This window comes from Sphaerimonospora cavernae, from assembly GCF_042435035.1.
Taxonomy (GTDB): Bacteria; Actinomycetota; Actinomycetes; order Streptosporangiales; family Streptosporangiaceae; genus Sphaerimonospora; species Sphaerimonospora cavernae.
In genome coordinates this window covers 453783-508802 of sequence record NZ_JBHMQT010000003.1, presented here as the reverse complement: position 1 = coordinate 508802, position 55020 = coordinate 453783, and the positions used below count along the sequence as shown (strand labels likewise).

56 protein-coding genes and 2 tRNA genes (1 of these 58 cut by a window edge) are annotated in these 55020 nt (G+C 68.8%); 23 read left to right on the top strand and 35 right to left on the bottom strand.

What is annotated here, in order from left to right; all coding sequences use genetic code 11:
• Positions 1–498, bottom strand: partial view of an APC family permease gene (locus ACFHYQ_RS02870; protein WP_394299455.1) — the 5' end (the start) only. It extends 918 nt beyond the left edge of the window; the window shows 498 of its 1416 coding nt (coding positions 1–498); the start codon lies at positions 496–498; its stop codon lies beyond the left edge, outside the window.
• Between the two features lie 115 nt (positions 499–613).
• Positions 614–1708, bottom strand: coding sequence for a substrate-binding domain-containing protein (locus ACFHYQ_RS02865; protein WP_394299454.1), 1095 nt, complete (start codon positions 1706–1708; stop codon positions 614–616).
• Between the two features lie 47 nt (positions 1709–1755).
• Between ACFHYQ_RS02865 and ACFHYQ_RS02860 the strand changes: the two genes are divergently transcribed.
• Complete coding sequence (locus ACFHYQ_RS02860; RefSeq protein ID WP_394299453.1) at positions 1756–2256, top strand: MarR family winged helix-turn-helix transcriptional regulator; 501 nt, start codon at positions 1756–1758, stop codon at positions 2254–2256.
• An 81-nt stretch (positions 2257–2337) separates the two neighbouring features.
• On the opposite strand, the gene rocD is transcribed toward ACFHYQ_RS02860, so the two are convergent.
• From rocD to ACFHYQ_RS02795, 13 genes are all read right to left on the bottom strand, one after another.
• Positions 2338–3555, bottom strand: a complete 1218-nt coding sequence (gene rocD, locus ACFHYQ_RS02855; protein WP_394299452.1) for an ornithine--oxo-acid transaminase — start codon at positions 3553–3555, stop codon at positions 2338–2340.
• Positions 3552–4388, bottom strand: a complete 837-nt coding sequence (gene ddaH / locus ACFHYQ_RS02850) for a dimethylargininase (protein WP_394299451.1) — start codon at positions 4386–4388, stop codon at positions 3552–3554. Before ddaH ends, rocD begins: the two co-directional genes overlap by 4 nt.
• A gap of 428 nt (positions 4389–4816) precedes the next feature.
• Positions 4817–5257 (bottom strand): Lrp/AsnC family transcriptional regulator, encoded by a 441-nt coding sequence (locus ACFHYQ_RS02845; RefSeq protein ID WP_394299450.1) that lies wholly within the window; start codon positions 5255–5257, stop codon positions 4817–4819.
• 114 nt (positions 5258–5371) lie between these two features.
• Entirely contained in the window at positions 5372–6085 is a 714-nt protein-coding gene (locus ACFHYQ_RS02840; protein WP_394299449.1) for a DsbA family oxidoreductase, read from the bottom strand.
• Between the two features lies 1 nt (position 6086).
• Positions 6087–7538: a purine-cytosine permease family protein gene (locus ACFHYQ_RS02835; RefSeq protein WP_394299448.1), complete on the bottom strand. Its 1452-nt coding sequence runs from the start codon at positions 7536–7538 to the stop codon at positions 6087–6089.
• A complete protein-coding gene (locus tag ACFHYQ_RS02830; RefSeq protein ID WP_394299447.1) occupies positions 7535–7858 on the bottom strand; it encodes a Rieske (2Fe-2S) protein in 324 nt (107 codons plus the stop codon). The genes ACFHYQ_RS02835 and ACFHYQ_RS02830 overlap by 4 nt, the downstream gene beginning before the upstream one ends.
• The gene (locus tag ACFHYQ_RS02825) at positions 7855–8691 is read right to left on the bottom strand and encodes an iron-containing redox enzyme family protein (RefSeq protein ID WP_394299446.1); all 837 of its coding nucleotides are present in this window, start codon (positions 8689–8691) and stop codon (positions 7855–7857) included. Before ACFHYQ_RS02825 ends, ACFHYQ_RS02830 begins: the two co-directional genes overlap by 4 nt.
• Positions 8692–8695: 4 nt before the next feature.
• Positions 8696–9484 (bottom strand): dihydrodipicolinate synthase family protein, encoded by a 789-nt coding sequence (locus tag ACFHYQ_RS02820; RefSeq protein WP_394299445.1) that lies wholly within the window; start codon positions 9482–9484, stop codon positions 8696–8698.
• Positions 9485–9492: 8 nt separating this feature from the next.
• Positions 9493–9990 carry a DUF6190 family protein gene (locus ACFHYQ_RS02815; RefSeq protein ID WP_394299444.1) on the bottom strand — a complete coding sequence of 166 codons (498 nt, stop codon included), beginning with the start codon at positions 9988–9990 and terminating at the stop codon, positions 9493–9495.
• Positions 9980–11191, bottom strand: a complete 1212-nt coding sequence (locus ACFHYQ_RS02810; RefSeq protein WP_394299443.1) for a PLP-dependent aminotransferase family protein — start codon at positions 11189–11191, stop codon at positions 9980–9982. The genes ACFHYQ_RS02815 and ACFHYQ_RS02810 overlap by 11 nt, the downstream gene beginning before the upstream one ends.
• A 420-nt stretch (positions 11192–11611) precedes the next feature.
• Positions 11612–12316, bottom strand: a complete 705-nt coding sequence (locus tag ACFHYQ_RS02805) for a DsbA family oxidoreductase (RefSeq protein ID WP_394299650.1) — start codon at positions 12314–12316, stop codon at positions 11612–11614.
• 34 nt (positions 12317–12350) lie between these two features.
• On the bottom strand, positions 12351–13175 hold the full coding sequence (locus tag ACFHYQ_RS02800; RefSeq protein ID WP_394299442.1) for an oxygen-binding di-iron domain-containing protein: 825 nt from the start codon (positions 13173–13175) through the stop codon (positions 12351–12353).
• Positions 13176–13196: 21 nt separating this feature from the next.
• Positions 13197–14255, bottom strand: a complete 1059-nt coding sequence (locus ACFHYQ_RS02795) for a DMT family transporter (RefSeq protein WP_394299441.1) — start codon at positions 14253–14255, stop codon at positions 13197–13199.
• Positions 14256–14428: 173 nt separating this feature from the next.
• Between ACFHYQ_RS02795 and ACFHYQ_RS02790 the strand changes: the two genes are divergently transcribed.
• The 3 genes from ACFHYQ_RS02790 to ACFHYQ_RS02780 all read left to right on the top strand — a co-directional run bounded on the left by ACFHYQ_RS02790 (position 14429) and on the right by ACFHYQ_RS02780 (position 16732).
• Positions 14429–15052: a TetR/AcrR family transcriptional regulator gene (locus ACFHYQ_RS02790; RefSeq protein ID WP_394299440.1), complete on the top strand. Its 624-nt coding sequence runs from the start codon at positions 14429–14431 to the stop codon at positions 15050–15052.
• Between the two features lie 136 nt (positions 15053–15188).
• On the top strand, positions 15189–16103 hold the full coding sequence (locus ACFHYQ_RS02785) for a LysR substrate-binding domain-containing protein (protein WP_394299439.1): 915 nt from the start codon (positions 15189–15191) through the stop codon (positions 16101–16103).
• A gap of 104 nt (positions 16104–16207) precedes the next feature.
• On the top strand, positions 16208–16732 hold the full coding sequence (locus ACFHYQ_RS02780; protein ID WP_394299438.1) for an ATP-binding protein: 525 nt from the start codon (positions 16208–16210) through the stop codon (positions 16730–16732).
• Positions 16733–16801: 69 nt separating this feature from the next.
• Here ACFHYQ_RS02780 and ACFHYQ_RS02775 read toward each other — a convergent pair whose 3' ends face one another.
• Together ACFHYQ_RS02775 and ACFHYQ_RS02770 are read right to left on the bottom strand one after the other, a co-directional pair.
• Positions 16802–17509: a DUF5941 domain-containing protein gene (locus ACFHYQ_RS02775; RefSeq protein WP_394299437.1), complete on the bottom strand. Its 708-nt coding sequence runs from the start codon at positions 17507–17509 to the stop codon at positions 16802–16804.
• Complete coding sequence (locus ACFHYQ_RS02770) at positions 17506–19104, bottom strand: CDP-alcohol phosphatidyltransferase family protein (protein WP_394299436.1); 1599 nt, start codon at positions 19102–19104, stop codon at positions 17506–17508. The genes ACFHYQ_RS02775 and ACFHYQ_RS02770 overlap by 4 nt, the downstream gene beginning before the upstream one ends.
• A gap of 273 nt (positions 19105–19377) precedes the next feature.
• Between ACFHYQ_RS02770 and recO the strand changes: the two genes are divergently transcribed.
• The 3 genes from recO to ACFHYQ_RS02755 all read left to right on the top strand — a co-directional run bounded on the left by recO (position 19378) and on the right by ACFHYQ_RS02755 (position 21919).
• Positions 19378–20184: a DNA repair protein RecO gene (recO, locus tag ACFHYQ_RS02765; RefSeq protein WP_394299435.1), complete on the top strand. Its 807-nt coding sequence runs from the start codon at positions 19378–19380 to the stop codon at positions 20182–20184.
• 105 nt (positions 20185–20289) lie between these two features.
• Entirely contained in the window at positions 20290–21075 is a 786-nt protein-coding gene (locus tag ACFHYQ_RS02760; protein ID WP_394299434.1) for an isoprenyl transferase, read from the top strand.
• Between the two features lie 28 nt (positions 21076–21103).
• On the top strand, positions 21104–21919 hold the full coding sequence (locus ACFHYQ_RS02755) for an SDR family NAD(P)-dependent oxidoreductase (protein WP_394299433.1): 816 nt from the start codon (positions 21104–21106) through the stop codon (positions 21917–21919).
• Here ACFHYQ_RS02755 and ACFHYQ_RS02750 read toward each other — a convergent pair.
• From ACFHYQ_RS02750 to ACFHYQ_RS02740, 3 genes are all read right to left on the bottom strand, one after another.
• The gene (locus ACFHYQ_RS02750) at positions 21889–22467 is read right to left on the bottom strand and encodes a CGNR zinc finger domain-containing protein (RefSeq protein ID WP_394299432.1); all 579 of its coding nucleotides are present in this window, start codon (positions 22465–22467) and stop codon (positions 21889–21891) included. The two genes, ACFHYQ_RS02755 and ACFHYQ_RS02750, sit on opposite strands and share 31 nt — an antisense overlap.
• 107 nt (positions 22468–22574) lie before the next feature.
• Positions 22575–23012: a Fur family transcriptional regulator gene (locus tag ACFHYQ_RS02745; RefSeq protein WP_394299431.1), complete on the bottom strand. Its 438-nt coding sequence runs from the start codon at positions 23010–23012 to the stop codon at positions 22575–22577.
• Between the two features lie 99 nt (positions 23013–23111).
• Positions 23112–23552 (bottom strand): DUF6703 family protein, encoded by a 441-nt coding sequence (locus ACFHYQ_RS02740; RefSeq protein WP_394299430.1) that lies wholly within the window; start codon positions 23550–23552, stop codon positions 23112–23114.
• A 148-nt stretch (positions 23553–23700) separates the two neighbouring features.
• On the opposite strand from ACFHYQ_RS02740, the gene ACFHYQ_RS02735 reads away from it, so the two are divergent.
• A complete protein-coding gene (locus tag ACFHYQ_RS02735) occupies positions 23701–24003 on the top strand; it encodes an antibiotic biosynthesis monooxygenase family protein (protein WP_394299429.1) in 303 nt (100 codons plus the stop codon).
• A 161-nt stretch (positions 24004–24164) separates the two neighbouring features.
• Positions 24165–25550, top strand: coding sequence for a glycine--tRNA ligase (locus ACFHYQ_RS02730; RefSeq protein ID WP_394299428.1), 1386 nt, complete (start codon positions 24165–24167; stop codon positions 25548–25550).
• A 185-nt stretch (positions 25551–25735) separates the two neighbouring features.
• On the opposite strand, the gene ACFHYQ_RS02725 is transcribed toward ACFHYQ_RS02730, so the two are convergent.
• Positions 25736–27232, bottom strand: coding sequence for an alpha/beta hydrolase (locus ACFHYQ_RS02725; RefSeq protein ID WP_394299427.1), 1497 nt, complete (start codon positions 27230–27232; stop codon positions 25736–25738).
• Positions 27233–27610: 378 nt separating this feature from the next.
• Here ACFHYQ_RS02725 and ppdK point away from each other — a divergent pair, with 378 nt between their 5' ends.
• Positions 27611–30262 carry a pyruvate, phosphate dikinase gene (gene ppdK / locus ACFHYQ_RS02720; RefSeq protein WP_394299426.1) on the top strand — a complete coding sequence of 884 codons (2652 nt, stop codon included), beginning with the start codon at positions 27611–27613 and terminating at the stop codon, positions 30260–30262.
• A 137-nt stretch (positions 30263–30399) separates the two neighbouring features.
• Positions 30400–31692 (top strand): deoxyguanosinetriphosphate triphosphohydrolase, encoded by a 1293-nt coding sequence (locus ACFHYQ_RS02715; RefSeq protein ID WP_394299425.1) that lies wholly within the window; start codon positions 30400–30402, stop codon positions 31690–31692.
• Here ACFHYQ_RS02715 and ACFHYQ_RS02710 read toward each other — a convergent pair.
• Positions 31679–32512 carry a M23 family metallopeptidase gene (locus ACFHYQ_RS02710; protein WP_394299649.1) on the bottom strand — a complete coding sequence of 278 codons (834 nt, stop codon included), beginning with the start codon at positions 32510–32512 and terminating at the stop codon, positions 31679–31681. The two genes, ACFHYQ_RS02715 and ACFHYQ_RS02710, sit on opposite strands and share 14 nt — an antisense overlap.
• 168 nt (positions 32513–32680) lie before the next feature.
• On the opposite strand from ACFHYQ_RS02710, the gene dnaG reads away from it, so the two are divergent.
• From dnaG to ACFHYQ_RS02695, 3 genes are all read left to right on the top strand, one after another.
• Positions 32681–34657 carry a DNA primase gene (gene dnaG / locus ACFHYQ_RS02705; RefSeq protein ID WP_394299424.1) on the top strand — a complete coding sequence of 659 codons (1977 nt, stop codon included), beginning with the start codon at positions 32681–32683 and terminating at the stop codon, positions 34655–34657.
• A 159-nt stretch (positions 34658–34816) separates the two neighbouring features.
• Positions 34817–35956 (top strand): RNA polymerase sigma factor RpoD, encoded by a 1140-nt coding sequence (gene rpoD / locus ACFHYQ_RS02700; protein ID WP_446746289.1) that lies wholly within the window; start codon positions 34817–34819, stop codon positions 35954–35956.
• 92 nt (positions 35957–36048) lie between these two features.
• Positions 36049–36525, top strand: coding sequence for a hypothetical protein (locus ACFHYQ_RS02695; RefSeq protein ID WP_394299648.1), 477 nt, complete (start codon positions 36049–36051; stop codon positions 36523–36525).
• Positions 36526–36584: 59 nt separating this feature from the next.
• On the opposite strand, the gene ACFHYQ_RS02690 is transcribed toward ACFHYQ_RS02695, so the two are convergent.
• Complete coding sequence (locus ACFHYQ_RS02690; protein ID WP_394299422.1) at positions 36585–36872, bottom strand: YtxH domain-containing protein; 288 nt, start codon at positions 36870–36872, stop codon at positions 36585–36587.
• Between the two features lie 174 nt (positions 36873–37046).
• On the opposite strand from ACFHYQ_RS02690, the gene ACFHYQ_RS02685 reads away from it, so the two are divergent.
• Positions 37047–37119, top strand: a tRNA-Asn gene (locus tag ACFHYQ_RS02685).
• A 114-nt stretch (positions 37120–37233) separates the two neighbouring features.
• Here ACFHYQ_RS02685 and galK read toward each other — a convergent pair.
• The 4 genes from galK to ACFHYQ_RS02665 form a co-directional block, all read right to left on the bottom strand.
• The gene (gene galK / locus ACFHYQ_RS02680) at positions 37234–38382 is read right to left on the bottom strand and encodes a galactokinase (RefSeq protein WP_394299421.1); all 1149 of its coding nucleotides are present in this window, start codon (positions 38380–38382) and stop codon (positions 37234–37236) included.
• A 40-nt stretch (positions 38383–38422) separates the two neighbouring features.
• The gene (locus ACFHYQ_RS02675; protein WP_394299420.1) at positions 38423–40081 is read right to left on the bottom strand and encodes a catalase; all 1659 of its coding nucleotides are present in this window, start codon (positions 40079–40081) and stop codon (positions 38423–38425) included.
• Positions 40082–40206: 125 nt separating this feature from the next.
• Positions 40207–40647, bottom strand: coding sequence for a VOC family protein (locus tag ACFHYQ_RS02670; protein WP_394299419.1), 441 nt, complete (start codon positions 40645–40647; stop codon positions 40207–40209).
• Between the two features lie 83 nt (positions 40648–40730).
• Positions 40731–41618, bottom strand: a complete 888-nt coding sequence (locus ACFHYQ_RS02665; RefSeq protein WP_394299418.1) for a helix-turn-helix domain-containing protein — start codon at positions 41616–41618, stop codon at positions 40731–40733.
• Between the two features lie 158 nt (positions 41619–41776).
• Here ACFHYQ_RS02665 and ACFHYQ_RS02660 point away from each other — a divergent pair, with 158 nt between their 5' ends.
• Complete coding sequence (locus tag ACFHYQ_RS02660; RefSeq protein ID WP_394299417.1) at positions 41777–42439, top strand: peroxiredoxin; 663 nt, start codon at positions 41777–41779, stop codon at positions 42437–42439.
• A gap of 19 nt (positions 42440–42458) precedes the next feature.
• Here the strand turns inward: ACFHYQ_RS02660 and ACFHYQ_RS02655 are convergent, their stop codons facing one another.
• Complete coding sequence (locus tag ACFHYQ_RS02655) at positions 42459–43718, bottom strand: trans-sulfuration enzyme family protein (RefSeq protein ID WP_394299416.1); 1260 nt, start codon at positions 43716–43718, stop codon at positions 42459–42461.
• A gap of 98 nt (positions 43719–43816) precedes the next feature.
• Between ACFHYQ_RS02655 and ACFHYQ_RS02650 the strand changes: the two genes are divergently transcribed.
• Positions 43817–44311 carry an Lrp/AsnC family transcriptional regulator gene (locus ACFHYQ_RS02650; RefSeq protein ID WP_394299415.1) on the top strand — a complete coding sequence of 165 codons (495 nt, stop codon included), beginning with the start codon at positions 43817–43819 and terminating at the stop codon, positions 44309–44311.
• Positions 44312–44380: 69 nt separating this feature from the next.
• Positions 44381–46468, top strand: coding sequence for a SpoIIE family protein phosphatase (locus tag ACFHYQ_RS02645; RefSeq protein ID WP_394299414.1), 2088 nt, complete (start codon positions 44381–44383; stop codon positions 46466–46468).
• A 9-nt stretch (positions 46469–46477) separates the two neighbouring features.
• Here ACFHYQ_RS02645 and ACFHYQ_RS02640 read toward each other — a convergent pair whose 3' ends face one another.
• Positions 46478–47068, bottom strand: coding sequence for a TetR/AcrR family transcriptional regulator (locus ACFHYQ_RS02640; protein ID WP_394299413.1), 591 nt, complete (start codon positions 47066–47068; stop codon positions 46478–46480).
• Between ACFHYQ_RS02640 and ACFHYQ_RS02635 the strand changes: the two genes are divergently transcribed.
• Entirely contained in the window at positions 47067–47627 is a 561-nt protein-coding gene (locus ACFHYQ_RS02635) for an isochorismatase family protein (protein ID WP_394299412.1), read from the top strand. The genes ACFHYQ_RS02640 and ACFHYQ_RS02635 overlap by 2 nt on opposite strands.
• Before the next feature lie 88 nt (positions 47628–47715).
• Here ACFHYQ_RS02635 and rnhA read toward each other — a convergent pair whose 3' ends face one another.
• From rnhA to ACFHYQ_RS02620, 3 genes are all read right to left on the bottom strand, one after another.
• Positions 47716–48186, bottom strand: a complete 471-nt coding sequence (rnhA, locus tag ACFHYQ_RS02630) for a ribonuclease HI (protein WP_394299411.1) — start codon at positions 48184–48186, stop codon at positions 47716–47718.
• Positions 48187–48220: 34 nt separating this feature from the next.
• Positions 48221–48838 (bottom strand): mismatch-specific DNA-glycosylase, encoded by a 618-nt coding sequence (locus ACFHYQ_RS02625; RefSeq protein ID WP_394299410.1) that lies wholly within the window; start codon positions 48836–48838, stop codon positions 48221–48223.
• Between the two features lie 61 nt (positions 48839–48899).
• Positions 48900–49145, bottom strand: a complete 246-nt coding sequence (locus ACFHYQ_RS02620) for a hypothetical protein (protein ID WP_394299409.1) — start codon at positions 49143–49145, stop codon at positions 48900–48902.
• 128 nt (positions 49146–49273) lie between these two features.
• Here ACFHYQ_RS02620 and ACFHYQ_RS02615 point away from each other — a divergent pair, with 128 nt between their 5' ends.
• A complete protein-coding gene (locus ACFHYQ_RS02615; RefSeq protein WP_394299408.1) occupies positions 49274–50686 on the top strand; it encodes a WGR domain-containing protein in 1413 nt (470 codons plus the stop codon).
• Positions 50687–50825: 139 nt separating this feature from the next.
• On the opposite strand, the gene ACFHYQ_RS02610 is transcribed toward ACFHYQ_RS02615, so the two are convergent.
• Both ACFHYQ_RS02610 and ACFHYQ_RS02605 read right to left on the bottom strand, forming a co-directional pair.
• Entirely contained in the window at positions 50826–51344 is a 519-nt protein-coding gene (locus ACFHYQ_RS02610) for an NUDIX hydrolase (protein ID WP_394299407.1), read from the bottom strand.
• A 111-nt stretch (positions 51345–51455) separates the two neighbouring features.
• Complete coding sequence (locus ACFHYQ_RS02605) at positions 51456–52208, bottom strand: aminotransferase class IV (RefSeq protein WP_394299406.1); 753 nt, start codon at positions 52206–52208, stop codon at positions 51456–51458.
• A 617-nt stretch (positions 52209–52825) separates the two neighbouring features.
• Here ACFHYQ_RS02605 and ACFHYQ_RS02600 point away from each other — a divergent pair.
• A complete protein-coding gene (locus ACFHYQ_RS02600; RefSeq protein ID WP_394299647.1) occupies positions 52826–53260 on the top strand; it encodes a VOC family protein in 435 nt (144 codons plus the stop codon).
• Positions 53261–53569: 309 nt separating this feature from the next.
• Here ACFHYQ_RS02600 and ACFHYQ_RS02595 read toward each other — a convergent pair.
• A tRNA-Ile gene (locus tag ACFHYQ_RS02595) sits at positions 53570–53646 on the bottom strand.
• Between the two features lie 387 nt (positions 53647–54033).
• On the opposite strand from ACFHYQ_RS02595, the gene ACFHYQ_RS02590 reads away from it, so the two are divergent.
• Complete coding sequence (locus ACFHYQ_RS02590; protein ID WP_394299405.1) at positions 54034–54681, top strand: substrate-binding domain-containing protein; 648 nt, start codon at positions 54034–54036, stop codon at positions 54679–54681.
• A gap of 57 nt (positions 54682–54738) precedes the next feature.
• Complete coding sequence (locus tag ACFHYQ_RS02585) at positions 54739–54936, top strand: DUF2795 domain-containing protein (protein WP_394299404.1); 198 nt, start codon at positions 54739–54741, stop codon at positions 54934–54936.
• Positions 54937–55020 lie beyond the last annotated feature (84 nt).

Below are 55020 nucleotides of genomic sequence, written 5' to 3'. Positions count from 1 at the left end.
CCGGGCGGTCATCTTGATGCCGAAGGAGTTGACCACCGTGTTGAGCACGATGAACATGACGATCCAGGCCCAGACGGGCACGGCGGGCACGAACGACGCCATCGCCACGCCCGCCACCAGGTAGAGCAGGGCCGGCACGAGGATGTAGTCGGCCAGGATGACCCAGCCCGCGAGGAAGCCGACCGGGGCGCCGATCCCGCGTCCGGCATAGGTGTAGACCGATCCGGACATCGGGAACGCCTTGGACATCTGCGCGTACGACAGCGCGGTGAAGGCCATCGCGACCATGCCGATGGCGTAGACGAGCGCGACCATCCCGCCGGAGTCGTGGAAGACGCCGCCGAAGATGCCGAACGGAGCGATCGGCACCATGAAGATCAGGCCGTAGATCATCAGGTCGGTGAAGCTCAGCGACCTGTTGAGTTCCTGCTTGTATCCGAAGCGTTCCACTCCGGAGGGGGACGCCGCCGGGGCCGGCGTCTCGGAGACGGATGACATTCGTGCTCCTTCAAGTGTGGGGGGCAGAGCGTACGATAGGACCAATCCTTGAAATAGAAAAGTTTTCCCCGGAAACTTTTTTGCATAAACCATTACGTATCGGCAGACGAGCAGGTCAGCAGGAGGTCACGACATCGAAATCCAGACCATTGGCGCGTCCCACGTACACGCGCTGCCGTACGTGCCCTCCGGAAAGCGTGAGGTTCCCCCGGCCGCTGGTGATCGAGGTGCCGTCGGAGACGGCCTCGATGGCCGGTACGGCGAGGGCGCCGGCGCGCTCCGCGAGAGCCGCGAGCATGAGCACGCTTTCGTAGCAGCCATGTCCGTGACCGTTGAGCAGCGGCGCCTGCGGCCCGAAGCGCCGGACGTAGCGCTCGCGAAGATCGAGGTTCGCCTCCGTCCCGATGCTGCCGAAGTAGCCCATGGCGGCGTAGAGCTCCCCGCCGGTGTCGCCCCCGATCGCCAGCAGACCGTGCTCCTCCAGCGCTCCGCACAGTCGCGCGCAGCTGAGCCCACTGGCCGCGAACTCCCGATTGAACGCGACCAGGTCACTGCCGATGAGGTTGAGCAGCACCGCGTCGGGCCGTACCGCGGCCAGTTCGTCGATCAGCCGCGCCATGTCCCGCGTGCCGAACGGGACGAACCGTTCCCCGACCACGGTCGCCGACCGGGACAGCAGGTGGTCGCGCGCCGCCTCGTGGACCAGCCGCGGCCAGACGTAGTCGTTTCCCAGCAGGAACCAGCGCCTGGCCCGCCGGTGGTCGATGAGCCAGTCGAGTCCCGGTCCGACCTGCCGGGAGGCCGGCTCGCCGAGGAAGTAGACCCCGGGACGGCGGACGCCGCCTTCGTACGGCGGCGCGTACACGAACGGGATCCTGCCCTGCAGCGTGCTCTCGATCGCGACCCGCACGTCGCTGGCGTGGGTGCCGACGACCGCCTGTACGGCTCCGCCCCGCGCCAGGGCGGCGACCTCCTCGGCGACCAGCGCGGGCGGCCGGCCACCGTCGACCAGGACGAGCTCCACCGGCCTGCCGAGCAGCCCGCCCGCGTCGTTGACCTCGGCCGCCGCCAGCGTCGCGCAGTTGATCGCACAGGGGCCGACGAGGCCGAGAACGCCGGAGACCGGCACCACCAGGGCGACGCGCAGCGTGTCGGCCCTGAGCAGATGTGCCTCCAGGGGCTCGAGGAGCGCCGCGGCAAGATCGGCCACGGAGAAGAGTATGGTCCATCGGCACGGGCCAGCGAAAGGAACAATCGATGGTGACGGCCCGGATCGGCGGTGGCGGTGACGACGCCGTTGGGATTTCCCAGGCGGAGACCGCGGACCCCGGCTCGTCCGGGCTCGGCTCCTCGCTCGCCTATCTGCTGAGCCGCGCCGAGCGCAGCGTCAACCGGGGGCTGGCGGCCGCGCTCGCCGCCGAGGAGGTCAGCGTCGAGCAGTGGCGGATCCTCCAGGCGCTCGCCGACGGCCGCGGCCACTCCATGGGCGACCTCGCCGAGGCCGTGCTGATGCCGCACCCGACGCTCACCAAGGCCGTCGACCGGCTCGTCGATCACGCCCTCGTCTACCGCGGGCGCGATCCCGTGGACCGCCGCAAGGTGGTGGTCCTGCTCGCGGGCCGGGGCAGCGACCTGCTCGGCCGCCTGGAGGCGGGGATCGCCGAGCACCAGCGGGCCATCCTCGCGACGTACGGCACGGCCAGGACCGAGCGGCTCATGCGCGAGTTGGAAGATCTGGTGCGGTCTCTCGAAGCCTGACAGTGATGATGTGGATGAGCACCGGGGGCGACGCCGTCCGCTCGTCGGAGAGCGGACGGCGGCCGCGCCGTCAGCACTCCGTCAGCACTCCCTCAATGCCTCGGCCAGCCGGTCGACGGCCCAGGACAGGTCGTCGCGGGAGACGACGAGGGGCGGCGCGAGGCGGATCGTCGAGCCGTGGGTGTCCTTGACCAGCACGCCCCGGCGCATGAGCGCCTCGCTGATCTCCCGGCCGCTGCCGAGAGCCGGGTCGATGTCGATGCCCGCCCACAGACCACGGCCGCGCACCGCCACCACGCCGTGCCCGACCAGCTCGCCCAGCCGCTCGTGCATCAGGGCGCCCAGTTCGCGGGCGCGGGCCTGATACTCACCGGTCTTCAGCAGTTCGATGACCGCGATGCCGACCGCGCAGGCGAGCGGGTTGCCGCCGAACGTCGAGCCGTGCTGGCCGGGCCGGATGACGCCGAGCACGTCGGCGTCCGCGGCCACCGCCGAGACCGGCACCACCCCGCCGCCCAGAGCCTTGCCCAGGACATAGATGTCGGGCGTGACACCCTCGTGATCGCAGGCGAAGGTGTCACCGGTGCGGCCGAGCCCGGACTGGATCTCGTCGGCGATGAACAGGATCCCCTGCTCCGAGCAGAGCTCGCGGACCGAGGGGAGATAACCGTCCGGCGGCACCAGTACGCCGGCCTCGCCCTGGATGGGCTCCAGGAGCACGGCGACCGTGTTCTCGTCGATCGCCTCCCTGATCGCCTCGGCCGAGCCGTACTTCACGATCCGGAAGCCGGGGGTGAAGGGGCCGAAGCCGCCATGGGCGTCCGGGTCGGTGGAGAAGCCGACGATCGTCGTGGTGCGGCCGTGGAAGTTGTCCTCCATGACGATGATGTTCGCCCGGTCCGCGGCCACGCCCCTGACCTCGTAGCCCCATTTGCGCGCCACCTTGATGGCGGTCTCGACGGCCTCGGCGCCGGTGTTCATCGGCAGGATCATGTCCTTGCGGCACAGGTCGGCCAGACCCGTGGCGAACTCGGCGAACCGGTCGTGGAAGAACGCGCGGCTGGTCAGCGTCAACCGGTCGAGCTGCTCGCGTGCCGCGGCCAGGATGGCCGGGTTGCCGTGGCCGAAGTTCAGCGACGAATATCCGGCCAGGCAGTCGAGGAAACGCCGGCCCGCCACGTCGGTCACCCAGGCGCCCTCGGCGGAGCGGAGCACGACGGGCAGCGGATGGTAGTTGTGCGCGCCGCGGGTCTCGCTGATGCGGATGAAGTCTTCCGCGGTAGAAGGAGTGTTGTTCACCGGATCTCCAGAGTGCAGCACTTGGGCCCTCCGCCGGACTTGCGCAGCTCGCTCAGGTCCACGGGGACGACCTCGAAGCCCCGGCGCTTGAGCTCCAGGATGAGCCCGGTCGCCTCGGCGTTGACGACGACGTTCCCGCCGTCGCTGACCGCGTTGAGGCCGAGCACCTCCGCGTCGGAGGCCGAGGCGATGACGGCGTCCGGGAACAGCCGCTGCAGCACGCGCAGGCTGCCGGCCGAGAACGCTCCAGGGTAGTACGCCACGTTATGTCCGTCCAACGGGAACAGCGCGGTGTCGAGGTGGTAGAACCTCGGGTCCACCAGGCGCAGCGTGACGACCGGGCGGCCCAGGAACTCCTGGGCCTCCATGTGGGCGGCGACGTCCGTACGGAAGCCGGTGCCGGCCAGGATCACGTCGTCGAGCGTCAGATAGTCGCCCTCGCCTTCGTTGGTGAAGGACGCCGCCAGCGTCTCGTGGCCCCGCTGCCTGAACCAGTCGAGATAGGCCGGACCCTCGGCGGCCCGCTCCGCGTGGGCGAACTTCGCACCGTAGACCCTGCCCTCGACGACCAGCGCTCCGTTGGCGGCGAACACCATGTCCGGCAGGCCCTCGATCGGGTCGATCAGGCTCACCCGGTGGCCGAGGCTTTCGTACGCCCGCCGCAGGCTCTCCCACTGCCGTACGGCCTCGGCCGTGTCGGTGCCCTTCGCCGGGTCCATCCAGGGATTGATGGAGTAAGAGACCGTGAAGAACTCCGGCCGGCACATCAGGTAATGCCGTACCGTGCTCGTGCGGTCACGTCTCGTTGTTTCAGCCAATGGCGCGAGTGACATCCATACTCCATCCGGAAACGCCGTTGTTAACGGATCTTCAGGGTAGGAACCCGGGGCCGCGCAACCAATGCGTGCTCGTTGCGCCTTCAGGTGGATCGGTTGCGTCTTCAGCCCGCTCGCGGCGATCCGTTAACCCCCCTGGCCGTGATCTTGCGAATACTCGCACGTCGGTGCTCTGAACAGCCACTTTTCATTCGTGATCTTGCAGTTTCTCGCAGGCCTGTCCGATGATCAGCGAAGACGGTGTTCGTGATCTTGCACTCGGGGCCAACTGCAAGATCACGAAACGGATAAATGCAGTTCAGGCGGCCTGACTGCAAGTATCTACAAGATCGCGACATGGGTTTGCCCAGATCGCAGCGGTGGCTTGCGAGTATTCGCAAGATCACGGGGGAGGGGGGAGGGCTGGTGAGGCAGTGGGCCTGGGCCTAGTGTGATCCGCTGATCAGGCGGGACAGGACGATAGAGCTCTTGGTCCGCACCACGAACGGCTCGGCCGCGATGCGCTCGATGACGCGCTCCACGTGCCGTACGTCTGTCGCGCGGATGTGCAGCAGCGCGTCGGCCTCTCCGGTGACCGTGCAGGCCGAGACGACCTCCGGATGCCTGGCGGCCGCCGCTCCGATCTCCGCGGGCGAGGTCTTGCCGCGGCAGTAGAGCTCGACGTACGCCTCAGTCGTCCACCCGAGGGCAGACGGCTCGACCCGGGCGCTGAACCCGGTTATCGCGCCGGTCGCGACCAGTCGGTCGACCCGGCGTTTGACCGCCGGAGCGGACAGCCCGATTTGATTGCCTATTTCGGCATATGTTGCGCGCGCGTCTTCTACAAGAGCCCTGATGATGGCGCGGTCCAGCTCGTCCACCTTCACGTCGACCTGTATACCGGTGACGAGGCCGCGATGTCGCAGACGCGGCCGTGCGGCCGACCACGCTGTCGGCCGCACCAGGTCGTGTCCGCGGGCTGCTGTGGCGGCGCCGCCGGGTCAGGCCGCCATGGCGGCGAGGTCGGCGGCCCTGGCCAGGATGTCCGTGTAGATCGTCGGATCGTCGGCGTCGATGACGGGGAAGCCCACCCCGAAGTCGCCGTTGACCCATCGCGCTCGTACGCCCGGATTGGCGAAATCGGTCCCGTCATACAGGAAAACGTGCGGGCTGCACGTGACTCGTCCATGTCTGGCCGCGGTGAACTGGTCCATCACCGCCGACCGCGCGCGGCCGTCATCCAGCGCCTGCGCGAGCGCGTCGACGTCGACGCAACCGCTTCCGGCCGCGATGTCCAGGATCTCGTGCCGCAGCGAGATGCATCGCCCCTCGGCCCAGAATGCCCTGCGCAGCGCGAGATCCAGTTGTTCGGAGGCCCCCAGGCCCTGGGCCTTCGCCGCCTGTACCGCCTCAAGGGGCGGCAACATGGTGACCGGATAGGACCAGTCCGGCCCCTGCCGTAGCCGCCATCCGGCGCCGGGATCGAGCGCGCCGACGACGGATACCTCCGAGTCCACTCCGGGGCGCTCGTTCACCGTGCGGTTGAACAACTCCAGAGGGAAGCACCGGTGGTCGAACCTGAGAAGACCCTCCAGACCGAGTCGGCGCCGCGCCTGGTGCAACCGGTGGACGGCGAGGTGGGCGAAGGAACAGTTGAGGTCGGAGAAGACGACGATCGTGTCCGGCGTCGCGGGCAGCCGTGGATCTCGTCTCATGTCAATCACCTCCGATCGGGGCGGCCGGCTGCTCGGGAAACAGCCGGCACAGCACGAAGTAGAGAAGGGCTGCCGTGCAGAACGGCACCAGGCAACTGAGATCGACGCCGCCCGCCAGACCGGCGAGCGGGCCGGTGTAGAGCGTGTTGCTCACGAACAGCAGACCGAGGAGCACCGCGGGGACGAATGCCCCCAGCGCGCGGGGGTTGATCCCGGCCAGGTACCAGTACCGTCCACGCCGGTCGGGGTGGGCGAAGCCGTACAGTTCGTCCGGCTCGTACCGTCCGCGGCGGGCCGCGAATCCGACCAGCATGACCGCCGTCCACGGCGAGACGAGGACGAGCAGGATCAGAACGAACGCTGAGATCGACTCGACCGCGTCGAAGACGATCGCCCCGAGGTACAGGACGGCGACACCGAGCAGGGACATCAGCCAGGTGCCGGCGGCCCGGGGGAGACGCCACAGGATCGAGTTGGCCGACAGCCCCGCCGCGTAGAGGCAGAGCGCCGCCTGGGGCAGTGTGCCGGCGAACCCGAATACGATCACCACGGCGGCGAACCAGTGCGGCACCGCGTCCGCCACCCCCATGTTCCACGGTACCGTCTCGTCTTTCAGTATCGTCGTGACGTACGCGCCCGTGATGAGCGCGAGCGCGTTGCTCAGGTACATCGCGACGGCGTTGTACGCCACCGCGGTCCGGTCTCGAACGCCCGGAGCGAGGTAGCGGCTGTAGTCGCCTTGGAAGGTGGAGTACGAGATCGGCAGGGTCGCGCTGAAAGACACCGCGAGCAGCCATGTCCTCCAGAAATCGCCGAGCGCGTACTCCCCTCCTCCGCCGGACGGGGCGAAATCCGGCAGCAGCACCATGACCAGCGCCAGCAGCACCAGCCCGCCGAGCACGGTCATGGCCTTGTACGTGGCGAGGAGCGCGCCGTAGCCGTACACCGCCACCACCACGACCGCCAGTGCCACCAACGGCATGGCGACCGCGAGCGCTCCGGGGCCCGTGGGGGTGCCGAGGATCCGCTGCCCGGCCGCCAGGACGGCGGTGGCACCGGTCCACACCGCGATCGAGAAGAAGCCGATCGCCACCACGATGGTGATCACGTTGGCGACGATCCGTCCCCGCACACCGAAGTGCGCGCCGCTGGAGACCGGATCGTTGGCGCCGGTGCGTTTGCCGAACAGGACCAGCGGTGCGAACACCGCGGTCCCGATCAGCAGCCCGACTAGGATCGCGCCGGCGGAGGCGGCCCAGCTCAGCCCGAATGTGATCGGCACCGAGCCGAGCACGACGGTGCCGAGGGAGAACTGGGCCGAGTGCCAGATCCAGAGGAACTCGCGTGCGGACGCCGTGCGTTCGGCTTCCGGAATCCGGCCGACGCCGTGCGCCTCCACCCGACTGCCTGTGGCGACGGAGCGGACCTGGGGGGGAAGTTCGCGCGTGGTCACGGCGCGTCCCTTTCCGCGCCGTCTTCCGCTTCGTCGGCTGGCGCCGCCCGGGGAGGCGCGGCGTCCCCGGGCAGCAGTTCGACGCGCAGCGATCCGCACTCCGGGCCGGCCACCTGCCGTCCAGTGAGCAGGTCGAATGCCGAGTGGTGCAGCGGGCAGGTGATTCGCAGCGTACGGCTGTTGAGGTAGCCGAACCGCAGCAGTCCTCTGCGGTGCGGACACTCCGCCTGGGTGACGATCCGCTTGCCCGCCACCTCGATGAGCAGCAGGTCGGGCGAGATCTGGCGCAGCGAGGCGTCGGCTTGCGGGCGGCCGCTCATGCCGCCGCCACTCTCGCCCTGGTGATCGCTGCCGCCGTGGCCTCCCCGATGATCTCGCTGGTGAGCGTGATGCCGGCCCACACCTTCGCCAGATCGACCTCGCGGTGCTCGCCCAGCCCCCGGATCGCGGTCTGCATCTGCTTCGAGTGGAAACTGTCGATGTAGAGGTGCTCGGTGTAATATCTGTCGCTCGCGATGCCGAGCCGTTTCGTCGCCGCCGCGAAGGGCTTGAAGGCGTAGAGCACGCTGGCCTCGAAGTAGGCGTACGCGCCGAGGAAGTACTCGGGCTCCGGTGCGCGATCGGCCAGCCAGTGGAACAGGTTGACGTAGGCGAAGCTGGCGTCCCCGGCCCGCTCCACGTAGTGCTCCAGATCAGTGGGCATGCCCAACTCGGTGAGCAGGTCCCGGTAGAGGTGTGAATGCTCCATGTCGTCGTTGCCGCAGCCGAACTCGTCGATGAGCACGCGCAGGACGGCCATGCGCGACCGGGAGGGCAGCCGCTGGAGGATGCCGAGGTGGGACTGCGACTCCACCAGGCCGTCCACCGCGAACTCCGCCGCTACCACCCCGAACTGGTCGAGGGTGGCTTCCTCCGCGAGGAAGTACTCGCCGTCGGAGGGCTCGGCCTGCTCTTTGGCCAGTAGATCGTGCAGTGCGTCGATCAGCTCGATGCGGAAGCCGAACCTCGGGGCACGCTCCTCGTGCTCGGCGGCGCGGCGCACCACCCAGTCCCGTTCGATGGCCCACAGCTCGGTGTACTGCTGGGGGGTGAGGACAGAGCGGTTGTAGACGTAGAGCCGTTTCTGGTCGGAGTCGCCAGGTCGCAGCCGCATGCCGTCACCTCGCATCTTCGACTGTCGCGTCGGTGTCGATGACCCTTCGTCGACACAGCTCCTTCTTGACGCTCCGGTACCAGTCGTCGCGGAACAGGCCGTATCGTTCGCAGGCGGCGTCGATCGCCTTCTGCCGTTCCATGGAGGGGGCGGCCAGCATGTCGTTGCACAGCCCTGGTTCGAGATTGGCCAGGGGGCCGACGAAACCGGCGACACCGGGCACCTCGTGCAGCAGGTTCTCCCAGCCCTCGAACACCGGGATCCCGAGGTCTGCCGCGACCAGTTTCCTGGTGAACTCGGCCGACCCGCTGGATTCCTTGATCCCGACCACGCCGGGAAGGCGGCAGATCCGCAGCAACGTGTCCAGCGCGATCTGGTTGCCCGACAGCGCCTCCTCGTTGTAGATGAACAGCGGAATCGGCACGGCCGCGCGCAGCGCCCGGTAGTGGCTGTAGATCTCCTCCTGCGCGAGTCCGGGCGCGAACGGGGTGGTCACCGCGATGGCGGCCACGCCGAGTGAGACGGCCGTCTCGGCTCTGGCGATGACCTGTTCGGTCGTCGGTAACTGGATGCCGGCCAGCACCGGCAGCCCCGCTGAGTGACGTACCGTGTACGAGACCATGTCGTGCCACTGCTGTTCCGACAGTTTCCACCCCTCTCCGCTGGAAAGGGTGGGCATCAGCCCGGTGACCTGATGGCGGATCGAATCGATCAGGCGTTGTACGGATTGCTCGGACACCGCGCCCGTCTCGGCCAGCGGCGTGATCAGGGGAACGATGGTTCCTGAATACATGAGCCACCTCAGAGGTTGTCGATGTCGATTCGCAAGGCCAGGGACCGCTCGTAGAGCTGTTCCAGGCCGGCCGGGAAGACGGGCTCCCGCTCGGCCGACTCGATCGGGTGAACCGGGAGGTCGCGTCGACCGAGCAGCCGGGGGCTGGCCGTCACCACGACCGTGTCGCGGCGTATCGCCATCGCCACGAGCAGCCGCTCGTGCGGCGGCAGCCCGGACAGCGATCCCATCTCCAGGGCGAGACGCAGGTCGTCTTCGTCGTAGGCGATGCGGTCGATCGCCATGTCGGTGTGGAGATTGTCCATGAACGGGTAGTAGTCGTCCTGGGTCTGGCGGGGGTACCGCCAGACCAGGTCGTCACAGCGCCCGACGTGCTCCAGGCTCATCAGGACCCGGCCGCCGGGCAGGCGCTCGGTGAAGAAGCGCTTGCAGCCCCGGCGGACCTCGTCGTCGCTGCTGTGCATGCCCATGAACAGGGCGGCGTCCAGGAACGGTTCACTGCTCATGGCGCAGCAGCACCTCTCGCATCCGGTTCATAGCGCAGGCGAACGTTCCGGGTCGGCGGGCGAGCGCGAGGCGGACATAGCGCTCCCCTCTTGCCGGGTCGTTCCAGTAGAAGTACGTGCCGGGCAACACATAGACCTCGCTCTCCAGCAGTTTTTCCTGGAGGGCGGTCGCGGTCAGATCGGCCGGCTTGACCCGGAACCAGGCGACGCTCGTGTTCACCACGGGTTCGACGTACTCGAGGATCGTGCCCTGCATGGCCTTGACGGCCATCGCCCGGTTCTCGGTGATCACGTCGCGTACCGAGGCGAAGTTGTCCTCGATCGAGTCCTCGACGTACTGGGTGAGGAAGTGGAGGACGAACGGCGACACGTTCAGCAGCACGGCCGTCTGAATGTTGTAGACGTCATCCTTGATGTCGTCGCTCACGGTCAACATCGCGCACTTCGCGTCCTGTACCGGCCAGGTCTTGCCGGTGTCCTCCAGCGCCATGTAGGAGACGCCGGATTCCTCGAGAAGCTCGTAGATGTCGAAGCGGCCGATGTTTTCGTCACACAGGGCGAACGACGCGAAGCACAGGTCGAGCATCAGTAGCTTCCCGTGGTCCTTGCAGTAGCGCACCACCTCCCGGAATCCCTCCATCCCGTACTGCAGGAGGCTGAATCCGGTCGGGTTGTTCGGGTCGACGAGGTAGAGGGCGTCCGATTTCAGAGCCTTGAGGTTCGAATAGATGTGAGCCGGGTCGGCCAATGACTCCTCGGGTAGCGGCGAGAGCTCGATCTGCATGTGCTTGAGCAGGTCTACGAGGTTGTCGAAGCACGGCTCGATAAGGCCGACCGACATCTTCCGCTGCATCAGGTACATGGCCGCGACCATTGTCGAGACGCTTGCGGAATACGACAGCCAGGTTTTGCCGGCGGCTGCGGCCGTGGGCTGCTTGTGCAGTCGGAAGAAGGCGTCGATGAAACGCTGCTCGAAATAGGCCTGCTGGTTTTCCTCGGCCTCGTACCAGAAGTCGGGCAGGCGCGAGACTATCTTGTCCTGGCTGGGGGACTGGCGCTGGTGGGTGTGGGCGTCGGCCAGGTTGTACCTGGTCTTCAGGGCCTGGATCTCGTGCTGCGTGAGGTCGACGAGCGCCGAGATATCCGGGGCCTGGGACTGGTCGAGCAGCGTGTCGGTGATTTCGGTGCGGGCGCGGTTCATGGTGGATCCCTTCACTGGTGCGGACCTTTGGGTGGCGCAAGAGCTGGAGGAATCGTGCGTTTGGAGAGACTGACAGGTCTTCTCCTGCGTCCGGAAACCTTGGAGAGTTCGAAAGCCGCTTTATGTGGATTCGGTACGGTTCCGGGTGCCAGAAATGAAATTACTTCGCACGTGCGGAGAAGTCAAGGGTGTGATTGAGATTCGTTCCACGTGGAATGGAATGGGAAAGATGGGTGAGGGGTGACCGTCGGCGGTCGGGGTATGGTCGGAAGTGTAAACGGCGTTCGGGGTGTCCAAAAAGAATCGGCGCGCGTCCTTATTCTTACGCACGCCGATTGAGAGTCGACCGATTATTTTGCTCGAAACTCCCGGTGGGAGCTCTCGAGTATTTACGACGTCAGGGAGGGGGCGAGGGAGCGGTCAGGCGGCTGCGCGCTTGAGGAGGTCCTCGAACACCGTCGGGTCGTCGGAGGCGACGACGGGCCAGCCTATGCCGTAGCCGCCGGCCCAGCTGACCTCGATCCCCGGGTTGGGATGATCAGTGCCATCCGGAAGGAACAGATGCGGACTGCAGTTCACCTGGTCCGTCGCCGCGATCGCGGCCTGTTCCGACAGGGCGCGGCGCGCTCGGCCGTCATCCAGCGCGGCGGCCAGGGCGGAGACGTCCACCACGCCGGTGGACGCCGCGGCGTCCAGGATGACCTTGCGATTGCTGATGCACCTGGACTCGGCCCAGAATGCGCGCCGCAGCGCCAGGTCGAGTTGCTCGGAGGCGGTGAATCCCTGCTCCTTGGCCGCCTGGATCGCCTCCAGCGCGGGGAGCGTCGTGGACGGGTAGAGCCAGTCCTTGGCCTGCCAGAGCTGCCATCCCGCGGCGGGTTCCTGGGCGGCCATCCGTCCTACCTCGCTGTCGGTTCCCGGTCTGGGGCTCGGCGCGTCGTTGAGGAGTTCCAGGGGAAAGGCCCGGTGATCGAACTGAACGCGCCCGGTGAGGCCCAGGCGCTCCCGCGTCTGGTGAAGCCGATGGATGGCGATATGGGCGAAAGAGCACCAAATATCAGAAAAGATGGTGATGGTGCCGGGCTCCGGGGTCAGGTCGACCCGGGAGGAACTCTGCGGTGTCACGGACAAGATGTTCTCCTTGTGCGGCGGATGTCGGTCAGGCGGCGTCGACGCCGAGTGCCGTGCCCTCGTGTTCGGCGAGCAGAGCCTCCACGAGGACGTCCTCGTCCGGCAACCACGGGGTCATGGTGGGGACCGAGCGCATCGTCGCGGCGAGGGTCTCGGTGCGGTCCAGGACGGTGGCGCCGTGTGAGCTCAGGATCCGCCTGGGCCCGAGCCGGACCAGGTTGTCCAGCACGGCGTCGAACTTGGCCGGGTCGGCGAGTGCGGTCCATGGTGCGTTGGCCCTGGTGAACAGGGCCATGCCGGCTAAGTAGACGGCCTCGGGGATGTCTTGTGCGTTCTCGGCCGGCCCTGGAAGGACCGCGCCGAAGCTGTCTGAGCTGAACAGCGACTGCGTTGTGAGGTCGTACAGAGCCAGCGTCGAGGGGGAGTCGTAGGCAGGGGGGCGGAGCAGGGAGACGCTCCTGCCCCCGAGGTCGAGTGTGCGCCCGGGGTTGACCTGGATCACCCGGTTCGCCGGAACGTCCCATTCCTCTCCGAGACGCGCGATGGCCAGGCCGTTGGTGATCAGTTTGGCCCGTGGCGCCGCCATCAGGATCTCTTTGAGGTTTCCGGCATGGTCCCGGTCGTCATGGGTGAGCAAGATCCAGCGCAGTTCCGTCGGATCGACCAGGGACCACAGGGCCTGCTCGAAGTACCCGCGGTCGATCGCCATTCCAGTGTCGACCAGGATCGGCTCCGGGCCGCGGATCAGGTACGCGTTGACAGGCAGCAGACCCGCGCCGGCGATGGGCAGCGACGACGGCAGTGCGAAGACATCGGGTGCGGCCTGGTATGGCGTGCGAAGGTTGGAGGGCATGGAGGGGGTCCTTTCGGTGGTTCAGGTGAGCTGGACGAGCACCGAGCCGACGATGAGCAGCGTGAGACCGGTCAGACGGGGAGTCGTGAGCGGCCGCCGGGGCAGTCGGAAGAGGCCGTAATTGTCGATTACCGCCGAGGCGACCTGCTGCCCGGTCACGGTGAGCGCGACCGTGGTGGCGGCGCCGATCGTCGGGATGAGCGTGAAGGTGGCGGTGACGTAGGCCGCCGCGCAGGCGCCACCGAGCCATCCCCACCACGGCATCGTGCTGAGCGGCGCGAACCGCGGCCGGGGAGTCCGGCGGAGTGCGAGCAGGACGAGCAGCACCACGGCGATGGTGATCGTCGCGACGATGAAGCTGATCAGCGCGGTGGTCAGCGGTTGGTGGACGTCGTCGCGCAGCAAGGCGTTCACCGCGCCCTGGACGGGTAGCACGCCGCCCGCGACGATGCCGAGCACGATCCAGCCGATCTGGCCGAGGCCCCCGGGCTTGACGGACGGAGAGGGCGTGGTGGCCGCCCGGGCCGGTGCGGTGACGGTGGCGGCGGCGGCGCGGACGGAGCCGCCGCCGGAGTTCGACGCCGGTCCCGGCACCGGTCCCGACGCCGGTCCCGGCTGCGCGGAAGTCTTCCCGGGGCGCTGGCCGCGGATGATGACCGTGATGCCGACGAGAACGGCGAGCGCGCCGAGCGCGATCCCCGCGCTGAGCGGCTTGCGTGTTATGCCGAGCAGACCGAACAGGTCCAGCCCCAGGGAGGCGAACATCTGGCCGGTCACGAACAGCCCCGCGGCGGCCAGGGCGCCCAGCCGGGGAAACAGCAGGATGCCGCTGGTGATGTAGAGCGGGCTCGCGAGGCCGCCGAGCAGATGCCAGAACGGGGCGTCGGGCACCAGGCGGATCGCGCCGATCGCGCCCACGGCGATCGCGAGGAGCGCCAGCAGGGCGGTCGCCACACCCAGTTGCAGTGTGGAGGCACCGTACGGAGTGCCGACGGCCTTGTTGAGCTGGAGGTTCACTGAGGCTTGCACTGCCAGTAAGCAGCCGACCAGCAGTGCCGCGGCGAGGAACAGGGCATGCATGGGAATCCTCTTCGACAGAAGTGGACATGGTGTCCGGATGACACTATTCGATAAGTGGACACTCTGTCCATATAGTTCCGTCGAGGGCCTACCATGGGCTTATGAACAACGGGTTGGCGAACCCCGGCGGGAGCCGGCGCAACGGCCACGTTCCAGCGGGGAAGGCACCTCCGATGGGTCCAGAACACCGCGAACTCCCGATGCTCCATCCGGAAGCGGGGCCGGGTGTGCGACGGCCGGCACGCGAGCGAGCGGACGCCGCACGCAATCGCATGCGCGTACTGAAGGCCGCCGAACGGCTGTTCACGACGAAAGACGCGCGGCACGTCACGATGGATGAGATCGCCAAGGAGGCCGGGGTAGGGCGGGCCACTCTCTACCGCCGATATCCGGACCCCGCCTCCATCGCGATCGCGCTGCTCGATGAGCACGAGCGGCAGCTTCAGGGGCATATCCTGACCGGTCCGCCGCCCCTCGGTCCCGGCACCGCACCGGCCGGGCGGCTCGCCGCCTTCTACGTCGCCATGATCGACCTGCTGGAGCGCCACCTGCATCTCGTCCTCGGTGCGGAGACCGGAGGCGCACGTCTCCGTACCGGCGCCTACGGCTTCTGGCGCACCCATGTCCGGATGCTGCTCGCCGAGGCCGGCGTGCCAGAACCCGAGAGCGTGGTGGACGCTCTCCTGGCCCCGCTCGCGCCCGAGGTCTACCAGTTCCAGCGGCGCACGCTCGGTCTGTCCCAGCAGCAGATCACCGAGTCGCTCGTGTGGCTCGCCCACCGAACGGCCTCCGGCTGATCACCGCCGTCGGCGTCGCGCCCGGCACCCGGATTTCGCAGCGGGAAAACTCCTGATCATCCGCGCGGAAAGTCAGCGGAAAAGCAGCCGAAGTTCCTCCCAGTTGCGGCAGCCGTACGCGACTGAGACGGTCACAATGGGTTGCGTGGCGGACGTCAACTTCACACTCGTCCAGCTGCGTTACTTCGTGACCGCGGCCGAGCTCGGCAGCATGACCGCGGCCAGCAGAGAGCTGATGGTGGCGCAGTCGGCGATTTCGGCCGCCATCGCCCAGGTAGAGCGGGAGCTCGGCGTCCAGCTGCTGATCCGCCATCATGCCAGGGGGCTGTCGCTCACCCGGTCGGGGGAGCGGTTCCTCGTGGAGGCACGGGAGTTCCTGTCCCACGCCGCCGCGCTCGCCCAGTCGGCCCGCGGACTCGCCGGCTCGCTGACCGGCGAGCTCGCCGTCGGCTGCCTGACCGCGCTCGCGCCGTTCTACCTGTCCCGGCTGCTGCGCGAGTTCGCGGGCCGGTTCCCCGGGGTCCGCGTCACGGTCACGGAGGGGGAGATCTCCGCCATGGAGGCCGCCCTGCTCGACGGCCGGTGCGAGGCCGCCCTGGTCTACGCGACCGATCTCGCCCTCGATCTCGACCTCCGGCTGCTCACCCAGGCTCGGCCGCACGCGTTGCTGCCGCCCGGGCATCGGCTCGCCCAGGCAGAGGCCATCTCGCTGGCCGACCTGGCGGGGGAGCCCATGATCCTGCTGGACCTGCCGCGCAGCCGCGACTACTTCCGCACGATCTACGCCAGCGAGCCCCGGGTGCGGTTCCGTACGTCCAGCTATGAGACGGCCCGGTCGCTGGTGGCGGGCGGGCACGGCTACTCGATACTCACGCAGCGGGCGGCGACCGACCAGACATACGACGGAGGCCGGGTGGTCAGCGTGCCGATCAGCGACGAGGTGCCGCCGCTCGACGTCGTGCTGGCCTCGGTGCGCGGCGTACGGCCCACGGCCCGCGCGACGGCGTTCGCCGAGACGTGCGCGGCGTTCTTCGCCGCGATGCCCGAGTGACGACAATTGCACGTGCAAGCGCGCTTGCACCGGCAAGGCGCAGGGCAAGATACCCGACGACAGGGAAACTCACATGTGACGGGTGACGACCTGAGGGAACGGCGATGACCGCAGATCTGGCAGGGCCGGGAGCCGCGACAGCGCCTTCGTGGCTGGCCGCGATGTTCGAGCAGGACGACGTCGCAGGCCCGCAGGTCCCGCCGTCGGTCGTGTGCGTCCTCCAGGGTGGCAGTGTTTCTCCCGCCCTCGCCCGGGAATTCACCGCCAGGACGTTGCGCGGGTGGGGCGTCCCGCGGCTCGTCCCCGACGCCCAGGTCGTCGTGTCCGAGTTGGTGACCAACGCGCTCCGGCACGCTCCCCACTGTCAAGATCCGCAGTGTCACGATCTCGGCGGCCCGCCCATCCTGCTGAGGTTGGTGAACCACGTCGATTCGACCGGCCGCTTTCATACCGGCTGTGGCGTCAGCGACGCCAGCGAACGAGTCCCGGCGTTGACGAGGGAGCCCGACCTGTCCGCGGAGACGGGCCGGGGCCTTCACCTCGTCGACGCGTTGAGCATCGCGTGGGGGTGGATCCTCACCGGCAGCGGCAAGATCGTGTGGGCCCTGTTCGACGACCGAGCCCATTGAGAGTCCACTGAAGACCCACTGAGGCCGGTACGGCCCAGCCCTACTGGGCCCGGCCGTACCGGAGGGGCATTATGCCTGGTCGGCGTCGCCGGTGACCTGCTCGGCCGCCTCCTCGGGCGACTGCTCGAGGTCCTGGTCGGCGTGGGCCTGGGCGGACGCCTTGTCCAGCCGCACCCAGCTCACCACGCTCTCCACCGAGAACAGGACGAGCAGGTATGCCGTGAGGACGGCGGCGACGGCGGTCAGCCATCCGGCCGCCGCTCCCACACCCAGGATCAGCAGCCGGCCCTCCCAGCCGAGCCCGGCCCGGAAGAGCCATGCCGGCGGCCAGATGCCCTGTCTGGTCCGGTAGACCGTGTCGTACGTGTGGTAGCCGATCGCATAGAGCAGGACGAACAGCAGCCACTTGGGGGTGCCCTCGGCCAGTCCGAGCAGGATGATCGTGAGGAACTCGGCGGCCCGCAGCAGCGGCGGGGTGAGCCAGTCCAGCCGGCCGAGATGGTCGCTCGGCCCGCTCGGCACGACCAGGACGACGAGGATCAGCACGGGCGCCAGCAGGCTCACTCCCGAGCTGAGGACATCGCCGACGGCCAGGGCCACGATGGCGAGCACCGCTACGAGCGTCGCGGGCACGGGCGGCAGACCACGGCCCAGCACTCTCTTCAGGGCGGTGACGATGGGGCCGTCGTCCCGGTAGGCCAGCAGTCGCTCGGTCTGGATGCGGCGGCGCTCCTCGTCCGGGTCGGGGATCGTGGTGGCCTGCGGCTGGGTGATCATGCGAGAGACCTCAGGATGCGTCCGGTGAGGGTGTAGATGGTCGCGACGCCGCCCCAGATCACGAGCGTGAGGAAGGTGACGCGGGGGTCGAAGAAGGCCGCGGTGATCGCGATGGCGGCGAAACGCTCCCCGATGGGGAACACGATCATCTTGCGCGCCCAGTGCACGGGACGGAACTTCCCGGCCTTGGTCCAGAGCTTGAGCAGGTTGCGGATGCCGGAGTCGCGGCCGGCCTTGCGCTCCTCCAGTGCCTCGCGCAGCGGGCGGTCGTCGGCGACCGTCAACTCAAGCGTGGGCAGCGGCACGGGCGGCCTGCGCCGGTTGGCCGCACCGAACGAGAAGTCGAGCAGGTGCTTGACCGACTGAAGCCCCAGCGCCACCAGGGCGAGGGTCCAGATCCCTTCTCCGTCCCCGAACTGCCCGGACACGGTCGCTCCGACGGCGAGGCCGACGAAGACGGCGTATTCCTTGAACCGGTCGAACGTGGCGTCCAACCAGGCCCCCAACACGCCGAACTTCCTGGCATATCGGGCGACCTGTCCGTCGACGCAGTCGAAGACGAAGGCGAAGTAGATGAGCACGGCACCGGCGATCGCACCCCACCGGGTGCCGGTCGCGAACGCGCCGGCCGACAGCAGGCCGAGGAAGATCGAGATGAGGGTGACCTGGTTGGGGGTCAGGCCACGGCGGGCCGCCCAGCGCGCGATGAACCTCGAATAGGTGCTGACGAAGAACGTGGTGAAGAAGCCGTCGGCGCCCTTGACGGCGTTGTCCAGCCGGGCCCGGTCCTCGTTGAACCCGGCCATCTCCCCCAGGGCCTCCTCCGCCCCCCGCTGGGTGTGGATCCGGCGGTAGAACAGGTCCCGGCGGCCCCGTACGCTGACCCGCACGCCGCGCCGTACGAGGCCCAGCACGAGCAACTCGACGACGTCGTCCTCGGGACCGAACAGGTGGGCCATGTCCGCGAGCTCGCGGGCGGCCTCGGCGAGGACGGCGGCGTGCCGCTGGTGGAGGTGGAGCGGTCCCAGCAGCGCGGCGTTGGGCCGGGTGACGGCGTGGTACGCGGTGCCGACCGAGATCACCCGCCCGCGGCCGGCCCGGGTGCGCTGGGGGAGACCCTCCAACGTCTTCCGGCCGATCTCGGGCTCCGCCTCCTCGATGGGGGGCTCCTCCGGCGCGTCCTCGGGCCGCTCCTCGCGGAGGATCAGCGCGAGGGCGTGCCGCTTGGCCTTGTCGATCTGGTAGATCAGCTCGTCGTGTACCAGCGACTGCGCGGGCAGGATCAGCAGGTTGTCGGTCGAGTCTTCGACCGCGTCGGCGAGCGCCCGGAGGTCCCCGGCCACGTCGCGGCTCTCCACGACACTCCCCCGGCCCGCAGCGGATACGCACTGCCTGAAGGCAGGGGCGTCGGCGGGCCGGGCGATGGTGGTCGGCTCGGGATCGAGTGAGGCGAGCTGCCCGAGCAGCCTGCCATACACCGAAGGAGCTCCGGGAAGCGACGCCAACGTGATGTCCGCCGGCGACACGGGCTGGCCGCCTGGCGGTGGAGAACCGATCGGGCCGGGCGGCGTGCCCAGCAGGACCACGCGGGTCATGGCAACCTTTCAAGCGACAGGGGGATCAGGCTCTAGGACGTGCCCCCGGATCGTCGCCCTGGCGAGACCCACAGGACACTCCCTGGCTTGACCGGCGCGGGAAAAATCCGCCGGAGGCCAAAGCTTAGTGACCTTTCGGCTGAACCGGTGCACTCCGGGCACACCGTACGACTAAGGCGTCCGTCACCAGCCCATCATTACCGAATATTCACCTTATCGAGCTCAGCCGTCATCACCCGCGGCCGCCTACGACGACACCCATAGGATGGGCGTGTGAGTCTCTACCGGGACGAGGGCGTCGTGCTGCGCACGCAGAAGCTGGGCGAGGCCGACCGCATCATCACGATCCTCACCAGGCGCACCGGCAAGGTCAGGGGCGTGGCCAAGGGCGTACGCAAGACGATGTCGCGCTTCGGTGCGCGCCTGGAGCCGTTCTCCCACGTCGACCTGCAACTGCACGCCGGCCGGTCACTCGACGTGATCACCCAGGTCGAGACCCTGCGTCCGTACGGCGAGGCGCTCGTGACCGACTATCCCCGCTACACCGCCGGCACGGCCATGCTGGAGACGGCCGACCGGCTGATCATGGGGGAGAAGGAGCCGGCCCTGCGCCAGTTCCTGCTGATGCTGGGCGGCCTGCGCACGCTCGCCGAGGGCACGCACGAGCCCCGGCTGGTGCTGGACGCGTTCTTCCTGCGCTCGCTGGCCGTGGCGGGGTACGCCCCCGCGCTGTCGGGGTGCGCCAGATGCGGGGCGGAGGCCGTACGAGCCTTCGCGATCGCGTCGGGTGGCGTGGTCTGCGGCGCGTGCCGCCCGGCCGGGGCGGCGGTCCCCGCGGCCGAGACGATCGCGTTGATGATCGCCTTGCTGCGCGGCGACTGGGCGGCGGCCGACGCCTCGGAGTCCCGGCACAGGACCGAGTGCAGCGGTCTCGTCGCGGCCTACCTGCAATGGCATCTGGAGCAGGGCATCCGGTCCCTGCGCCATGTCGAAAGAGAATGGGCCGGCAGGGATCCGGTCGACAGGGAGTGGCCGGAAGGCCGGGCGTCCCACCCCGGAGAGGCCGCCCGGACGCGGTAGGAGTGCCCGATGCCTCAACCAGCCCCTTCAACCCCGCGGAGGCGTGCACAGGATTCGCACGTTTTCTCCGCCTGAGGACCCTCGCGGACGCAATACGCTCGAAGCATGGTCCGTCCTCCGACTCCGCATCCCTCCGGGGCGATCCCGCCCCCCATCCCGCGCGACCTCGTCCCGCGGCACGTCGCGATCGTCATGGACGGCAACGGCCGCTGGGCGAAGGCGCGCGGGCTGCCGAGGACCGAGGGCCACAAGATGGGCGAGGCGTCGCTGTTCGACGTCATCGAGGGTGCGATAGAGCTCGGCGTCCCTTACCTGTCGGCGTACGCGTTCTCGACCGAGAACTGGAGACGCTCGCCTGATGAGGTCCGGTTCCTGATGGGCTTCAACCGGGACGTGATCCGCCGCCGCCGCGACCAGCTCAACGAGATGGGGGTCCGGGTCCGCTGGGCCGGCCGTCCCGGGCGGCTCTGGAGGAGCGTCATCAAAGAGCTCGAGGACGCCGAGCGGATGTCCGCGCACAACACGACGATGACCCTGCAGTTCTGCGTCAACTACGGGGGCCGCGCTGAGATCGTCGATGCCGCCGTCGAACTCGCCCGGGACGTCGCCGCCGGCCGCGTCAAGCCCGACAAGGTGTCGGAGAAGGTGTTCGCCCGCTACCTCGACGAGCCCGACATCCCCGACGTCGATCTGTTCATCCGGTCGTCCGGCGAGCAGCGCACGTCGAACTTCCTGCTCTGGCAGTCCGCCTACGCCGAGATGGTCTTCCTCAACCGGCTGTGGCCGGATTTCGACCGCCGTGACCTGTGGCAGGCGTGCGAGGTCTACGCCAAGCGCGACAGGCGGTACGGCGGGGCCGTACCGAACGAGGTGCGGCCGAGTAACGCCTGACCACCTCGGCGGATAAGATCCCCTTTCCATGGACCTCGCGCTCGACGGGAAGACCGCGTTCGTCACCGGTGGCACGCACGGGATCGGGCTGGCCATCGCCCAGGCCCTGGCAGCCGAAGGGGTCGGCGTCGCGGTCTGCGGCCGCGACGCCGCACGGCTGGAGGAGGCCGTGTCACAGCTGGCCGGGCCGGGCGCCCGACACGAGGGCGTTCAGCACGAGGGCGTTCCGGTTCACGGCGTCCAGGCCGATGTCACCGACCCGGTACGGCTCGGCGAGGCGGTCCGGGAGGCGGCCGAGCGGCTCGGCGGGCTCGATCTGCTGGTGGCCAACGCGGGCGGCGCGTCAGGTGGCGGGCTGCTCGACTCGACCCCCGATGACTGGGCGTACACCTATGGGGTCAACGTGCTGCACGCCGCCAACGCCATCCGCGCCGCGGTGCCGTACTTCGAACGGCGCGGCGGGGGAAGCGCGTTGATCATCGCGTCGATCACCGGCTGGAAGCCGGGCCCCAGGTCGTCCTACGCCTCGGCGAAGGCCGCCGAGATCCATCTGGCCGCCGCTCTGGGACAGGAACTCGGCCCGCGGCGCATCCGCGTCAACGCGCTGAGTCCGGGCTCCGTCCTGTTCGAGGGCGGCGGCTGGGACGAGTTCCGCCGGGCGCGGCCGGAGCGGTTCGCGGCGTTCGCCCGGGAGGACTTCCCCATGGGCCGCCTGGTCGAACTCCGCGAGGTGACCGACGTCGCATGCTTCCTGCTGTCGGACCGGGCGAGCGGGGTGAACGGGGCGAACGTCTGCGTGGACGGCGGCCAGGATCACCCCACCGCCGGACGTTTCTTCCCCTGATCGCGCTCCGGACGCCGACGGGCGCGGTAGGCGGCGACGTGCATGCGGTTTCCGCAGGTACGGCTGTCGCAGTAGACCCGGGAGCGGTTCCTGGACTCGTCCACGAAGACGTGCTCGCAGTCCGGCGCGCGGCACCTGCGCAGCCGTTCCCACTCGTTCTCGACCAGCACGTGCGCGAGGGCGACCCCGCAGTCGGCGGCGAGATGCTCGGCGAGCGACGCGCCGGGGGCGAAGTAGTGGATGTGCAGCGCGAAACCGTCGTGCTCGGCGAGTCTCGGCGTGATGCTCGTTCGGCCCAGCAGCTTGTTGAGCCGGGTGACGGCCGCGATCTGGTCGGGGGCGGTGAACACGTCGTGGAAGTCGGTGCGAAGCGTGCGGACCTCGGCCAGATCCCGGACGGTCACGGCGTCGACCCCGCTGACCCGGCGCTTGCGTACGAACGCTCGGAGGTCATCGATGTCGACCAACGCGTCGTGGTCGCCGGCGGCGGTGTTGATCAATTCCACCACGGTGGCCAGCGAGTACACCATGTCATGGCCGAATGGCATGGCAGGCACTCCTCTGTAGCGGCGCTGGCAGCGTATCTCGCGGGTGGCTCTGGCGCGGCGACATCAAGAACATCGGTGGCCAGAACATTCGCCTGGTCACGGGCGGATCACTCGGATGCGATCCCCTTCGTGGTCCCCTTGGCGGTCCCGGTGAGGGCTGTGGTCCCGGTGCAGGAGGAGCAGGTGCCGAAGACCTCAACGGTATGGGTGATCTCACTGAAGCCGTGCTCGACGCCGATGGCGTCGGCCCAGTGCTCGACGTCGGGGTTGGCGACCTCGATGGTGAGCCCGCAGCGTCGGCAGACGAGATGGTGGTGATGGGCGGCGCTCTCGCAGGCCCGGTAGACGGACTCGCCGTCGGCCGTGAGCAGCACATCGACGCGGCCGTCGTCCTGCAGTGCCTGCAGCGCCCGGTACACGGTGGTCAGGCCGATCTTCGCGCCGTCCGCACGCATCTCGGCGAACACGTCCTGGGCACTGCGGAAGCCCGGGCTCTGACGCAGGATCTCGTGTACGGCCTCGCGGCTCTTGGGACTCCTGGTCATGATGTCTCCTGTGTACGGCTTCGCCCTAGAATCTACCGAAGGCAGGTCAGGAGCCGGACCAGGCTATCGGGAGGGGTCGAAATCGGCCGATCGGGTCGATCAGATCAGGCCGAAGCGGGTGGCGGTGAGCAGGATGAGGAAGGTGCTGAGCGCCACTCGCAGCAGGCGCCCGCCGACGCGCAGCGACGGCCACGACAGGTACGCCAGCCAGACGACGAACGCGAGCACGGGAAGCACGGCCACGGCCCCCCGCCAGTCCGGCACGACGAGGCCGACGAGCAGCAGCACGATCATGACGACCGGAAGCAGCCAGCGTGGCAGTCGGAACAGGAACACCAGCGGCGCGGCGCTCTTCAGTTCGACCGCCCGCCTGACGCCGGTCGCCCCGGGAGTGAAGAATGATTCGCCCGCGGGCAGCGGACGCCGTGCCGGCCGTGAGGCCGCCGCCGGGCGCGCCTGCTCGCGGGCCAGCGGGTGAGCCGGGAGCGAGCGGGCCGCCCTGGTCGGGCGCCGCCGTTTCGGATCGGTTTCGCTTCCCACAAGCCGAGCTTAGGCCATGTCGGGCTTCCTCCGTTTCTCACAGGGAGGCGGCCTTCTCACACGGGGACGGCCTTCTCGCAGGGAGGCGGCGGAAGGCGGACGCGGGTGGCGGCTGGAGCCGTACGGCGCGCATGGCATGCTTGGACCCGTGATCGCGCTGATCCGCTACTCGGTTCCCGGCTCCCGAACAGAGGAGTTCGCCTCGGGCGCGCGCGCCATCCTCGAGGTGCTGGCCGCGCAGCCCGGATACGTGCGCGGGCAGTTGGCGAGGTCGGTCGACGAACCCGCTCTGTGGGCGCTGGTCAGCGAGTGGGAGGGCGCGGGGTTCTACCGGCGGGCGCTCTCGGCGGCAAGGATGGCCATGTACCCGCTGATGACGCTCATGATCAATGAGCCCGGCGCGTTCGAGGGGGTTTACGGCCTCCCGGAAACGCCTGTCGGCGACATCTGAGCGAGAGGGCGCGGGAGTCCCCTAAGCTTGTCCACAGACTCGGGCAGGTGCCCGGCCTCACCTGCTCTGATTCAACCTGATATGTCCGGATTTGACCTCACTTGTCTGATCTGTCTGATCCTGATCTCAACGCCGACACCCAGCCGGATGGAGTTCCACTGATGGCACGTCGCACCGACGTACTGGAAACGATCGTCAGCCTCTCTAAGCGCCGCGGGCTCGTCTTCCCGTCGAGTGAGATCTACGGAGGTCTGCGAGCGTCCTGGGACTACGGACCTCTCGGTGTCGAGCTCAAGAACAACGTCAAGCGCGAGTGGTGGAAGGCCGTGGTGCAGGGCCGCGACGACGTCGTCGGCCTGGACTCCTGCGTCATCCTCGCCCGCGAGGTGTGGCAGGCCAGCGGCCATGTCGACACCTTCACCGACCCGCTGACCGAGTGCCAGTCCTGCCACAAGCGCTTCCGCGCCGACCACCTGATCGAGGCGTACGAGGAGAAGCACGGCACCGAGCCGGCCGGCGGCCTGGCCGACCTCAGCTGCCCCAACTGTGGCAACAAGGGAACCTTCACCCCGCCCAGACAGTTCAGCGGGCTGCTGAAGACCTTCCTCGGCCCGGTCGAGGACGAGTCGGGTCTGGCCTACCTGCGGCCGGAGACCGCCCAGGGCATCTTCATCAACTACCTGAACGTGCAGCAGGCGGCGCGCAGGAAGGTGCCGTTCGGCATCGGCCAGATCGGCAAGTCCTTCCGCAACGAGATCACTCCCGGCAACTTCATCTTCCGTACCCGCGAGTTCGAGCAGATGGAGATGGAGTTCTTCGTCAAGCCGGGTACCGACGAGGAGTGGCACCAGTACTGGATCGACGAGCGGCTGCGCTGGTACGTGGACCTCGGCATCAACAAGGACAACCTCCGGCTCTACGAGCACCCGAAGGAGAAGCTGTCCCACTACTCGAAGCGGACCGTGGACATCGAGTACCGGTTCAACTTCACCGGCGGCGAGTGGGGTGAGCTGGAGGGCATCGCCAACCGGACCGACTTCGACCTGACCGCGCACGGCAAGGCGTCCGGTACTGACCTGTCGTTCTTCGAGCAGGAGTCCGGCGAGCGCTATGTGCCGTTCGTCATCGAGCCCGCCGCGGGCGTGGACCGGGCGACGCTGACCTTCCTCGTCGACGCCTACACGGTGGACCAGGCGCCCAACGCCAAGGGCGTGATGGAGGAGCGGACCGTGATGCGGCTCGACCACCGGCTGGCTCCGGTCAAGGCGGCCGTGCTGCCGCTGTCGCGCAACGCCGACCTGTCGCCGAAGGCCCGGGACCTCGCCGCGCAGCTACGCCGTCGGTGGAACGTGGACTTCGACGACGCCGGCGCGATCGGCCGCCGCTACCGCCGACAGGACGAGATCGGCACGCCGTTCGCGATCACGGTCGACTTCGACACGCTCGAAGACCATGCCGTGACGATCCGCGAGCGCGACAGCATGGCCCAGGAGCGGGTCGCTCTCGACCAGGTCGAGTCCTACCTCCGCCGACACCTCAACGACTGATCCCACCAACAGGTGGTGATCTTGCGAATACTCGCAGGGGAGTGCGCTGATCTGCGCACTCCCCTTTCGTGATCTTGAAGATAATCGCAAGCAATACCTTTGACCAGGCCGGATGCCCTCCGTGATCTTGCGGTGCGCACTGCAAGATCACGTCCTGGGGGTTGGGTTTTTTGGGGGGTGGGGGTTTATTTGGGGCAGCGGAGGCCGTCGGTGGGGACCTTGCCGTCGAGGAGGTAGGCGTTGACGGCCGAGTCGATGCACTTGCTCTGGCCGTACGCGCCGTGACCCTCACCGTCCAGCGTGAGCAGAACGGCGGTGCGCAGTTGCTGGGCCAGGCGTGGCGCCCACTGGTACGGCGTGGCCGGGTCGTTGGTGACGCCGACGACGACGATGGGGCCCGACCCGGAAGCGTCGACGTGTTTGGCGGCGTCGTCCCCGCGTACCGGCCAGGTGCTGCAGCTTCCGGCGCTGATGATGGTGGGGGCGAAGATGGGTGACCGCTTCGCCATGCGCCGGGCCAGTTCCCCCGCCTGTGCCACGCTGGGCCGGTCGGTGGAGTCCACGCAGAGGACGGCCGGCAGGGAGAACTGCAGGGTGGCGTAGGAGCCGTCCGGCCGGCGGCCGCCGTACTGGTCGGCCAGGGTGAGCAGCCCGCGCGCGTCGCCCTTCTTCATCGCGTCCCTGAGCGCCTCGGTGAGGAGTGGCCAGGTGAGCTTGCTGTACAGCGCCTGGATGATCGCGGTCCTGGCGACGTCCTCGGTGACCTCGCGGTCGCCGGCCTTCAGCGGTTTGCGCTCCACGGAGCGCAGCAGCTTCAGCACGCTGTCGTTGGCCGCGGTGGCGTCGGCGCCGAGCGGGCAGCTTGTCCGGGTCTTCACGCAGTCGGCCAGGTAGTCCTCGTAGGCCTTCTGGAAGCCCAGCGCCTGGGTCTTGGCCATGTCCAGCATGCTCACGGTCGGGTCCACGGCGGCGTCGAGCACCATGCGGCCCACCATCTTCGGGAAGAGGGTGGCGTAGACCGAACCCAGGTGGGTGCCGTAGGAGAAGCCGAAGTAGTTGAGGTGCGACTCACCGAGGGCCTGCCGCAGGAGGTCGAGATCGCGGGCCGCGTTCACGGTGCCGACGTACGGAAGGATCTTGCCGGCCTTGCTCTCGCACCCCTTGGCGAAGTCGGTGATGAGCCGGGTCTCCTCCGCGACGGTGTCGCCGGGCTCGTTGGCGAGGTATCGGTCCATCTGGCGGCCGTCGAGGCACCTGATCCCGCTGCTGCGGTCGACGCCGCGCGGATCGAAGCTGACGAGGTCGTAGCGGCGGCCGAGCGTGCTGAACGCCTGGGCGGCGTTGAGCAGGGTGCTGACACCCGAGCCGCCGGGGCCGCCGAAGTTGAAGACGAGTGAGCCGATCCGGTTGGCGGGGTCGGCGGCCTTCATGCGGATGAGGGCGATGTCGAGCTTCTCGCCATCCGGCTTGTCGTAGTCGAGTGGCACCGGCATCTTCGCGCACTCGAATCCCGCCGAGGACGCGGCCTCCTCGCAGTGCGTCCACTGGAGCCGGTCCATGCCTGTCGCGGACCCGGCCGGAGCGACCTTCCCGCCGGCGCAGGCCGTCGTGGCCAGCGCCAGCGTGCCGAGTCCTGCCACCGTGGCCAGTACGACACGCCTGCCGCTTCGCGGCCCGATCACTCCCGACACGATCACCCCTATGTAATCGAATGTAATCAGAGGGTCACTAATTTATACCGTACGGCGGGCCGCGGCATGGGGAAGGCGCACCGGGTGACTGGCGGACGGCTATGAAGATCCCTCGCTATCTATTGGGCGAAATGGTCTAAACCTTTTGGTCTATACCATTCCTGTTGATATTGGTTCATACCAATGTGGCCGCTGTGAAAAATGATCGTTCTTTCCGGATCTCCCGATTGGATTAGACCGCGCAGTGCCCTGCTACCTGGGGATATGTCTAATCTAACCGGGTGTGATGTTTGATGCGTCTTTTAATAGGTAGAGTCCCGGTGCGGGGTGGATCCGCAGGTTTTAATTTGAAGTCGCGAAGGAGCTCATGTGCCCAAGTACGTTTACGACTTCACCGAGGGCAACAAGGACCTCAAGGACCTGCTCGGCGGTAAGGGTGCGAACCTGGCGGAAATGACAAACCTCGGTCTCCCGGTTCCTCCGGGTTTCACGATCACGACCGAGGCCTGCCGCCACTACCTGGGCGACGGAGGCATGCCGGACGGGCTCGGCGAGGAGATCTCGGCGCATTTGGCGGAGCTGGAGGCCCAGATGGGCAAGCGGCTCGGTGACCCCGGTGATCCGCTGCTCGTGAGCGTCCGTTCCGGGGCGAAGTTCTCCATGCCGGGCATGATGGAGACCGTGCTCAACATCGGGCTGAACGACAGCTCGGTCCTCGCGCTGGCCAAGCAGTCAGGCAATGAGCGTTTCGCCTGGGACTCCTACCGCAGGCTCATCCAGATGTTCGGCAAGACCGTGCTGGGCATCGACGGCGAGTTTTTCGAGACCGCCATCGACGAGTTGAAGGACGGCCGGAAGGACACCGATCTCGACGCCGCCGACCTGCAGCGGCTCGTCGAGACGTACAAGGACATCATCCGGTCCGAGACCGGGCGCGACTTCCCCTGTGATCCACGTGAGCAGATGGAACTGGCGATCCGGGCGGTCTTCGACTCCTGGAACGCGCCGCGCGCCGTTCTCTACCGCCGCCAGGAGCGCATCCCCGGCGACCTGGGCACGGCCGTCAACGTGTGCTCCATGGTGTTCGGCAACCTCGGCATGGACTCGGGCACCGGCGTCGCCTTCACCCGCGACCCCGGCTCGGGCCAGCAGGGCGTTTACGGCGACTACCTGCAGAACGCCCAGGGCGAGGACGTCGTCGCCGGCATCCGCAACACCGTGCCCCTGCAGGAGCTCGAGAAGATCGACTCGGAGGCGTACCGCGAGCTCCTCGACATCATGGCGCGGCTGGAGGGCCACTACCGCGACCTGTGCGACATCGAGTTCACGATCGAGCGAGGCAAGCTGTGGATGCTGCAGACCCGGGTCGGCAAGCGCACGGCCGCCGCCGCGTTCTGCATCGCCACCCAGCTCGTCGACGAGGGCCTGATCGGCATGGACGAGGCCGTCAAGCGGGTGACCGGCGACCAGCTGGCGCAGCTCATGTTCCCCAGGTTCGCCGAGGCCACCGACAACCGGCGCCTGACCAAGGGAATGAACGCCTCGCCGGGAGCGGCCGTGGGCAAGGCCGTGTTCACCTCCGAGAAGGCGGTCGAGCTGGCCGGCCGGGGCGAGGCCGTCATCCTCGTGCGCAGGGAGACCAACCCCGACGACCTCGCCGGCATGATCGCCGCCCGTGGCGTGCTCACCTCGCGGGGCGGGAAGACCTCGCACGCGGCCGTGGTCGCCCGGGGCATGGGCAAGACCTGCGTCTGCGGCGCGGAGGAGCTCGAGGTGGACGTCCGCGCCGGACGCTTCACCGCGCCCGGTGGGGTGACCGTCGAGGAGGGAGACGTGATCTCCATCGACGGCTCCAGCGGCGCGGTCTACCTGGGAGAGGTCCCCGTCGTCGCCTCCCCGGTCGTGGAGTATTTCGAGGGCAGGCCGGCCGATGAGGAGCTGGTCCGTTCCGTGGACCGGATCATGACCCATGCCGACTCGGTGCGACGTCTGGCCGTACGGGCGAACGCCGACACCCCCGAGGACGCTGCCCGTGCCCGCCGGTTCGGCGCCCAGGGCGTCGGGCTGTGCCGTACGGAGCACATGTTCCTCGGCGACCGGCGGCAGCTGGTCGAGGACCTGATCCTGGCCGCGACGCCGAAGGAGTGCCAGGCCGCACTGGACGCGCTGGAGCCGCTGCAGACGGCCGACTTCACGGGCCTGTTCGAGGCGATGGAGGGCCTGCCGGTCACGATCAGGCTGATCGATCCGCCGCTGCACGAGTTCCTGCCCGACATCACCGAACTGTCGGTCAAGGTCGCCCTGGCCGGCGACGAGGCGACCGATCGGGACCGCAGGCTCCTGGAGGCCGTCAAGCGGCTGCACGAGCAGAACCCGATGCTCGGCCTGCGCGGGGTACGGCTCGGCCTGGTCATCCCCGGTCTGTTCGAGATGCAGGTGCGGGCGATCGCCAAGGCGGCACGTGCTTCGGAGGCACGGCAGAGCGCCGGCGCGAAGGCGGAGATCATGATCCCGCTGGTCGGCGCGGTACAGGAGCTGGAGATCGTACGCGAGGCGGCCGAGGGGATCCTCGCCGAGGCGGGCGTGTCCGCGCTCATCGGCACCATGATCGAGGTGCCGCGGGCCGCGCTGACCGCCGGTCAGGTCGCCGAGGCGGCCGAGTTCTTCTCCTTCGGCACCAACGACCTCACCCAGATGACCTGGGGCTTCTCCAGGGATGACGTCGAGAGCGGATTTTTCGGCAAATATCTCGATCTCGGGGTGTTCGGCGTGTCGCCGTTCGAGTCACTCGACAGGGACGGCGTCGGCCGGCTCATGCGGATCGCGGCCGAGGAGGGCAGGCGGACCCGTCCCGGCCTCAAGCTCGGCATCTGCGGCGAGCACGGCGGCGACCCGGACTCGGTCCACTTCTGCCATGAGATCGGGCTCGACTACGTGTCGTGCTCGCCGTTCCGGATCCCGGTCGCCCGCCTGGAGGCCGCTCGCGCCGCCCTGACCACCGAGGGCTCCGACAGCCGTTGAGCTCCGGTCCGGCATCCCCGGAACTCTCGTGAGCCGAGAGGTCCGGGGATGCCGGGAGGAATCGCCGGGACTCATTGTCGTAGTGAACGGGTACGCTCCTTCTCCCGCCGCCGGGGTGTCGTGAGGAAGGAGGATGCATGGCCCGTTACGACGAGCACGACCACGCACGATGGGTGCCGGAACCGCGGGGCGCCACCGGGAGGAGCGCCTTCGAACGGGATCGGGCCCGTGTGCTGCACAGTGCCTCGCTGCGCAGGCTCGCCGCGAAGACCCAGGTGGTCACCCCGGCCGACTACTCGGATCTGCACAGTCCGCGTACCCGGCTGACCCACTCCCTCGAATGCGCCCAGATCGGGCGGGAGATGGGCAAGCTCCTCGGCCGGGATCCCGACCTGGTGGAGACCGCCTGCCTCGCCCACGACCTCGGCCATCCCCCGTTCGGCCACAACGGCGAGACGGCTCTGAACGAGATGGCCGTGTCATGCGGCGGATTCCAGGGGAACGCACAGAACCTCCGCCTGCTCACCCGGCTGGAGGCCAAGGTCATCACCGAGGACGGCCGCGGCGCCGGTCTCAATCTGACCCGGGCGACACTCGACGCGGTCTGCAAGTATCCGTGGGCCGGCCCGGGCTGCCCCGACCTCGACGTGCCGCGCGCCGCCGAGGGCATGCCGTACTGCGTCTACCCCGACGACCTGGCGGTCTTCCGGTGGGTCAGGGAGGGGGCGCCCGGCCGCACCCCGAGCTTCGAAGCGCAGATCATGGACTGGGCCGATGACGTGGCCTACTCGGTGCACGACCTGGAGGACGCGCTGACCTCGGGTCACGTCACGGCCGAGGCGCTGCGCGACCCCGAGGAACGGCTCGCCGTCTGCGACCTGACCCGGGAATGGTACGCCCCCGACGCCGACCGGAACGAGCTGGCCGAGGTCTTCGCACGGCTGGTCGCCGGGCCGCTGTGGCCGGGGAGGTTCGACGCCGGGCTCGCCGACCTTGCCGCCCTCAAGCGCCTCACCAGCTCGCTGATCGGGCGGTTCTGCCGATCGGCTCAGGACGCGACCCGGGAGGCGTACGGCAGCCACGCCGTGCCCGAGGCGGGCCGCCACAGCGCCGACCTCGTCGTGCCGAGGACCACCCGGCTGGAGTGCGCGGTGCTCAAGGGGGTCACGGCCTACTACGTCATCACGCGGGCCGACCATCACGCGGAGCGGGCCCGGCAGCGCGAGTTGATCGCCGAGCTCGGACATCTGATCGTGCGAGGCGCGCCGGAGACGCTGGTGCCCGCGCTGCGCCCGGAGTTCGAGCGCGCCGGAGACGACGCGGCCCGGCTGCGCGTGGTCGTCGACCAGATCGCCTCGCTGACCGACGGCTCGGCGGTGGCCTGGCATCGCCGACTGAGCGGGACCAGGGCCGGACTCAGTTCGGTGTGACGACGACCACCTCGGGATCCTTGGGGCGGTGCTTCGTGGGCGGTTTGGGTTTGCGTTCCGGCTTCGGCGGAGAGCCCGGCTTCGACGCGCACAGTTGCGTGCAGGCCGGGAACTCGCCGAGGCGCTTGCGCAGCGTCAGCGTCTCCCGGCGGGGCGACAGCGTGCGGTTGCCGTCGTCCCAGGCGTCCAGGTAGCGCCAGGGCTCGACCATGCCGCGTCGGATCCACCAGTACTGCGGCGGCGTCGGCCAGGAGATCGCGAAGTAGAGGTTGGTGGCCAGGTCACGGGCGTTGCCGGAGTTGCCGACAGTGCCCAGGCGCTGACCCGCCTTGACCTGGGTGCCCGGAGCCAGGCCGGGTTCGACGGACTCGAGGTGGCCGCCGAGGTAGGCCACGCCGTCGTCGCCGATCACGCTGACGAACCTGCCCTCCCGCTCCCAGCCGTGGTCGGTGGAGGGCGCCCATCGGTTGTTCGCGTTGACCTCGCGGACCACGCCGTCGACCGGCGAGACGAACGCGCATCCCCTGGCGGCCCAGATCGTGGTCTTCGGCAGCACCAGCAGCTTGCGAGAGTAGGTCACCTCGCAACCCTTGACGGGGAAGGTGTAGGTGAACCGGGACAGCTCGGGCGGCGGGATCCGTACCGGCGCCTCCACCTTGGGTGAGGTGTCCGCCGCCGCCATGGCGATGGCGGCGTCCGCCGCCGGGGACGCCGGAGGCAGCGTGCTCACCCCGGCCACTCCGGTGGGCGCGCCGCAGGCGGCGGCCAGACAGGCGGCGCCCGAGAGGGCGACCAGTGCCGCGGTTCTCCCCGATCGCATGGTCTCCACCAGGTCGACGTTACCGAACTCTTCCTTTGTACCGGGACTGTCGCATTCATCACGACTGGTTCGGGAAAGTCCTATCCTTCTCGTTATCGGAACGTTCGCTCGTTCCGCACCGTCTCGGACGCCGGCCAAGGTGTCGGGGACACCCCATAGACTCGCAGCGTGGCAGGGCGGATCAGGGACGAGGACATCGCGCTCGTACGGGAGCGGTCGCCGATCGCCGACGTGGTCGGCGAACACATCCAGTTACGCAACGCGGGCGGGGGCAACCTGAAGGGGCTGTGCCCCTTCCACGACGAGAAGTCGCCCTCGTTCAACGTCACCCCGGCCCGGGGGTACTACTACTGCTTCGGCTGCGCCGAGGGCGGCGACGTCATCACGTTCGTCCGCAAGATCGAGAACCTGACGTTCGCCGAGGCGGTCGAACGGCTGGCCCAGCGCGCCGGGATCCAGCTCCGGTACGAGCAGGGCGGCTACGTGCCCGGCCGCGAGCAGGGGGAGCGGCTGCGCCTGATCGAGGCGCACCGGGCCGCCGCCGAGTTCTACACCGCCAGGCTCGCCGCACCCGACGCGGCTCCCGGGCGGCGTTTCCTGTCCGAGCGGGGCTTCGAGCGGGTCGACGCCGAGCATTTCGGGGTCGGCTACGCGCCGGCCGAGTGGGAGGCGCTCACCCGGCATCTGGTGGCGCGTGGGTTCACCCCGCAGGAGCTGATCAAGGGTGGGCTCGCGAGGGAGGGCCGCCGGGGCCCGGTCGACCGGTTCCGCGGTCGTCTCGTCTGGCCGATCCGTGACATCACCGGCGACGTCATCGGGTTCGGCGCACGCAAGCTGCTCGATTCGGACGACGGCCCCAAATATCTCAACACGCCAGAAAGTCCGATCTATCACAAGAGTTCGGTGCTGTACGGCATCGACCTGGCCAAGCGGGAGATCGCCCGGCGTTCTCAAGCGGTCATCGTCGAGGGCTACACCGACGTGATGGCCTGCCATCTGGCCGGAGTGCCCACGGCGGTCGCCACCTGCGGCACCTCGTTCGGCGAGGAGCACATCAAGGTCCTGCGACGGCTGCTGCTGGACCAGGCCGAGTTCCGCGGTGAGGTGATCTTCACGTTCGACGGTGACTCAGCCGGGCAGAAGGCCGCCCTGCGGGCGTTCCAGGACGAGCAGAAGTTCGTCACGCAGACGTTCGTCGCCGTCCAGCCCGACGGCCTCGACCCATGCGACCTGCGGGTCGAGCAGGGCGACGCCGCGGTGCGCGATCTCATCGCCCGCCGGGAGCCGCTGTTCGCCTTCGCGATCCGCAGCGTGCTCGCGCAGTACGACCTGAACACCAACGAGGGGCGACTGGGCGCGTTGGACGCGGCCGCTCCGATCGTGGCGTCCATCAAGGACCCGGGCCTGCGGAAGACCTACGTGGTCGACCTCGACCGCTGGCTCGGGTTCATGGACGAGCGCTTCGTCATCCAGCGCATTCAGCAGGTGGCCGGCCGTACGGCGGAACGCACCGCCGGACGGTCCGCCGGCGGGACGGCCGGGCGCGCACCCGGCGGGACGCCGGGCAGGCCGGTCGGCCGTGGGCCCGGACAAGCGGCAGGGCAAGCGGCCGGGCAGCCGGCCGCGCAGGCGCGGGGGGGCCCGGAGACCGGGATGCGGGAACCGGCCGTTCGGCTGGAGGTCGAGGCGCTCAAGCTCGCCGTGCAGCGGCCGGCCCTCCTCGGTCCCGAGTTCGACGCGCTCGGGCCGGACACCTTCACGTTGCCCGAGCACGTCGCGCTGCACGGGCTCATCATCGCCGCCGGGGGAACCGTCGCCGGCGGGCCGGGCGGCCGGGAATGGGTCGATCATCTCCTCGCCCACGCCGCGTCCGGCTCCGGAGCCGAGATCGACCTGGCCGCGCTGGTCACCCGGTTCGCCGTCGAGGCGCTGCGGGCCGACGTGAGCGTCGAGGAGCGGTACGGCGCCGCCGTACTGGCCAAGCTCCAGGAGGTCGCGGTCGGCCGGGCGGTCACCCAGGTGAAGTCGCGGCTGCAGCGGCTCAACCCCGTCGAGGAGCAGCAGGAGTACAACCGCCTCTTCGGGGAGCTCGTCGCCCTCGAACAGCAGCGACGGGTGTTGCGAGACCGCGCCACCGGGGCGTGAGCGGCCAAGCCGGAATTAATGACCATTTCCAGATCTCCCCGCGGTCAAACGTATTTTTGATCTCGATTCGATATTGTCGATCGCCTTACCTTGAGTGACAAAAATAGGCCTGCCATTTTCATGTGCCTATACCGCACACTGTGTTGCGTGGGTGCATCGGTGTTGCCAAGCAGGCCGCCATCGGTAGAGCAGGTGGCGGACCTCGTCGCGAAGGGAAGGGAACGCGGAAGCGTCACGGTTGACGACGTGGCCGCCGCGCTCGACCGATCCGAGCTGCCGGCCGACGCGTTGGAACGCGTCGTGCGCATGCTCGCTGAGAACGGGGTTGAGGTCCTCGAACCACAGGGGGACGAGGAGCCCAGCAAGCCCGATGAGGAGGACGTCGGGAAGCGGGCGCCGACCAGCGACCTGGTGCGGATCTACCTCCGGGAGATCGGCCGGGTTCCGCTGCTCACGGCCGAGGGCGAGGTGGAGCTCGCCAAGGCCATCGAGGCGGGGCTGTTCGCCGAGGACAAGCTGTGCGCGACCCCGGCCGCCCGGTTCCTCCGCCCGGAGCTGGAGGACCTGGTGTGGGAGGGCATCCGCGCCAAGCGGCGGCTCATCGAGGCCAACCTCCGGCTTGTGGTTTCGATCGCCAAACGTTATGTGGGGCGCGGAATGCTGTTCCTGGATCTGATCCAGGAAGGCAACCTCGGTCTCATCAGAGCGGTCGAGAAATTCGACTACACCAAGGGCTACAAGTTCTCAACATATGCCACCTGGTGGATTCGCCAGGCGATCACCCGGGCCATCGCGGATCAGGCGCGGACGATCCGGATTCCGGTCCACATGGTCGAGACGATCAATAAATTGGTCCGGGTGCAGCGTCAGCTCCACCAGGATCTCGGCCGCGAGCCGGCTCCGGAGGAGATCGCCGCTGAGATGGACATGCCCATCGACCGCGTGGTGGAGATCCAGCGCATCGCGCAGGAGCCCGTGTCGCTGCAGTCGCCGATCGGCGAGGAGGACTCCGACCTGGGCGACTTCATCGAGGACGCCGACGCGGTCGTGCCGATGGAGGCGGCGGCCTTCATCATGCTCCAGGACCAGCTCGACGACATCCTGGCCACGCTGTCCGAGCGGGAGCAGCGGATCATCCAGCTGCGGTTCGGTCTGGCCGACGGTCATCCCCGGACACTGGAGGAGGTCGGCAGGGAGTTCGGCGTGACGCGCGAGCGCATCCGGCAGATCGAGTCGAAGACCCTGGCCAAGCTGCGTCACCCCACCCGGGCGCAGATGCTCCGCGACTACCTGGACTGACGAGCCCGAACAGACGATCCGGAGCGGCCACCGGGACCGACGCCGGAGTGCGGCCCGGGCCAGGCCCCCGTTAGCCTGGTCCGGTGCCCTCCATGTTCGGTTTCCGCCGTCTTCCGCGCGAGGTTCGTACGGCTCTGGCCCTCGAACCGGGCGAACGGGTCGTCAGCCATGCCCGGGCGGCCGGCGACGGCCACGTCGTGGCCACCACCCACGCACTGCACCTGCCGGGAGGCCTGCGCCTGCCCTGGCATCTCATGGACCGGGCGGTCTGGGACGAAGAAGGCCTGACGATCACGATGACCGATGGGGCGGTGCACGCGGTGCGGCTGCCCGAGCCGGGCCTGCTGCCCGAGACGATCCGCGAACGGGTGACCGCGACGATCGTGGCGAGCCACCGTGTTCCCCTCGACCCGGGTGGGGGAGTGCGTCTCGTCGCCCGCCGGGTCCCCGGGTACGACACGCCGCGCTGGGAGTTCATCTTCGACCCCGGCCTGGACCCGGAGGATCCCGGACTGCGCGCGCTGGCCGAACAGGCCCTGGAGGAAATGCGGCGCAGCCTCGGGGTCTGATCGCCGGTGGGGGCGCCGGAGGATGCCGGGCGGCCTGACGGGTGAGATCGTCAGAGGGGTCAGGTGGTCCGGTCGGCTCCGGTCGTGCGTCCGGCGGCGGTGTCGGGCCAACCCGTCGCCACGCCCACCCGCTCGGTCTCCCATGGCTCCTGCCTCCGCAGGAACGGCACCCGGTCCATCAACTTCGATGCCTGGGCCCCCACCAATCCGGCCGCCTCCTGCACGGTCGGACTGTCCGCCACCCGTTGCGCCAGGCGCTTGATCTGTTCGTAGCGCTCCCGGCCGGCCCGGGTGCCCAGTACGTAACCGATGGCCAGCCCGGCGGCGAACATCATCTTGTACCGCATCCTCCACCTCCGCGCTCGTGTGCCGCCCTTGTACCCCGAGGGCTCGCGACTATCCAACAGCAATCAATGTGACAGGCACCCCCCCGAGTGCGCTAATCTAGTTCTGCGCCGCACGGGAAGGCCGAAAGGCCCGAACGGACAGGTCTCCGGACCTGTCGACGCAGCGCACAGCAGTCCCGTGTAGCTCAACCGGCAGAGCAGCCGGCTGTTAACCGGCAGGTTATAGGTTCGAGTCCTATCGCGGGAGCGAGCGACCCCCGCCCACTGGGCGGGGGTCTTCGTGTTTCCGGCCGAAGTTCACGGTCACCACGCCGACCGGGCCAAGGCATCGGAGCGGGAGGAAGCGACCGGAGATTCCCGGTCAGGCGAGGCGGCGGGCGCCGGCGGCCGGAGCCGCGGTGAAGAACGCCGGCGATGCCCAGCCGCGCTCCTCGTAGGCCTGCCGTACCCGATCCCGGACCTGGTCGACGCGGCCCTCGGCGACGAGCGCGACGGCGGACCCGCCGAAGCCGTCGCCGGTCATCCTGGCCCCCCTGGCGCCACCCCTGATCGCCGACTCCACGGCCACGTCGAGCTCCGGGCAGGACACCTCGAACTGGTCGCGCAGCGACAGATGCGAGGCGTTCAGCAGTGCGCCGATCTCCGGTACGGCTCCCGCACGCAGCAGCCCGATCACCGCCTCGACCCGGTGGTTCTCGGTCACGACGTGCTGGGTCCGGGCGCGTTCCGCCCCGGTCAGCTCGGCGAGCGCGGCGGCGAGGTCGGTGACGTCCCGCAGCGCGGCCACGCCGAGGCGCTTGGCGGCGTTCTCGCACTCCTGGCGGCGCCGGGCGTGCTGGCCGTCGGCCAGTTCGTGGTGCACCCCGGTGTTGATGATCAGCAGCCGGAGGCCGTGCGCCGCCAGGTCGAGCGGGATCGGCCGGCTCGCCAGCGACCGGCAGTCGAGGAACAGCGCGTGGCCCTCCCGGCCGAGCGCCGACGCCGCCTGATCCCTGATCCCGCAGGGCATGCCGACGAAGTCGTTCTCAGCCCGCTGCCCGATCCTGGCCAGTCCCATGCGGCCCGTCTCCGACTCCGCCACGCCCAGGCCGTACAGGTCGTCCAGGGCGAGTGCGGTGGCGACCTCGAGCGCGGCGCTGGACGACAGCCCGGCCCCGCGCGGGACATCTCCGTCGATCATGATGTCGGCACCGCCGATCGGGAGGCCGTCGCCGCGCATGATCCGGAACACCCCGGCCGGGTAGCGCGCCCAGCCGCGGGCCCGATCGAGGCCACCGTCGAGATCGTGGAGGACCAGCGGATCCCCGGGGGCCTGCCGGGACGAGAGTCGTACGACGCCGTCCTCACGTGGGCGGGCCGCCAGCGTGATGCCCCAGGGCACCGCGAACGGCAGGACGAAGCCGTCGTTGTAGTCGGTGTGCTCGCCGATCAGGTTGACCCGGCCGGGCGCGTGCCAGATTCCGGTGGGTTCATCGCCATAGGCATCCCGAAAGGCATCAGCAACGCTCATAATCGCACACTCCCCAACAAGTTCGACCGTCCCGCGTAGGTTAGCGGTTATCGGTCGTCGTCGCCCGCTCGTTCGGGACGCAGTGGGTCATCTTGAGCCCCGTGACGTCGCGCGGGCCGTTCTTGCCGAGGTTGGCGAGCCGCAGCCGGTCCTCCTCCGTCAGGTTCTGGCCCGGGAGCGGGTCGAGGCGCCCGACGTCACCCGGCGTGATGCCCACGCCCTCGCCGACGCGCAGCCCGAGGTCGTCCTCGATCAGGAGCAGGTGCCAGACCATGCGCTCGGCGACCGGACGGACGCACTCGGACAGCGCGGTGGTCAGGTTCTCCACCAGGTCGTCGCGCTCCCACTCCTCCATGAGCCGGTAACGCTGGCCCGGCTGCTTGTAGTCGTTGGTGCGCGGGACGCGGCTGCGAGTGAGCCGTCCGGAGATCACCGGGCCGTACTCGCCGGGCATGGAACTCTCCGCCTCCCGCAGTCCGCCCGTGATCGAGGGTTCGTAGTTGACGTGTGGGTTCTCCCCGGCCCGGTCCACGTGATAGGCCATCGGCGCGTCCCGTTGGTTTGTGCGGACCTTCGCGTTCCTGGCCTGGTTGACCGGGAGCTGCAGATAGTTCGGCCCGACGCGGTAGCGCTGGGTGTCGCTGTAGGAGAAGGTCCGCCCGACCAGCATCTTGTCCTCGGAGAAGTCCAGGCCGTCGACGAGCACCCCGGTGCCGAAAGAGATCTGCTCGTTCTCCGCGAAGTTGTCGCTCACGGTCCGGTTGAGCACCAGCCGCCCGACGGACAGGGCGGGGAAGTCGTTCTCCGGCCAGACCTTGGTGTCGTCCAGCGGGTCGAAGTCCAGCTCGGGGTGCTCGTCGTCGCTCATCATCTGGACGAGCAGCTCCCACTCCGGGAAGTCGCCCCGCTTGATGGCCTCGTACAGGTCCCGGGTGGCGTGCCCGAGGTCGTGTGCCTGCACCCGGGCGGCGTCCTCGGCGGTCATGCTGCGCACGCCCTGCCGGGGCATCCAGTGGTACTTCACCAGGCGGGTCTCGCCGCGCTCGTCGACCCACCGGTAGGTGTTGACGCCGAAGCCCTGCATGTGCCGGTAGTCGGCCGGGATGCCGCGCGGGCCGAACAGGTTGACGATCATGTGCAGGCTCTCGGGCATCTGCGAGACGAAGTCGAAGATCCGGCCGGCCTCCTGACGGAAGGTGACGGGATCGGGCTTGAACGCATGGATCAGGTCGGGAAACTTGATGGCATCACGGATGAAGAACACCGCGAGGTTGTTTCCCACGAGATCCCAGTTGCCGTCCTCCGTGTAGAACTTCACCGCGAATCCGCGGGGGTCGCGGGCGCTCTCGGAGGAGTCGCGTCCGCCGATCACCGTGGAGAACCGGACGGCGACGTCGGTCCGCCCGCCGGCATCCCGCAGGAGCGCGGCGCGGGTGAAGGCGGAGATCGGCTCGTCCCCCCATGTGCCGTACGCCTCGAAGAATCCGAACGAGGTCGTGCCGCGCGCGTGCACGACCCGTTCGGGGACACGCTCCCGGTCGAAGTGGCTCATCTTCTCCAGGAACTGGTAGTTCTCCAACGTCGCGGGACCACGGGGGCCGACCGTGCGCTGGTTCTGGTTGTCGTAGACCGGGTGCCCCTGGCGGTTCGTCAGCACCGGACGCTCGTCCCCGGATCGCGCCCCCTCGCTTGACGTCATCAGGACCAGTTCCTCTCACAACTTATGGGCGATTAGTCCGCTTCATCCCTCCTATCCGTTTTCTGATCGGCTATTCGGCTCAGCCGTCCGGCTTCTGAAGCGCTTCGCTGATCATTCAACGCTGATCATTTTCGCGGTTCGCCGCGGTAGGTGCCGAACGACCAGTGGTTGCCCTCGGGGTCGCGGACCACGAACTCGCGGGAGCCGTAGCCCTTGCCCTCCGGCTCGCTGACGACCAGTGCCCCCGCGGCGGTCGCCCTGGCGAAGAGGCCGTCGGGGTCGTCGGTGACGACGTACGCGCCGAAGGTGCCGGGCCGCAGCGCCCACTTGTCGTCCGCGACATCGCGGACGGAGCCGAGCATGATGCCGCCGCCAGGCGGCCAGGACAGCTGGGCGTGCTCCACCCGGTCGCCGTCGCCGTAGACCGCGGTCTCCTCGAAACCGAACGCGTCGACGAGGAAGCGGATCAGCGTCCGGGCGTCGCGGGCCCGCAGGGTCGGCCAGACCTGGGGAGGCGGCGTGGTGTCCGGTGTGGTGCCGTGCGTGGTGCCTGTGGTCTCGGTCATGGACCCGAGTCTGCCGCTGGTTCCCCCGGCACGGCTTGGACGTTTCGGAACTCCCCGTTGGTAGCGCTCCAGCCCGTGACCGGTCAGTGCGGCTGCCCGAACTCCTCGGCCAGCCACTGACTCGGCGGACACCCTGCGAAAGCGCCGAACTCGCGCGCCAGGTGCGCCTGATCGTAGTAGCCGCAGGCCGCCGCGATCTCGGCCAGTGTGCGCTGGTCGTCGCTCTCCGCCGAGCGCCGCATCATCCACCGCGCGCGGTCGAAGCGCACCACCCGGGCCGCCTCCTTCGGGCCGAGGCCGATCTCCGTGCGGAACCGCTGGCTCAGATGCCTGGTGCTCCAGCCCACGTGCTCGGCCAGATCGGCCACGCTCGTGTCGCCGTCGGTGGCGAGCAGCAGACGCCAGGCGTGTGCGACCTCCGGTGCGGGAGAGCTGGGCCGTACGGTGGCGGCGAGGACTCTGCCGAGGACGCGGTCGAGCACCGTGAACCGCTCGGCCCACCCGTCGGTCTCCAGGAGCCGCTCACGGAGCTCCGCCGCCAGCCGGCCGAGCACGTCGGCGCCGTCCAGATCCAGGCCGGAAAGCTCGCCCGCGGGCAGGCCGAGCAGCGCCCGCGCGCCCAGCGGCGTCAAGGCGATCTGAACGCCGGACTGCCGCCCGTCGTGTGTGATCAACGCCGGTGTCGTGTGCAGCCCGCCTACCAGCGTGTCGTACGTCCCGGACGGGGTCCGTGGGTCCGGGTGCGCGGTGATCACGAGCGGGTCGTGCAGCGTAATGATCATGGTCAGGTACGGCGAAGGCAGGCCGCGATGCCGCCGCGGCGGTACGCCCGCCTCGCGGTAGCCGCTGTACCAGGCGATCAGCGGTCGCAGCGCGGATGCCGGTCGCCGCCGGACGAACTCGACGACGGCTTCCTCGCGACCTGTCCGGTTTCGGCCCATCCGACCTTGACCCGCCTCCTGCTCCGGCATGCTCTCAGTGTCGCCGGGCCGTCCTGCTCTCGCGAGTCTTGTCAAAACTTGTCCCTCAGATGGAGTGGCCGACCGAACACCGGAGAGTCCCAATGAGGGCAGGGAGTAATGCGCCTCGAGCTAAGACGACACTCACCCCCGGCGAGGAGATAATGATCATGGATGTCGTGACAGAGCAGGGCACCAGGCTGCCGCTCATCGGCGACCCCGCTCCGGACTTCGAAGCCGAGAGCACACAGGGGCCGGTCCGGCTCGGAGACTACGCCGGGCGCTGGCTGGTGCTCTTCAGCCATCCCGCGGACTTCACCCCCGTGTGCACCACCGAGTTCGCCGCCTTCGCCGATCTCACCGAGGAGTTCGCCGACCGGAACGTGTCCCTGCTGGGCAACTCGATCGACTCGGTGCACAGCCATCTGGCCTGGATACGTGCGATCAAGGACAAGCTCGGGGTGGAGATCAAGTTTCCGATCATCGCCGACGTCGACACGCGGGTCTCGCGGTCGTACGGCATGCTCCACCCGAACACGTCGAAGACGGCGGCGGTCCGGGCCGTGTTCGTGATCGACCCGGAGTCGGTGGTCCGCGCCATCCTCTACTACCCGATGAACGCGGGCCGCATGGTCCCGGAGATCCTCAGGCTCGTCGACGCATTGCAGACCGCGGAACGGGACGGCGTCGCCTGCCCGGCCAACTGGCGGCCGGGCGACGACGTGCTCCTCGCGGCGCCGCGGACCCAGGCCGAGGTCGACGCCCGCCTCGCCGACGACAGCGTCGACCTCACCGACTGGTATCTCGCCAGAGTTCCCGGCCGCTCCGCCTGAGCCCGCCTGACGGCTCCGGTCACCCAGCCGCGGGAACCGGATGACGCGTGGTTGTGAGGGCCTGGGCGGGGATCTCGGTGAGGGCCTGGCCGAGAGCTTGGTCGAGGTCGGCGATCAGGTCCTCGGGGTCCTCCAGTCCGATGGAGAGCCTGACCAGGCCGGGGGACGGCCGGGCCTCCTGGGCGACGGGCCGGTGCGTCAGCGCGGCGGGGTGCTGGATCAGTGAGTCGACCCCGCCCAGGGACACCGCATGGGTGAACAGGCGGACCGCCGAGGTGAGGCGCCTGGCCTGATCGAGGCCGCCGCTGAGGTCGACCGAGATCATCGCCCCGGTTCCCTTCATCTGCCGGCCGAGCAGCCCCCGCGGATCGTCCGAGATTCCCGGATAGTGGATCCGGGAGACGCTGGGGTGGGTGCTCAACCAGGCGGCGACCCGCTGGGCGTTCGCCTGCTGCGTCCGTATTCGGATCGGGAGCGTGGCGAGCCCGCGGTGCAGGAGGTAGGCGCCGAGCGGGTGGAGCAGGGCGCCGGTGATGGCGCGGACCCGGCGCAGTGCGGCCGCCCGCTCCCGATCGCAGGCGATGACACCTGCGATGACGTCGCCGTGCCCGCCGAGGTACTTGGTCGCGCTGTGCAGGACCATCGAGGCGCCGAAGTCGGCGGGATTCTGCAGGATCGGGGTGGCGAACGTGTTGTCCACGAGGACGGGAACGCCTCCGGAGGCCTCGACGACGGCGCGTATGTCGGCCAGTTCGAGGGTCGGATTGGCGGGCGTCTCCAGGATGACCAGCGCCGTGTCCGGGCGGAGCGCCGCGGTGACGCCTTCGGCCGTACAGAACGTCGCCTCGGTGCCGAGGACGCTCGAGGCCAGCAGGTGATCGGTCCCGCCGTAGAGGGGCCGGACCGCGACGATGTGGCGGCGGCCCGTCTCCCGGCCCGTCTCCCGGCCCGTCTCCCGGGTCGTCGCGAGGATCGCCGCGGTCATCGCCGCCATCCCCGATGAGAAGGCCACCGCGGCCTCGGTGTGCTCCAGCCGCGCCAGCGCCGACTCGAACCGCGCCACGGTCGGGTTCCACAGGCGCCCGTAGACGGCGCCGCCCTCGGCGTACGGCATGCCTCCGCCGGCCATCGCCTCGTAGGAAAGGCCGCCGGCCTCGATGTCCGGCAGCGGGTTGGTGGACGACAGATCGATCGGAAGCGCGTGGACGCCGAGTTCCACGAGATCCTCACGGCCCGCGTGAACCGCGATGGAGTCGAGCCGCAGATGAGGTGAAATCATGCTCGAACAATGGGTGGATCCGCCGTGATTTTCAATGCTTCTTGTGGAAACCGGGGCGGATGGCCAAGATTAGTGAAGATCAAGCGACGAGGAGGCGCATGTCCGATCGGCAGCCGAAGAAACCGCAGCCCGCTCCGGTGGCTCTCGACGGCACCGATCTGGCCATCCTCGCCGCACTGGTAGAGGACGGGCGGATGACCAACGCCGCGCTCGCCGCCCGGGCGGGAGTCGCCGAGTCCACGTGTGCCTATCGGGTGCGCGCGCTGATGCGCTCGGGCGTCGTCGAGAGCGTCAGGGCCCGGCTCGATCTCGGTGCGCTCGGCCGCCCCATCCAGGCGATCATCAAGGTCCGTCTGGGCAGCCACAACCGTGATCACGTACGCAGCCTGTACGACAAGCTGGTCACGGTGCCGGGGGTGCTGTCCGTCCTCCACGTGGGCGGCGACGACGACTTCCTCCTGCACGTGGCCGTGCCGACCCCCGAGAGTCTCCGAGATCTCATCCTGGAGCACGTGACCATCTACCCGGTGGTGCGCCGGACCGAGACCCAACTGGTCTTCGAGGTACGCGAGGGCCGCGGCGTACTGCCCTGATGAATGCCGGCGAGGCGCACGGCTCGCCGCCCGCTGAGCCCCGGCATGGCCAGGGCGCATAATCGATGTATGGGGGCAGTCTCGCCTGACGGGGCTGGTGAGCGCGACCGCGACATCGACCAGGCGACTCTCGCGATGGTGTTCAGCCAGTCTCCCGTCAGCCTGTACATCCACGATCTCGACTTCCGGCTGGTGAAGTACAACACCGCCGGGCGTGAGTTGCGCGGCCTGCCGTCCGCCGAGCTGCTGGGGCGGCCTCTCCGCGAGGTGGCGCCCGGGTTCGATCTTCCGACGGTCGAGAAGATCATGACCCACGTCCGGGACACGGGCGAGCCGGTGTTCGAACAAGAGGTCAGAGGTTTTCCGCGCAGCGATCCCGGCACCGAGCATGTCGTGTCGATGTCCGCGTTTCGGCTGCATGACGCCGCCGGACGGCCGCTGGGCGTGGCCGTCTCACTCATCGACGTGACGGACCGGGCCCGGGCCCGCGCCCGGCTCGAGCTGATCCACCGGGCCAACGAGCGGGTCGGCACCACCCTGGACATCGCTCACACCGCCGCGGAACTGGCCGAGGTCGTGGTGCCGGAGCTGGCTGACGTCGTGACGATCGACGTGCTGGACTCCGTGCTGAGAGGTGAGGCGCCGTCGCTCCGGATGGTGGACGAGAGGCTTCCCATGCGGCGGATGGCCTTCCGGGCGGCACGTGAGACGGAGCGAAGTTTCACCCCGATCGGTGAGGTAGGCCGCTTTCCGGCCGGCACGCCCCACGCGCGGAGTCTGATCGACCTGCGGCCGCGGCTCATCCGCCGCCTCGATGACGACACACGCTGGCTGGCCGACGATCCCGCTCGAGCCGAGTTGATCCATGGTGGCGGAGCCCATTCGGCGATGATGGTGCCGCTGGCCGCCAGGGGAGTCGCCCTGGGCCTGGTGTCCTTCTACCGGTGGCGAAGAGAAGGCCCCTTCGACGACGACGATCTGGCCCTCGCCGCGGGGCTCGCCGACCGAGGTGCGGTGTGCATGGAGAACGCCCGGCGCTACCTGCGGGAACACACCATCGCAAGCGTCCTGCAGCGCAGCCTGCTCCCGTCGCACCCGGTCACCCTCAGCGGGATGGAGGTGGTCCACGGTTACCGCTCCGCGGGAGCGGGCGGCGACTGGTTCGACGTGATTCCGCTGTCCGGGGCGCGCGTCGGCCTGGTGGTGGGGGACGTCGCCGGGCGCGGCATCTACGCGGCCGCGGCCATGGGCCGGCTGCGCACCGCGATCCGCACCCTGGCGGCCCTGGACCTGGCGCCGGACGAGACGCTCGCCCGCCTGGACGACCTGGTCCTCGGCCTGGCGGACGAGGACGCCGGATCCATGGACCTATCCGAAAAACCCCCGACGAGCGCGACCTGTATTTACGCGGTTTACGACCCGATCTCCCGGCACTGTTGGTTCGCCCGGGCGGGCCACCCGCCACCCGTGCTCGTTCATCCCGCCGGCGGCGCGGAGATCCTCGACATTCCGGCCGGGCCGCCTCTGGGAGTGGGGGGTCCGCCGTTCGAATCCGCCGAGCTGGACCTTCTCGACGGCAGCGTGCTGGCCCTGTACACCAAGGGCCTCCTCACGGGAAGGCCCGGCGGCACGGATGCCGCCCTCACTCAGCTCCAACGGGTGCTGACCCCCGCGGACCGTCCCCTGGCGGAAAGATGCGGCGACGTTCTGCACACCCTGCTGCCCGCCCGCCCCAGCGACGACGCCGTCCTGCTCCTGGCCCGCACTCGCAGCCTGGCAGCCGACCGCGTCGCCACCTGGACCCTGCCCTGCGATCCCGCGATCGTCGCCACCGCACGCACCATGACCGCTCGTCAGCTGGCCGCCTGGAACCTCGACGACCTGACGTTCAACACCGAGTTGGTCGTCAGCGAACTGGTGACCAACGCCATCCGATACGCCACGGGGCCGATCGGCCTGCGGCTGATCCGCGACACCGCGCTCAGCTGCGAGGTCTCCGACTGCAGCAGCACGGCCCCCCACCTGCGCCACGCCCGCACGATGGACGAGCGCGGGCGTGGCCTGTTCCTCGTGGCCCAGACCACCCAGCGGTGGGGCACCCGCTACACCCCGGGCGGCAAGACCGTCTGGGCGGAGATCTCGGAGGCGGTCGCGTAGCGCACCCGCTCAGGCGCGCGTGAACAGCGGCACCAGCACCTCGTCCACGATCTCGACGATCAGGCTCTCGGGGATGGGCGGGCCGTGGAACAGGAAGTGCTGGCGCACCAGTGCCTGACCCACGTCGAGGCGGCGCGGGGTCACGGCCTCAGGGCGCACCTCGCCGCGTTCGACCGCACGCCGGATGATCTCCCCGGCCATCTTCCTGCCCGTGCCCTGGGAGTGGGCGCGGAATGTGGCGGCCCGTGACTCGTCGCCCAGCGCCTCGCTGAGCAGGCCCCGCATCGCCTCTCCCGCGGGCCCGGACAGCATCCGCGCCGTGCGTTCGAGCAGCGCGAGCAGGTCCCCGCGCAGCGATCCGGTGTCCGGGGCGGACGCGGGGTCGGGCAGCGTGTGGTAAACGGCGTCCATCACCAGCTCGATCCGCGAGGGCCAGCGCCGGTAGAGCGACGCCTTGCTGGCCTTGGCCCGCTCGGCCACGCGTTCCATGGTCAGGCCGGTGTAGCCGATCTCGGCCAGCTCCTCCAGCGTGGCCTCGTAGATGGCGGCGTTGAGCACCTCGCCCCGGCGCCTGGGCAGCTTGCGAAATGAGGAGATCATGACCACACTGGAGAACCGGCCGAACACCGCACTCCTCGTCGTCGACGTGCAGAACGGCGTCGTAGCGGGGGCGCACGAGCGCGACGCGGTCGTCGCGAACATCGGCTGCCTCGTCGGGAAGGCGCGGCGGGAAGGGATCCCCGTCGTCTGGGTTCAGCACTCCGACGAGCACCTCGCCAGCGGCAGTGACGACTGGCGAATCGTCCCCGAGCTGACTCCGGGCGGCGCCGAGCCGCTCGTCGAGAAGAACTACGGTGACTCCTTCGAGGCCACCATCCTTGAGACCGTGCTGTCAGGCCTCGGGGTCGGGCAGCTCGTCGTGGTCGGCGCGCAGACCGACGCGTGCATCCGCTCGACGCTCCACGGCGCGTTCGCCAGGGGATATGACGCCACCCTGGTCGGCGACGCCCACACGACGGAGGACCAGACGGCGTGGGGAGCGCCGTCCCCGGACCAGGTCATCGCGCACACGAACCTCTACTGGACCTATCAGGCGGCGCCGGGACGGACGGCCGGGACGGTCGCGACCAGGGAGGTCGACTTCGCCGGCACGTCCTGAGCTCCTGATGGCGCGGGCGGGAACCTCCGGACGACACCGGGTCCGGGCCGTCGGCATGGGGCGATCACGACTCGCCCGCCGGTGGCCCCTACGGCCGGTGCGCTCCGCTTCCCGGACGCGCCGCTTCCTCGCAGCCGAGCCGGGCGAGGGAGTCGGCGCGTTCGTTCTCCGGGTGCCCACTGTGCCCGCGGACCCAGAGCCATTCGACCTGATGCCGCTGAGCCGCCGACTCCAGGCGTTGCCACAGGTCGGCGTTCTTGACCGGTTCCCTGCCCGCCGTCAGCCACCCGTTACGCTTCCAATTGGCGAGCCAACTGGTGATGCCGTTGCGCACGTACTGACTGTCGGTGTGCAACCGGACCACGCAGGGCCTGGTCAGCGTCTCCAACGCCATGATCGCGGCCATGAGCTCCATCCGGTTGTTCGTCGTTGCGGCCTCGCCACCGCGGAGCTCCCGCTCATGCTTGCCGTACCGGAGGATCGCGCCCCAGCCCCCGGGCCCGGGATTGCCACGGCAGGCGCCATCGGTGTACACGTCCACCACCCGATCACTGGCCACCGGCCCACACTATCGCCGCGCCAGGTGAATCAGCTCAGCCGTGCTCTGATCCACACGAGGAGGGAACGCCTCCGGCGGGGCCGTTCGGACGTGAGTTCGCCCGCGGGCTTGGCTCGGGCGGTCCCGGGCGCAGTCTGGCCATCTCCTCGGCGATGGCCGGCAGCGTCCAGTGGGCGTTGAGCCCGCTCGGGTTGGGCAGGACGTGGACGGCGACGCCGCCGATCGTCTCCTCCTGCAGGCCGATCGCGGCCCGGGGACGGCCGAAGGCGAGGCGATAGGCGATCACTCCAGTGAAGGCCACCGTACGCGGCCCGATCTCGTTCACGAGATTCCTCATTCGCGCGGCGCCCGCCCAGAACTCCTCGGGCGACAGTTCGTCGGCCCGCGCGGTCGCCCGTGCGATGAGGTTGGTGATGCCGAGGCCGTACGACGGCAGCAGGTGCTGTTCGTACGGCGCGAGCCGGCGCGGAACGAGACCGGACAGATGCAGCGCCGGCCAGAACCGGTTGCCCGGCCGGGCGAAGTGGTGACCGGTGACGGCGGAGTAGAGACCGGGATTGATCCCGCAGAAGAGCACGTCCAGGCCGGGACCGATCACGTCGTCGATCGTCGCGTTCCTGGCCGCCTCCAGGTCGGCCTTCGTCGGGCGCATGGCGCGATGCTACGGGCTGCGGGCCAGTGCTCCGGCCTTCAGCTTCAGGCGGGGGAGCGCGTCAAGGGCTGCCGCGCACCACCGCACCCCCCGCCCTCGTCCCACCGGGGCCAAAACGACGACGGCCCGGTTCTCGCGAACGGTGATGCGCTCCGGCTGCCAAGCGCTTCTCCTCCAACGGGATCTCGCGTGAGGCTTCGCTCATGTCCCAATCGTAGGCTGCATCCTCGCGGACAACGCGAATGTCGCGGGTGCCGAGGGTGACGACGGAGAGCCGGGCAGGAATCGTACTCATGTCGTCGATCATGCCTGGTGATCTCAGATTCCGGAGGAACAGAGGAGAAGGCCGGCGAGCCGATCTACCGCGGATTGTCGGCGCCGTCCCCTAACCTCTCGATCAATCGATCAAGCCGGTCTTAAGTGGAGATGGCGGATATGACCTACCTTGAGCTGTCTGAGGACGGCGGTGGAGCGCACAAGTTCTACGAGACGATCGTCTCCGGAACGCAGGTGACCATCACGTACGGGCGCATCGGCGAGGCGGGCCAGACGAAGGTCACCGATTTCCCCACCGAGGAGAAGGCGCGGACTGCGGCAGCCAAGAAGATCAACGAGAAGCTGCGCAAGGGCTATGGCCCGGCGGTCCGCGGCGTGCGCCAGCGCAGGCCGGTCACCCGCAGGACCGTCGCGAGTACCCGCTCCACGGCCCAGCAGGCGCCGGTCCTGTGGCGATTCGACAGCGGAGCCTCCGCCTTCGGCATCTTCGTGGACGAGGAGCACTGCTGGGTCGGCAACCAGCGCGGCGACGTGTACACCATCGCGCACTCCGGCATCGTGACCGGCCGATTCCGCCTGCCGGACGGCGTCAAGTGCATCGTGGCCGACGACTTCTGGATCTACGCGGGTTGCGACGACGGCAAGGTGTACGACCTGAGCGGCAAGGTGCCGAGGGCGGCCTACGAGATCGCCGCCGACGTCGACATTTACTGGCTCGACATCCACGATGGCATCCTTGGTGTCTCCGACCGCGGCGGCCGGATCACGACGATCGACTATGAGGACGAGTTCCAGTGGGCGCGCACGGGCCAGGGGGACTACGCCTGGATGGTCCGGTGCGACGAGGACGCGGTCTATCACGGCCACTCCAATGGCGTGGCCCGCTATGACGCCTCCGACGGCGCTCTCGTCTGGCACACCGCGTCGGCAGACCAGGTGCTGTTCGGCTGGCAGGAGGAGGATGCGGTCTACGCCGCGACCGGTCGCCGCACCGTCCACCGCCTGGCCAAGCGCGACGGCCGCGTCGAGGCCGTGTACCGGTGCGACGCGCCCGTCTACTCCTGTGCGACCTCGCCCGGGGGCCGCTACGTCTTCGCGGGGGACAACCAGTCCTCGGTGTACTGTTTCGCCGCCTCCGGGGAGCGGCTGTGGAAGCTCGGCACCGGTTTCGGGTCGGCCCTGTCCATGCAGTTCCTCGACGACCGCCTCTACCTCGTCACCACCGATGGCTCCCTGGCCTGCATCGACGCGAGCGAGACGGCGATCGCGGCCGCGCGCGAGGGCACGGTGCCCGAGCCCGTCAATGTGAAGGCCGCCGCGGCGCTGCCCGTGGTGGAGCCGTCGGTCGTGCTGGAGACCGTCACTCACGTCGGCGACGGTGTGGTCGTGGAGTGCGTACGCGAAGGCGAGCGGTTGCGCGTCCGCGTGGCCAGCCCCGGGTACGAGGCGTGGAACGTGCAGTTCCCCAAGGACATCCGCGAGGCCGGCGCCCGCTACCTGGTCGAGAGCGTACGCCCCTCCGGCCGGGGCGGCTTCTACCGCACGTGCGGCGAGATCAGGCGGCTCCTCTAGGCGATCAATTCCGCATACGTCAGTGATCGCGGTCGATCAGGAGGCTCTGACCGACCTTCCCTCGGCCCGATGGCCTGGACCCCGGTGCCGTTCGGCGATTGCCCGATGTCGAACGACGGATCTTTCTGTCTTGGCGGGTTCACGACCAGAACTCGAACGGTTGGTCGATCTCCTCGCCTGCCAGGAAGGCGGTCAACAGCGCCGGCAGGCTACGGGGATAGAACTGCTCCCGAGTGCTCAGGACCCCGGAGATGGGCCACCAGCGGAAGTCGAAGTAGTCCTCCTTCTCGTAGTCGAGCCGTCCGGACTCGTCGATGGGCGGGCCGGGAACGCTCAGCCGCACCTCGACCACGACCTCGTTCTGTAGGCGGCGGACGTTCCTATGGCGGTAGGTCGCCCTGCGACGCCACGTCGGGCGGCCTATCTGGCCGGGGTGGGCGACGATGCCGGTCTCCTCGCGCAACTCTCTGATGGCGGTGTCGAGATAGGTCTCACCCTCATCGATGCCCCCGCCCGGGAGCTCCCACCAGGTGCCCAGTTCCGGCGCCGTACAGTCGCGGGTGTGGAAGAGCAGGATGTCATTCGCACTGTCACGTACGACGAGCCGGACGGCGCGGCGTTCCACGATCGGCAGGTCCTGGGGAAGCTCCAGCATCATCCAATCCTCATCGAGGTCGACAACTGAGACGTTGTTCCACGCTCGTCACGTCGCCTGCCGCACCGGGTCATCGGGTGGGAGCTTGCTGATCAAGCGTGTGCGGGCGTTGTCTCAGATCGGATCCCAGGGAACAGAGCCGTACAGGGCCAGCACCTGTCGGGTGATTTCGGGGTCGACGGGGATTTCGACGTCGTCGACGCGGCCTACGGGGGAGATCCCACGGGAGTTGGTGACGAAGACCGCGGCGAAGGAGGGCAGGTCGGTGCGGCGGATTGTGCGGTGTTGTGCGGACAGGCCGGCGCGGCCGAGGAGTCGCATGGTGACGCCGGGGAGGGCGGGCGCGTCCGGCCAGACGAAGGCGGCGCCGTCGTGGCAGAGGATGTTGGCGATGCCCGCCTCGGCGACGTGGTCGAACGTGGTGAGGAGCAGGGCGTCGTCGAAACCGTCTTTTTCCGCGAGGTGACCGTAGTGGAGCTGGCCGAACGTCCCGGTGTGCTTGATGTGCGGGACGGGGCGCTGGTAAACGACGGATTTGAGGCCTTGAGGCCTGGTCGCGGCATCGGCAGGTGGCCGGGCGGTAACCATGACGGAGACGGTGGAGTCGCGAAAGACGGTGACCCGGATGGTGGCGTCGACGTCGTCGGCGAGGATGTGCCGGATGTAGCCGCGAACCCGATCGGGGTCGAGAGGTTCGTGGAAAAGTTCCCTGTTGGCGGCGTCCAGGCGGGACAGGTGCAGATCGAGGCCGCGAACCGATCTGCCGCGAACCTGCATGACGGTGACGTGACCATAGTTGATCAGCGCGGGGGCCAACAGCTTGTCGATCTCGGGAGGACGCCCGTCGATCTCGGTGCGCGGCGACACGATCTTACCGTACTTGATCGGGCATTGATTCGCGTCAGCTGCCCGGCCCCGTGACGGGGGGCAAGCGCCGGCGGTGCCCCCCTGGCTGACCGCCGGGATCCATGCCATTGAGCGGGGTACGGGGCGGAATCGTTCCGCGAGATGTCGTGAGCATTCCGCATATGTTCCGCGGCCACTGGCGTACGGCTGCTTTCTGCGGCTCTCGGTCGCATGTCCGCATAAGCATGATCGACCGCGAAGCCGCAGGTTATGCGGGGTATGGCTGATCAAACGTGGTAGGGCGGGTGGGACTTGGCGCACCCGACCCTGATGGAACTGCCCATACGTCCTCGTCCTTGACGGGCACCCACTGGGCGCGGAGATGTTCGGGACCCGGCGCGGGGGCATCCCCATCAATCCTCGTCGTCGGAGTCAGGATCGCGCAAGGCGAGGGATGATTCCCTGCTCACCATGGCCATTCGATCTCGGTCTTGCGAGATAACGAGGGTTATCTGGCAACCCTTCGACGGGCGAGGCGTTCAGGCTGGAGCTGTGGATCTTTCAGGACTTCGCCAATCCGGCCAGGGTGCACGGTGGGTGATTACGGAATGCATAGTTATCTATGGCAGGATTTTCCCATGGTATCCGTTAAGCAGATTCAAGTCGCCTTCGATTGCGCTTCACCTGAGCGTGTCGGTCGCTTCTGGTGCGAGGTGTTGGGGTATGTCGCGCCGGCGCCGCCTGAGGGGTTCGCCAGTTGGGACGACTTCAATCGCACGCTGCCGCCCGAGCAGCGGGACTCATGGTTCGCATGCAGCGACCCCTCGGGTGTCGGTCCGCGGCTGTACTTCCAGCGCGTTCCCGAAGGCAAGGTCGCCAAGAATCGGCTGCACCTTGATGTGCGGGTCGGCACCGGACTCGTCGGTGCAGAGCGCCTGGCAGCCCTCGAGGCCGAATGCGCACGATTGATCCCTCTCGGCGCGAAACGCGTGCGGCTCCTGCCCGCCGATGAAGAAAACGAGTCGTGCCTCGTGATGCAGGACATCGAGGACAACGAGTTCTGCCTGAGCTGACGAACGTCTTCCACGTTGAACGCGACACAGACCTGACTCGCTGATCGGCTTCCACGGGGAAGGCTGTCCGTCAGCTCTCCCTTCGCACAGCGCCGCTGTTGATCTCGGGAAGATCGGGTATCTCGCCGAGTTCGCGCGGTCCCTCGGAAGGCCCGGACGAAGCGATGGCATAGCGGCCCAGGAAATTCACGTGGGCGTGGCCTAGCGGGCTGAGCCGGGCGACTGCACGCGGAGGCCTATAGCTGCATGCCGCGACAAGCGTGATCGACAGCAAAACCGCAGGTCATGCGGGGTATGGCTGATCAAACGTGGTAGGGCGGGTGGGACTTGAACCCACGACCCACGGATTATGAGTCCGATGCTCTGACCGGCTGAGCTACCGCCCCGCAATGGTGCAGTCTCTCACAACTCGGGGGGTGCGCAGACCCGCATCCCCGGAGAATTCGAAGGTTTCTGGGCCGCGCCGTACCCTCATCCGGACCCCGGCGGCGGCTCGGAGCGCAACGACCTGGAAGATCTCCAGGACGGTCGTGTCCTGGTCTGTCCCAGGGAGTCCCGGCCAGGGGAGAGGCGGACATGTCAGGCGATCACCAAGGCGGGCGCGCTGGTCCGGCCCTAAGGTAAATCCGGCGTGAGAGCGAGGGACGAGGCGGGGAGATCAAGGCCCAGAACAGGTTCGGCGGCAAGCCCGCGGCAGGGCAACTCGGGCTTTATGGCCTAAATGCCCGGGTACGGCATGGCCGGGTGGCTCTGCGTGCGATCGGGGGATTGCTGTGGAGATACGACTGGTGGTGGCCGCCGCTTCCCTGGCCCTCCTGACGACCATCCGGGCGTGTGACACGGCGCTTCCATACTCGGGGACCGGGCTGGGCGCGGTCGGCAGAATCGGTGACGGCTTCACGGTCGGTCTGCTGCTCCCTGACAAGCGGGGGGAACGGTACGACACCTATGACCGGCCGGCCATCACGCGGGCGATCGCCGCGCTCTGCCCGAAATGCGAGGTCGTCTCCGCCAACGCCGGCGGCGACCAGGGCATCCAGAATCGGCAACTGTCCGAGATGCTCGCCGAAGACGTACGAGTGCTCATCCTGGTCGCGGTACGGCCCGAGGCCACCGCGTCGGCGGTCGCGGGGGCGAAGCTTCTCCGTGCCAAGGTCATCGCTTACGACCGGCTGGCGAACGGGCCGGTGGACGCCTACACGGGGTTTTCCGGACCCGAGGCCGACAGGAGGCGGGAACCGGCCGCGCGACTGGACATCACGCGGGAGGCGGTCAGCGCCGCCCGGCTCGCCGTCGACCTCGCCTGCGGCAAGGCCGTGTACGGTACGACGACCGTCGCCAACGGGACCACGGCGTCGATCCCGGCCTTCATGATCCACCCCGCCGCGCGCTTACCTCCTCACCATGCCCCGCGGGAGTGATGCGGGAACCGGCGGGTAGGCGGGGAGAGCAGGAGACGTCGACGAAGGAAGACCGTCATGGCCGACATCCCGAACCCGATCCAACTGCAGAAGCACCTCAAGGGCGTGGACTACCCGGTCGGCAAGGCGGAGCTGATCCAGACGGCCCGCGACCACGGCGCCGACGACCTTGTGATCAATGCTCTGGAGAGGCTGCCGGACCGGCAGTACGACGGCCCGAACGCCGTCAGCAAGGCGGTCGCCCAGGAGCGTTAGCACTCCGTTCGATGCCGGGACCCAGGACCGGTCCGGACCCCCGTCCCGCTCGGGCCGGTCCGTCGTTTCGAATACGCTTTGTCC

Excerpts from the sequence above, each read along its gene's own strand:
- ACFHYQ_RS02730 (WP_394299428.1), top strand. The coding sequence starts at position 24,165 with ATGGCACGTCGCACCGACGTACTGGAAACGATCGTCAGCCTCTCTAAG.
- ACFHYQ_RS02585 (WP_394299404.1), top strand. The coding sequence starts at position 54,739 with ATGGCCGACATCCCGAACCCGATCCAACTGCAGAAGCACCTCAAGGGC.
- ACFHYQ_RS02810 (WP_394299443.1), bottom strand. The coding sequence starts at position 11,191 with ATGAACCGCGCCCGCACCGAAATCACCGACACGCTGCTCGACCAGTCC.
- ACFHYQ_RS02670 (WP_394299419.1), bottom strand. The coding sequence starts at position 40,647 with ATGACCGAGACCACAGGCACCACGCACGGCACCACACCGGACACCACG.
- ACFHYQ_RS02760 (WP_394299434.1), top strand. The coding sequence starts at position 20,290 with ATGGTCCGTCCTCCGACTCCGCATCCCTCCGGGGCGATCCCGCCCCCC.
- galK (WP_394299421.1), bottom strand. The coding sequence starts at position 38,382 with ATGAGCGTTGCTGATGCCTTTCGGGATGCCTATGGCGATGAACCCACC.
- ACFHYQ_RS02645 (WP_394299414.1), top strand. The coding sequence starts at position 44,381 with ATGGGGGCAGTCTCGCCTGACGGGGCTGGTGAGCGCGACCGCGACATC.
- ACFHYQ_RS02715 (WP_394299425.1), top strand. The coding sequence starts at position 30,400 with ATGGCCCGTTACGACGAGCACGACCACGCACGATGGGTGCCGGAACCG.
- ACFHYQ_RS02775 (WP_394299437.1), bottom strand. The coding sequence starts at position 17,509 with ATGATCACCCAGCCGCAGGCCACCACGATCCCCGACCCGGACGAGGAG.
- ddaH (WP_394299451.1), bottom strand. The coding sequence starts at position 4,388 with ATGTCACTCGCGCCATTGGCTGAAACAACGAGACGTGACCGCACGAGC.
- ACFHYQ_RS02610 (WP_394299407.1), bottom strand. The coding sequence starts at position 51,344 with ATGATGCTGGAGCTTCCCCAGGACCTGCCGATCGTGGAACGCCGCGCC.
- ACFHYQ_RS02795 (WP_394299441.1), bottom strand. The coding sequence starts at position 14,255 with ATGCATGCCCTGTTCCTCGCCGCGGCACTGCTGGTCGGCTGCTTACTG.
- ACFHYQ_RS02615 (WP_394299408.1), top strand. The coding sequence starts at position 49,274 with ATGACCTACCTTGAGCTGTCTGAGGACGGCGGTGGAGCGCACAAGTTC.
- ACFHYQ_RS02780 (WP_394299438.1), top strand. The coding sequence starts at position 16,208 with ATGACCGCAGATCTGGCAGGGCCGGGAGCCGCGACAGCGCCTTCGTGG.
- ACFHYQ_RS02820 (WP_394299445.1), bottom strand. The coding sequence starts at position 9,484 with ATGTATTCAGGAACCATCGTTCCCCTGATCACGCCGCTGGCCGAGACG.
- ACFHYQ_RS02635 (WP_394299412.1), top strand. The coding sequence starts at position 47,067 with ATGACCACACTGGAGAACCGGCCGAACACCGCACTCCTCGTCGTCGAC.
- ACFHYQ_RS02745 (WP_394299431.1), bottom strand. The coding sequence starts at position 23,012 with ATGACCAGGAGTCCCAAGAGCCGCGAGGCCGTACACGAGATCCTGCGT.
- ACFHYQ_RS02815 (WP_394299444.1), bottom strand. The coding sequence starts at position 9,990 with ATGAGCAGTGAACCGTTCCTGGACGCCGCCCTGTTCATGGGCATGCAC.
- ACFHYQ_RS02860 (WP_394299453.1), top strand. The coding sequence starts at position 1,756 with ATGGTGACGGCCCGGATCGGCGGTGGCGGTGACGACGCCGTTGGGATT.
- ACFHYQ_RS02785 (WP_394299439.1), top strand. The coding sequence starts at position 15,189 with ATGGGTTGCGTGGCGGACGTCAACTTCACACTCGTCCAGCTGCGTTAC.
- ACFHYQ_RS02770 (WP_394299436.1), bottom strand. The coding sequence starts at position 19,104 with ATGACCCGCGTGGTCCTGCTGGGCACGCCGCCCGGCCCGATCGGTTCT.
- ACFHYQ_RS02690 (WP_394299422.1), bottom strand. The coding sequence starts at position 36,872 with ATGCGGTACAAGATGATGTTCGCCGCCGGGCTGGCCATCGGTTACGTA.
- ACFHYQ_RS02665 (WP_394299418.1), bottom strand. The coding sequence starts at position 41,618 with ATGCCGGAGCAGGAGGCGGGTCAAGGTCGGATGGGCCGAAACCGGACA.
- ACFHYQ_RS02755 (WP_394299433.1), top strand. The coding sequence starts at position 21,104 with ATGGACCTCGCGCTCGACGGGAAGACCGCGTTCGTCACCGGTGGCACG.
- ACFHYQ_RS02825 (WP_394299446.1), bottom strand. The coding sequence starts at position 8,691 with ATGCGGCTGCGACCTGGCGACTCCGACCAGAAACGGCTCTACGTCTAC.
- ACFHYQ_RS02600 (WP_394299647.1), top strand. The coding sequence starts at position 52,826 with ATGGTATCCGTTAAGCAGATTCAAGTCGCCTTCGATTGCGCTTCACCT.
- ACFHYQ_RS02660 (WP_394299417.1), top strand. The coding sequence starts at position 41,777 with ATGGATGTCGTGACAGAGCAGGGCACCAGGCTGCCGCTCATCGGCGAC.
- ACFHYQ_RS02830 (WP_394299447.1), bottom strand. The coding sequence starts at position 7,858 with ATGAGCGGCCGCCCGCAAGCCGACGCCTCGCTGCGCCAGATCTCGCCC.
- ACFHYQ_RS02620 (WP_394299409.1), bottom strand. The coding sequence starts at position 49,145 with ATGATCGACGACATGAGTACGATTCCTGCCCGGCTCTCCGTCGTCACC.
- ACFHYQ_RS02840 (WP_394299449.1), bottom strand. The coding sequence starts at position 6,085 with ATGAGACGAGATCCACGGCTGCCCGCGACGCCGGACACGATCGTCGTC.
- ACFHYQ_RS02790 (WP_394299440.1), top strand. The coding sequence starts at position 14,429 with ATGGGTCCAGAACACCGCGAACTCCCGATGCTCCATCCGGAAGCGGGG.
- ACFHYQ_RS02750 (WP_394299432.1), bottom strand. The coding sequence starts at position 22,467 with ATGCCATTCGGCCATGACATGGTGTACTCGCTGGCCACCGTGGTGGAA.
- ACFHYQ_RS02655 (WP_394299416.1), bottom strand. The coding sequence starts at position 43,718 with ATGATTTCACCTCATCTGCGGCTCGACTCCATCGCGGTTCACGCGGGC.
- ACFHYQ_RS02675 (WP_394299420.1), bottom strand. The coding sequence starts at position 40,081 with ATGACGTCAAGCGAGGGGGCGCGATCCGGGGACGAGCGTCCGGTGCTG.
- ACFHYQ_RS02710 (WP_394299649.1), bottom strand. The coding sequence starts at position 32,512 with ATGCGATCGGGGAGAACCGCGGCACTGGTCGCCCTCTCGGGCGCCGCC.
- ACFHYQ_RS02800 (WP_394299442.1), bottom strand. The coding sequence starts at position 13,175 with ATGCCCTCCAACCTTCGCACGCCATACCAGGCCGCACCCGATGTCTTC.
- ACFHYQ_RS02625 (WP_394299410.1), bottom strand. The coding sequence starts at position 48,838 with ATGCGCCCGACGAAGGCCGACCTGGAGGCGGCCAGGAACGCGACGATC.
- ACFHYQ_RS02640 (WP_394299413.1), bottom strand. The coding sequence starts at position 47,068 with ATGATCTCCTCATTTCGCAAGCTGCCCAGGCGCCGGGGCGAGGTGCTC.
- ACFHYQ_RS02695 (WP_394299648.1), top strand. The coding sequence starts at position 36,049 with ATGTTCGGTTTCCGCCGTCTTCCGCGCGAGGTTCGTACGGCTCTGGCC.
- ACFHYQ_RS02650 (WP_394299415.1), top strand. The coding sequence starts at position 43,817 with ATGTCCGATCGGCAGCCGAAGAAACCGCAGCCCGCTCCGGTGGCTCTC.